Source organism: Neobacillus niacini (assembly GCF_023715415.1).
Lineage (GTDB): Bacteria > Bacillota > Bacilli > Bacillales > Cytobacillaceae > Neobacillus > Neobacillus niacini_C.
In genome coordinates this window covers 1-57,671 of sequence record NZ_JAMBOB010000018.1, presented here as the reverse complement: position 1 = coordinate 57,671, position 57,671 = coordinate 1, and the positions used below count along the sequence as shown (strand labels likewise).

Genomic DNA, 57,671 nt, shown 5'->3' with positions numbered 1-57,671 from the left:
GCCCATGCTTAACGTGAGTGGAATAGATGTTTACTATGGGAATATTCAAGCTCTTAAGGGCGTTTCTTTGGAAATCAGTGAGGGAGAAATTGTGACCCTGATTGGGGCGAATGGTGCTGGAAAAAGTACTCTTCTTAAGACATTATCCGGGCTTCTTAAACCAAAATCTGGGAGCATTGAGTATTTAGGCAATTCGATTTTAGGCAAGGCTCCACAGTCTATTGTGAAAGTTGGTATCTCTCATGTACCTGAGGGACGCCGTGTGTTTGCCAATATGAGTGTAGAGGAAAACCTAGAACTAGGTGCTTATTTAAGAAAAGATAGCGCGGGAATCCGCAAAGATATTCAAAGTGTTTACGAGCTATTTCCGAGATTGCAGGAGCGCCGAAAGCAGTTATCGGGAACACTTTCTGGAGGAGAACAGCAAATGCTGGCGATGGGAAGAGCGATTATGGCGAAGCCTAAGCTGCTGTTGCTGGATGAGCCTTCAATGGGATTGGCTCCGTTAATGGTTAAAACAATTTTTCAAATCATAGAGAAAATCAACCAAGATGGAACGACTATCTTGCTGGTGGAACAAAATGCAAATATGGCATTATCCGTAGCGGACCGTGCCTATGTAATCGAAACAGGCAGGGTAGTAATCTCAGGAACAGCGGCAGAGTTACAAGCAAGTGAAGAAATCAAAAAAGCTTACCTTGGTGGACTGTAACAAATTTTCTACAAAAAAACAGATAATACTGTAACTCAAAACTCCTTTTAATCGACTATTAAGGTAATTCGATTAAAAGGAGTTTTCATTTTATGTCATTTAAAAAAATTATGATGGTCGTATTAGTAGCTGGACTATTAAGCGCTTGTGGTACAGGAAGTAATACAAATGGGAATGGTGAGGGTGTAAAAAAAGAAAATCCAACAGAGTCCCCAAAACAAAATGAAATTGTTGCTAGATTTCATCCTTCGATTGAAATAAAAGAAGAAAGCAATTCCGTCATCATCAATTACAGAGTCAAAAATGTATCCGGGGAATCTCAAAAACTTTCATTACCAAGCGGGTTACAGGCCGATTTCATTATTTATGATGAAGGAGGAAAAATGGTCAAACAATATTCTGAAGAAGTCATGGCAACACAGGCGTTAGTTGAAGTTACGATAGAAAATAATGAAGAAATTCAAAACAGCTTTACCCTTACTGACCTATATAATGGCCGTTATAAAATTGAGGTTTTTTTAACATCAAAGGAAGAGCAGGCAAAGGTTGTAACAGATATCATTGTTGAACAATCCTTATTTACGAAAGCATCAGGTGTGCTTGTTGGACAAATCGATCCCCATACAATAGAAGTGGATATGAAAGGAGAAAAGGTAGCATTCCAATTAACGGAAGAAGCTATTGGTCAATTACCATCTTTAAAAGAAGATAGTGAAATTTCATTTGTTTATACAGAAAATGAAATACAAAAGACCATTGAACGATTTTTGCTAGAATAAGAATCGAAAAAAGTGCACTCAGCGAGTGCACTTTCATTTTATTATACGACCAATTAGGCAGCTTTCCAGCCGGTAACGTCATCTTCAAGTGGCAGATTATTTGCTCGTGCCTTTTTAGCAGCTCGGAAGAATAACCCAATAAGTACTGCTGCACCAATAAAGCCGCCAATCCAAGAGATTGACATCGATAATCCGAAACCGATAGGTGCATTTAAGATATAAGTTATAACCATTACTAACATGAAGGAACCTGGTACTAGGGCAACATAGTAATTTTTCCTAGCAATATACAAGTACATGGCACCGACAAAGAGTGCGATAACGGCTGTAGCTTGGTTGGCCCAGCTGAAGTATCTCCATAAAAGATTAAAGTCGATTTGTGTAAGGACTGCTGAAATCACGAATAATGGTACTGCAATCCATAAGCGGCTTGAAAATTTCTTTTGTGCGACGTTAATGTATTCTGCAATAATCATACGCGCACTACGGAAAGCTGTATCCCCAGAAGTAATCGGCAGCACTACTACTCCAAGAACTGCAAGTGTTCCACCAATCGCTCCAAGTAGAGCAGTTGAGGCTTGACTGACAACCGCACCAGGACCGCCTGCGGCTAAAATATCATTCAACCCATTATAGCCATTGAATAAGCTCATTCCCGCAGCTGCCCAAATCATGGCAATGACACCTTCAGTGATCATCATGCCATAGAAAATTTTACGGCCTTGTTTTTCATTTTGAGTAGTACGTGAGATAATCGGTGTTTGTGTTGCATGGAACCCAGAGAGTGCGCCACATGAAATCGTGAAAAATAACAATGGCAGAATCGGTGCATTAGCAGGGTGGAAATTCGTTAAAGATAATTCAGGAATCGGTGCACCTGTTACGATCATCCCAATTCCCACACCTAATGCACTGATTAATAGCAATGCACCAAAGTACGGATATAAGCGACCAATGACTTTATCAACTGGAAGGAGGGTAGCAGCAATATAATAAATGAAAATGGCGCCAATTATTAATCCTATTGCTATTTTCCCATCCGTTAATACATGAAGAAGGCTTGCAGGTGTAGAAACAAATACCGTACCAACTAATAGGAGAAGCAGGACAGCAAAAGCATTTACTACGTGCTTCATCACTTTTCCTAAAAACTTACTTGCAAGCTCCGGTAAATGTGCACCACGGTTACGGATAGAAATCATTCCTGTTAAATAATCATGGACAGCTCCTGCAAAAATACAACCAATGACAATCCAGATAAAGGCAACAGGACCGTAAAGAGCTCCCATAATTGGGCCGAAAACTGGACCCGTTCCAGCAATGTTTAATAACTGTATTAAGGAATTCTTAGGTGTACTCATTGGTACATAGTCAACGCCGTCGTTATTCACATAGGCGGGCGTTGCTCGATCTTCCTTCACACCAAACATTTTTTCAATAAATTTACCATAAGTGAAATAACCAATAATTAAGAGTGCAATCCCTGCTAAAAAAGTATACAAATTCCTTATCCCCCTTTTTTAAAATGAATACGTTTTCATTTATAAGTTTAAAAGAGTTAGAGGATGAATAGAGCGATTTTAGATTAAAAGGTAGAAAAATAAGAATATCATGCTCGTCAGATGTATTAAGATGCACAAAGATTATGAAAAGTTAAAACATTTTTTTGTTTAAATTTCTAAACGGGACCTTAATGCTTTGACATAATTCCTGCTAACCGACAGCAATTCTTTTCTTCCTTCAATTTCCAACTGATAGGCACCGTTAAACCATGGTGACAGCCTGTTAACAACCTCCAGATTTACAAGAAAGCTTTTATGAATTCTAAAAAATCCATAGCTTAAAAGTCTGCTTTCCAAATCCTTAAGCGGTGTTTTGGTTTCAAATTCACTACTCCTTGTAATGAGTTTAGTTACTTTGTCGTCTCTTACTATATAGAGGATTTCTTTTGGTTCTAGATAAATAATTTCACCTTCAACTTCGACGGCGAGCTTTCCTCGAGGTTTTCCTAAATCCTGTTCGGTAGGAGTAGTAAACTTTTTCTCAATACGATGAATGGTTTCCTGTAATTGCACTTCATCATAGGGCTTTAAAAGATAATCAATCGCGTCATAGCGGAAAGCTTCAGCTGCAAATTGCGGATAGGCGGTAGCAAAGACAACCAATGGAGCTTTTTTAAGTTCCATTAGTGCTTTCGCTGCTTTCATACCATTCATTTTAGGCATTTCTACGTCCAAAAAAACCACATCAGGCTGAAGTTGAATTGCACTTATGATGGCGGATTCCCCTGATTCAGCTTCACCTACAACTTTAATTGTTGGGAACGAACCTAATAAATGTTTTAATTCATCTCGGCTATAGGGTTCGTCATCAACAATTAATGTTCGAATAAAAGTTTCCATTTAACTTACCTCCGTACAGGGGACGGAAAAGCCAATTTCCGTTCCTTTATGTAGCTCACTATTAATTTGAAGTCCTGCATGGTCACCATACATGATGGTCAGCCGTCGATTAACATTGTATAGTGCTAGACCGCTTCCTGTTTCAGAATTAATGGGACTTTTACAGATTTGACTTGTGCGTTCTTTATTCATTCCAATCCCGTTATCCTCAACTTTTACATGCGTTGCTAGATATTGTTTATGAATAGTAATCTTTACGATACCGTTCCTTTCCGTATCCTTCATGCCATGTTTGATCGCATTCTCTACGATGGGCTGAAGGGTAAGAGGGGGGATTGTCTCTAAAAGAGCATTCTCTTCAATATCATAAACTATTTGCAATTTATCTTTGAATCTAGCTTCTTCTATTGCTAAATAGGCTTTGACATGGTTTAATTCTTGTCCTAATGTAGTCATTCTTTGGGTTGTGACAGATAAATTCTGGCGCAAGAAATGGGACAAAGAAAGTAATAACTTACGTGCCTTAGCCGGGTCAACTCGGACAAGTGAAAGGATGGTATTAAGTGTATTAAATAGAAAATGAGGGCTAATTTGCGCCTGAAGTGCTTTAATCTCTGCTTCCTTTGCCAGTTGATAAGACTTGTCAGCATCAGCAAGTTCAAGTTGGTTACTTAATAGGGAGCTAAGCCCTGATATCAGCTCCATATTAACGGGTGTTATTTCTTTTTCAGAAGCGAAATAAAACTTTAAAGTTCCAATTGTTTCTCCTCGTTGTTTCAATGGTGAGATAACGGCTGCACCGAGAGGGCAGCTCTTTACACGGCAGTGAATAGATTGCTGATCTGCCACAACCATTTCACCTTTGTCGATAGCCTCCATTGTAATTTCAGTTTGGATGGGACTTTCAGAACGATGATGATCATGACCAAGTCCAACATGTGCTAATATTTCTGACAAATTTGTCATCGCTACCGCTCTTGTATTCATTTCATTATGGAGAATATGGCAGACAATTTTAGCAGAATTCGTGGTAAGCCCATTTCTTAGATAAGAAAGTGTTTTTTCAGCGATTCTCAATGTCTTTTGTGCCTGCAGGGCACCAGCCTTTTCTTCTTCACTTATGACGCTCTTTATAATAAGCAGAAAGAGTGCACAGCCTAATCCATTTGCTAAAATCATAGGTACTCCAATCATTTCAACCAAAGTCCATGACTTCTCGAATGGGCGGGCAAGAAGAAGAATGACCGCCATTTGCAATGTTTCTGCTAGAGCACCAATGAAAAACGCGGACCTTAGTTTTACCAGTTTATTTTTCCGATAAAATGTCCCCGCAAGAACACCAGCGATTATAGTTGCAAGCCCACAGGCTAATCCTGTGAATCCACCTAAAGTAAAACGGTGAAACCCTGCAATTAATCCTGCACCTAGCCCGACTTTATAGCCTCCGAGGAGCCCGGCTAATACAACACCAATCACCCGCGAGTTGGCAATCGCCTCATCGGCACTCAAATCGGAAGTCCAGCGATTGATTTCAAGATTGTCGGTGCTGAGCGTTAAACCAGAATAGGTTCCAATAATCCCAAAGAAACCAAAGAAAACAATTGCAGTCAACTGCTGCTTACGGTTTAATTTTTCCTGATAAATCATATCTCGAAAGAATGGAAATCTCGTTAAAATAAAGGCAATCATCACGAGAATTCCTAACCGTTCCACCATGGTAACCAACAAAGTCAACATGTCAATACCCCTTTATGAGTTTAGTCATCACCCAGTCTTATTCCTTTTTATTATACCAGTATTAGAAATATTCGGAATAGTATTTTGGTTTTACCGGAAGTTAGGACTTCATTAAAATTCCTTATTTTCTTACATTAATATTATCGAAATAAGGAAACTAAAGGTATCAAATGTTTTATGAGCTAATCCATTTAAATCGATTGTACAGATTATAATAGGCTGAGTTTCGTTGAATTTATTTATTTTTGCGAAAGAATATTCATTTAATTCGAAAAATGGTAAACTAGTAAAATATATTTGGTGGAAGGTGAGGCTGAGGAAATGATAAAAGCCATTTTTTTCGATTTAGATGATACACTGCTTTGGGATCAAAAGAGTATTAAGGAAGCATTTGTTGCGACATGTAAAGTAGCAGAAGACCGGTATGGTGTAGATGCAATTGAATTGGAAGATGCTGTTCGTGAGGCTGCAAGGAAATTATATTCCTCCTATGAGACTTATTCATTTACACAAATGATTGGAATTAATCCGTTTGAAGGGTTATGGGGGAATTTCTTAGATGACCACGATGATTTTAGAAAAATGAAAGAAATTGTTCCTAGTTACCGTTCAGAAGCCTGGACAGAGGGACTGAAGGCATTGGGAGTGAATGACCCAGCCTTTGGACACGAATTGGCTGAAAGGTTTCCACAAGAGCGTCAGAGCCTGCCGTTTGTGTACGAAGAGACGTTTACGATCCTAGATTCGTTAAAAGGACAATATCAGCTTCTATTGTTAACCAATGGTTCCCCTGATTTACAGCATACGAAACTATCCATTACACCAGAGCTTGTTCCTTATTTCGACCAAATTGTCATTTCAGGAGCTTATGGAAAAGGAAAGCCAGATCCATCTATATTTGAGCATGCGTTGTCATTGATGTCAGTAGAAAAAGATGAAGTCCTGATGGTGGGGGATAATTTAATGACTGATATTCTTGGTGCAAATAGAGTCGGGATAAAGTCTGTTTGGATTAACCGCCACGATAAAGAGAGAAATGAAGTCATACCAACCTATGAAATTCAGCACTTAGAAGAGCTTTTTCCACTTTTAGATGTGTTGAATAGGAAATAGGATTAATAAAAGGCTGTTCAAAAGTCTACTTGACTTTTTGGAAAGCCTTTATTCTTTTATTTATTGCATAAATAAATTCCTCCTATATTGGAAATATTATGCTTGAAGATATTAGGAGGAAATTTTATGGATAAAACCCCTGAAACTATCAAATTAACGGCATCGGAATTATCCTATCTTTGGACAAGTTATCTTGCGGATAGTATGTCAGTCTGTATATTGAAGTTTTTTCTAGTACATATCGATGACAATGAGATTAAGGCACTTATTACTTATGCACTTGAATTATCTCAAAAACATGTGGAGTTTATTCGGGAAACATTTATTAAGGAACAAATTCAGATTCCACAGGGGTTTACCGAACAGGATGTTAATTTATTCACTAAACGGTTATTCTCAGATGTTTTTTACCTCAGGTATATTCGGAACATGTCTAAAGGTGGGTTGGTTACCTATGGAAGAGTATTGCAGAATATTTATCGTATGGATATCCGTTCTTTTTACTCTGAATGTTTAACAGATACCCTTGAATTAGATACAAAAGCAACGTCAATCTTATTAGAAAAAGGGTTAGCGATGCGCCCTCCTGTAATTCCTTATCCACAAAAATTAGAGTTTGTCCATAAACAATCCTTTATCTTAGAAGGATTAGGAAGAAGGGAAGCACTCACAGGAACAGAGGTTACGAATCTTTATACAAATGTTCTGACAAATCACTTAGGCGCAGCGATTACAACGGCTTTTAGTCAGGTAGCTAAATCCAAAAAAGTTCGAAAATATCTTTTAAGAGGAAAAGATGTTTCGCTCAAGCATATTAAAGTCTTAAGCAGTTATTTAGAAATGAACTCACTTTCTATTCCGAGTTCCTTTGAACAGGAAGTTACAGATTCAATCGAATCCCCTTTTTCTGACAAATTAATGATGTTTCATTTTAGTTTGATGATTTATGCTGGAGTAGGGAATTATGGAATTGCAATCTCAGAAAGTCAAAGGACGGATTTGGTTGTGGATTATTCACGATTCAATATGGAGGTCCTGAAATTATCTGAGGACGGGGCAAATCTTATGATTGAGAACCAATGGTTAGAGCAGCCACCATTATCGGCAAATCGTAGAGATTTAGCAAAGAGTTAAATAAGTTTACTCAAATAAAAGAAGGCAAGCCACAATGGCTTGCCTTCTTTATCTATAATTATCCGCGTCTACCGCCTCTGCCGCCACGTTTTGTTTCTGTGTTGCGTTTTAGACTGGATAAATTTTCTTCACTAGCTTTTAAGAATTTAGCCATTTTATCTTCAAAGTTCTCTTTTGGCTTGAAATTGCTGCCTTTTGAACGGAAGTCTTTGGATTGTCTATTATCTCTACCTTGGCGTTGTGGACGCTGGGAATAAGAAGAAGTTTGCCCTTCTGGCTTATCAATAGCTTTTTTAATAGACAAGGCAGTTTTTCCGTCTTTCTCACTAATTACCTTAACTTCAACCAGATCTCCTACTTTAAGATGATCATTAACGTCTTTAACATAGCTATCAGCTACTTCACTGATGTGCACAAGGCCAGTTGTGCCTCCTGGTAATTCTACGAACGCTCCAAAATTAGTAATACCCGTTACTTTACCTTGTACTTTGCTGCCTACTTCGATCGACAAAAAGAGTTCCCCCTAAATAATGTTTTCAACACTTAATTATACAGTGTTAATTAGATAATTTCAACCTGTTATCTACCTATTCAATTTTTATGTTTGTATGTATTATGTTTAGCGTTATGACCCTGCTTATGCACATGGAAAAATCGCTATTTCGGTTTTGTCATTCGAATCCTAAAGATGAAAACATGCCTATTTGAATTTTTTGAAAAATAAATATGAAAAAGGTCCAACGATAGGGTGAACTTCCTATCAATGGACCTTTTTATTAATAATCGGTGACAATTCTATTTCGATCAAGGAAAGCTTCAATAACTTCACTAACTTGATAAGAAACTTGTGGAGAATCATAGTTTTCAAAGACATGTTCACATTGATTTTTATAGTCCATGATTTCATCATAATGTGCCAAATGTCTTTGGATATCTTCTTCTTTGTCATTTCGTGCCTTATGTCTCTCGATAACGGTATCACGGTCCGAATAGATGAAAAGGCGCATAACCTTATCCCCATACATATCTTTTAATTTTTCGGTGCCTTCAGGATTTAACGTTAAATAGACAAGATTATGATCTTCAAACGCTTTGACGATATCTTCTTCACGAATTCCATAATGAATTCCATCGATATCCACACTCTCAAGAAATTCTTGGTTATCCTTCATCTTGTTGAAGGCTTCATCTGTTACAAAATGGTAGTCTACACCATCTTGTTCATAATGACGAGGAGCACGAGTCGTGTAAGAAAGGACGGTTTCCATATCAAATGCGGTCGCAACCATCTTGGCAATGGTCTTTCTTCCAGATCCATCGGGTCCAGTGTAAATGAAAAGTTTTTCTTTATCCTTAATTTTATACATAGATTACCTCCTGATAGAAAATATAGTTTAATTAAAAAAAGAGATCCACAGATGTATAAAATTGCTGTTAAGTGAGTGATCTATACTATCCTTAAAGCAGGATATTACCATTATAACAGATTTTTCACTATATTTTTGACTTTTCTGTTATTAATAGGGAGAAAAGTGACAAACAGCATCTATAATTACTGTACCCGTTCTCTTAAGTCTTGTAAAGTTGTTGTGGAACAGAGTTTTGAAATTAAAATTCGAAATGACTGGTTTTTCAAGTATAATGAACCTATTCAGATTTTGCATATGATAATTCTTTCAGAGAAATCCTATATAGAAGTTGGATAATACAAAAAAATGAGGTTACAGCATGAGTGAAAAAAAGTTTGAGAATTATCAGTTAAGCGAGGAAATAAGAAGGGCGCTGACGGTGTTAAAATACGATAATCCCACCGAAGTACAAATAGAAGTGATACCAAAAGCATTAGAAAATCAAGATTTGGTTGTAAAATCACAAACAGGAAGTGGTAAGACAGCTTCCTTTGCAATTCCCATTTGCGAGATGATGGAATGGGAAGAAAGAAAGCCACAGACTTTAATCCTTACTCCTACTCGTGAGCTTGCTGTCCAGGTTCGTGATGATGTTACGAATATTGGCCGGTTTAAGCGAATTAAAGCAATGGCGGTCTTTGGAAAAGAACCATTCTCAAAACAAAAGGAAGAATTGAAACAAAAAACGCATGTAGTCGTAGGAACACCCGGACGTACGATGGACCATATTGAAAGGGGAACGCTTGAATTAGATAAAATCAAATATCTAATTATCGATGAAGCGGACGAAATGTTAAATATGGGCTTTATTGACGAAGTGGAATCCATCATAAAAGAGCTCCCAGAGGACCGAGTAACGATGGTATTTTCAGCAACTTTACCGAAGGATGTTGAAACCCTTTGTCATCGATATATGAAGAGTCCTGTCCATATTGAGATTGCAGCTACGGGTGTCACAACCAATACGATTGAACATGCTGTCATTGAAGTAAAGGATGAAGATAAAGTTTCACTTTTGAAGGATTTAACAGTGGTTGAAAATCCAGATAGCTGTATCATATTTTGCCGAACAAAAGAAAATGTGGAAAATGTCTATACAGAGTTGGAAAAGGCTAATTATTCTTGTGAAAGATTGCATGGCGGGCTTGAACAAGAGGATCGATTTGGTGTAATGGATGGTTTTAAAATGGGGAATTTTCGCTATCTTGTGGCAACTGATGTCGCCGCTAGGGGAATCGATATTGATAATGTGACGTTAATTATTAACTACGATGTTCCAATGGAAAAAGAGAGTTATGTTCATCGGACAGGAAGAACAGGAAGAGCCGGTAACAAAGGAAAAGCGATTACCTTCGCAACACCATATGAAGATAAATTTGTTAAAGCAATTGAACGATATATTGGTTTTGAAATCCCTAAGCTGGAAGGTCCCACTCAGGACGAAGTTAGTAGTGTAAAAGCAGCATTTGAAGAAAAACTTAGCGGCCGAAGAGTTGTCAGGAATAATAAAACTGCTCGAATTAACAAGGATATTACCAAGCTCCATTTCAGTGGCGGGAAGAAGAAAAAGCTTCGCGCAGTAGACTTTGTTGGGACAATCTCTAATATTCCGGGTGTAACTGCAGAGGATATTGGGATTATCACCATCCAGGACAACCTAACCTATGTTGACATCCTTAATGGAAAAGGCTCAGTAGTGCTCCAAGCAATGGAACAGACAACCGTCAAAGGAAAGAAACTGAAAGTGAGTAAGGCTTTAAAATGATTTAATTAATTCAGGACGATTAAATATACAATAATCGTCCTTATTTTTATAATAAAGAAGGAGTTACAATAATGAAGTATTTTAAAACACAAATGAAACAGTTAGTGAAAGAAAATAAAGAATTGCAGATACACTTAAAAGAGTTAATCAATGAACATGATCTTGAAAAGAACTTTGCACTTAAGGCATTGTATCATTCAGAAGTAGCAGATGGAGGTAGGTACCAGACAGCTTATCAAGCACTTGATGCGCCGAAAGAGTAAGTTTATTTAGAAGAGGGGAAAAACATGGAGATAAGAAATATTTTATTTGTCAGCCCAATGTATAAAGAACTTCAAGTATTAATAGAAAAGGAAGCTCCAGGAAAGTCCTTTCGTTTTATCCCTGAAGAAAAGCTGACCCAGGCTGATCTAAGCTGGGCAGATGCGCTTGTTTCTTTTAATCTAAAAGCTGACTATGATTACAGCTCAGTGAAATGGGTTCATTCGCTAGGTGCAGGGGTTGACCGTTTCTTATATAAGAAGGAATGGAATGATGAGATTCTATTAACCAGAACAATTTGTTCATTTGGACAGAGAATTGCTGAATATTGTTTAACTTACATATTAAAGGATTTACAATTTCACGATACCTTCCTAGAGCAGCAGCAGCAAAAAATGTGGGAGCAGATAACGCCTAAATTGATAGGAAATCAAAAAGTTCTAGTGTATGGAACCGGCGAAATCGGTCAAGTGATTGCAAAAGTTTTTTCTGGGTTAGGGGTAGACGTCTATGGTGTTTCATTAAGCGGGAGGGAAAAAGAATATTATACAGAAGTTTTGAAGATGGATTCTCATTTTTCTTGCTTAAATGAAATGAATTATGTGATCAATACTTTGCCGTTAACGGATCAAACAGAAAAATTATTTAATGGCGCTATCTTTCGTCAACTATCGAATGCAGGATTTATAAATGTAGGTAGAGGGGCTTCGGTAAATGAGGAGGATTTACTGCAGGCATTGAGGGACAACCAAGTTAGCTTTGCCGTACTTGATGTATTTGCAACAGAACCACTTCCAGAAAGTAATCCATTATGGAGTCATCCAAGGGTTAAAATTACACCACATATCTCTGCCGTTACAACAGCAAAAGAAGGGGCAGCATGCTTTCTTGAAACACTAAGAAATATCGACGAAGACAAGCTTTTGACCAATAAAGTTGATACAAAAAAAGGTTATTAATATTTGAGTATCAAGGAAACAAGGCAAAACCCTAATTAAAGGGTTTTTTTCTTTAGTATGGTAACGCTTTAAAAAAAGTTGGGAAATGTTCACATATATAGATGAAAAAATGAGGTAAAATGAACTTGTATCATTTCATGTGAATAGATTCACAAATGATAGTTTTTCACAAATAACAGAGGTGAACCACCATGGGAGAACTTTCAATAAGTGGCCTGCTTATAAGATTTTTTTTAGGAGGAGCAGCTGTCGTTGTTTCAACACTTGTTGCTAGGAATTTAGGTGAAAAAGCTGGAGGTATCTTTGCAGCTTTTCCAGCCGTGTATTTAGCGGCTTTATTGACAGTAGGTTTAGATTTCAGTGGAAATGAATTAGTAGCCCATTCCATTTTATTATCAAAGGGAGCCATTGTCGGCATGGGAATTAATATTCTTGTTGCGATTCTTGCTGGGTATCTCTTGCCCAGACAAGGCTGGAAACGAGGACTTTTACAGGCTATGGGATTTTGGTTAATTGTATCAATGGCGGTTGTAATGATTACAACTTACTCGTGAGAAAGGGTGCTACTTATGTATAAAGATTTACTGATTCGCTTTATTCTCGGCGGGGCAGCCGTAATGATAAGTTATTTGATAACGGTTATGTCGCCATGGAAAATTCTTGCTGGAATTTTTGCAGCATTTCCTGCGGTGATGATTACAGCCGTGTTAATGGTAGGTATTGCTTCTGGTTCAAAGAAGGCAGCTAAGATTGCAAATGGGTCGGTTTTTGGAATGATTGGCGGTGTTGTCTGCGTGGCAACAGTTTGGACTGTATTGCAAGTCAGCGGAAATTGGGCATTAAGTATTGTACTTGGTCTTGTGTTCTGGTTGGGAAGTTCCATTATTGTGTCAACCTTAAGAGATATAATTAAAACTAACAGGAATAATAGCGTGAGGGTTAATATTCTAGCTGATATTCTTGTAAAACATAAATAATGTAAAAGCAAGACGGCTCTAGGCCGTCTTGCTGATTGTTACGTATTGTATGAATCAATTAAATGGCTTATTCCTCAGTTTCTGCTGTACCGTCTTCATTTTGTTCTGTTTCTTCTGTTTCGGTATCATCATTTCCAGTATCGCTACATCCAGTAGCAACTCCAAGTAACATAAAAACTGACATCAAAGCAACTAACCAAGTTTTGTAACTTTTCATCTTAAAATTCCTCCTCGAATGCTTGCAATTTGTACTACAGGATTATCATACAAGCTTTGGAAAAGAAATATATTAGATTTTCCATTTCTTAACAATCATTAACAACTTCTTTAAATTACGTCAAACTAAATGAATTAAATTTTACAAATCATTAATAAATTGAAAAAATTTAAGAATTGCTATTTTGTTTGTTACATAAACAAAATAATGATTGACCATGCACCTATAATTTGTTACTCTATACTTAACTTTTATTCTTATTGAGAAACTTATTAAACTAAACTAATTGTTGATTATACATTTATGATATATTGATAAAATAATATATTACTAGAAGGTGGGTATACATGAACTTACAAGCAGATGTTTGTATCGTTGGCGGCGGACCTTCAGGGGCATTACTCGGACATTTATTAGCTGAAAACGGGGTATCTACCATTATTATTGAACGATCTGCTGGAGTTAATCGTCAATTCAGAGGCGAGCATATAAATGCTGAAACAGAGGCAATCCTAAAAGAACATAAATTATTTGAGAGAATAGAGGAGCTAGGTATTCTTAAAATGAAAAAAGTAGAATACTTCGCAGGTAGAAAAATAGTAAATAGTATTTCACCCGGAAACCATGAGGATCATGTAGGAATTCATGTGCCTCAAGGACATTTATTAACGGCTATCATCGAAAAGTCAGAAGAAAATAATCATTTTCAACTATTATTTAACACCACTGTTAAAGAACTACTTCAAGATGAACAAGGTTTCTATACAGGTGTAAAAGCAACACTCAATGGGGAAGAAATTCACATTTCAAGCAAGGTTACGATAGGTGCAGATGGCCGGTACTCATCAGTTAGGAAGCTGGCTAAAATCCCAACAATTGAAATGACCCATGGATATGATGTTCTGTGGGCAAAGATTCCGGCTCCAGAAGGCTGGGAACCGACAACAAGAATGGTTTTGGTAAACGGACATCAGTTGGCATTGTTTTCACAGACGGGAGGACTCATCCAAATCGGCTGGAATATTGCGGAAGGGTCATTTCCTACCTTGAGAAAAGGCTCATTACAGCCATTTCTTGAGCCATTGATTGAAAGCTTCCCAGAATTAGAACAGAGTGTCAACGAGCACCTTCAATCATGGAACAACTTTGTCTGTCTAAAGGTGCAAAGCTCTCGTTGTGAAACATGGGTAGAGGACGGATTAATCCTCATCGGTGATGCTGCACATACCATGACACCAACCGGTGCAATCGGAATTAATTGTGGGATGAAGGACGCTCATATCTTAGCACCAATCCTAACCAAAGCAATTTTAGAAAATAAAATTCAATCAGAGCACCTCAAAATATTCGAAATGAACAGAAGAAACGAAATCAAAACACAACAAATCATGCAAGTAAAACAAGAAACAACCTTAGCGGAGAAATTCGCATAGGTGACAGGCACCAAATATACAATAAACCGCTTTTATGCAGCGGTTTTTGTATATTTGGTGCTTTTTTGTTTGTGATGTATTAGTAGGATTGGTTTGGATGGGAAATTATATGTTTATCGATTATGAAGGGATTAATGATATGAATTTGAAGTTTCAGCTTACGCGTGCCTTTATTATTAGCCTGGTATCGCTCGTGGCTTTTGGTTTAGTGGCCATTCTTATTAGGGCGGATATGATTGTTGATTTTGATCTTAGCTTTATTAGAGCCGTTCAATCCCAAGAGTCTCCCTTCCTCACTAGGGTCATGGAGTTTTTTACCGTGGTGGGATCAACACAGGTAGTAGTCGTATTATGTTTATTGATTATCTTCTTTCTCTATAAGGTGCTGCACCATCGAAAAGAATTGATATTCTTTATTGCTGTCGTTGCAGGGTCACCTTTACTTAACTTACTACTCAAAGAAATCTTCCAAAGAGCGCGTCCTGATTTACATCGTCTAATTGAAATTGGTGGATATAGCTTTCCAAGTGGGCATGCCATGAATGCTTTCACGGTGTATGGTATTTTTACCTTTCTCCTTTGGCGACACATATTTAATCGAGCTGGTCGGAGCCTTTTATTGCTATTTAGCGCCTTCGTCGTTTTTATGATAGGGGTAAGTAGAATATATTTAGGTGTCCATTACCCAAGCGATGTAATAGGCGGGTATTTTGCCAGTGGCTTCTGGTTGGCTACATCGATTTGGTTCTTTCAATGGTATATGGAAAGACAACCGCATCTGGCTAGTAGAATGCTAAAAAGATCATGAAAATTACATGCAAAGGAACTTGAAGGATGGAATTTATTACAACGAAGCAATGGGATGAGGACCTGTGGAAAAAAATAAGAGATATCTATAATGTTGCCTTTGGTGAGCATGCAACCAAACCAGAAAAGATTATTAGAAATATGTTTGCGAAGGAGCTTAGTACTCTTCATGTGTTAATGGAAAATGATGAGGTTTTGGCGATGGCTTTAACGGGCGCACTTTCAGGCTCAAGTGTACTGCTGCTGGATTACCTAGCGGTGCGAAAGGATTTGCGTGGTTATGGAATCGGTAAAGAAATTTGTGATTACGTCATAGAGTGGGCGCGGTCGGAACCTCAATTCAAACGTATACTGGTTGAGGTAGAGTGTGATGAAACGCCTGAAAATAAAGCAAGAATTCATTTCTGGGAAAAATGTGGATTTACTCTGTTAGATGATTATCAGCATTGTTATAAATGGGGACCGCAACATTATATGGCAATGGTTCTTTACCTTAAAAGTAAGCCTGCTGCTCCTTTAAAAGGGGAAGATTGCCTCAGATATATGGCAACATTTCATAAAGAATCCTATAAAATGGGCTAGTTCCTTTTCCGGTTAAACAGTAGAATAATGGTAAGATATTCTACTGTTTAGGAAGGGAAGAGATGAAATGATTACATATCCATCTTTTATGAAGAAGGCAACAATAGGGGTAACTGCACCTTCATCTGGTGTCCAAGAAGATTTGCATGCGTTAGTGAAACTTTCATGCAGTCAACTAGAAGAAAGAGACTATCGCATTATCTGTGGTGATACGGTTTGGACTCAGGATAAAGCAAAATCGTCTCCAGCAAGAAAACGTGCCCATGAGTTTAATGAAATGATGAAGGATGAAACTATTGATCTTATCCTTCCGCCATGGGGTGGGGAACTGCTGATTGAAATTCTTGAAGAACTTGATTTTGATAACATGAAAAATAAGTGGGTTCTCGGTTATTCAGATACGAGCATGCTGCTTCTGGCCATTACGTTAAAGACAGGTATTGCTACGGCACATGGAACGAACTTAATTGATTTAAGAGGAAAATATTCTGATGACACAACCGCTATGTGGGAGAGTGTTTTATCTTCGAAAACAGGGTCATCGATTACCCAATATTCATCTGAAAAATATCAACTGAAGTGGCAGCATGACAATCCTTCTCCTTGTGTGTTTCATCTAACAGAGGAAACTTCATGGAAAACTGTAACGGGTAAAAGGGTAAAAGTTGAAGGGCGTTTGCTTGGCGGCTGCATTGACATCATCAGACATTTAATTGGTACCCCTTATGGGGATTTACAAAACTTTAGAGAAAAGCATATCCATGATGAACCCGTCATCTGGTATTTTGAGAATAGTGAGTTAAAAACAACAGATTTGCGCAGGTCGTTGATGCAGATGAAATTAGCAGGATGGTTTGAAAACTGTTCCTGTATTCTGTTTGGTCGAAGTCCTGCCAATGAATCAGTTGAAAACTATACGATTGAGGATGTTTACCAAGACTTGTCCGATGAAACTCAAATCCCAATTATTTATGACATCGATTGTGGTCATATGCCACCACAAATTACATTTGTGAATGGTGCATATGGTGTGATAAAGGTTGAAGAAGGTAAGGGGATAGTCGTGCAATACTTTAAAGAGTAGAATAGTAGACTTGTTCTCTTTGAATCAAAAAATAGTGGGTAAGGGAATCAGTGAGAGTCTGATTCCAGTTGAAACAGAAAAAGAGTGGATGGCGGTCATCAGAGAGGGAGTCTGATGACCGTGGAACAAAAAATTAGAAATAACGGTCATCAGTTTTTCACTGCCCCTTTTTATAGAATATTTAATCTAAGTTTTTTGACATAAGCGTAGAAACGTCTTTAAAACCCAGCTTTTCGTAAAGATGCTTGGCATGGTTTCCAGCATAAACATTTAATTGGACTTTTTTATGGCCTTCCGCTCGTAATTGTATGAATGCGGCCTTACATAATTTTTCGGCAGCCCCCTGTTTACGATAGGGTGGGAGTACATACATTTCATTGATAAAGCCAACCATTTCATCTGTGTTTTGATCGATGATACGACCTAATCCTACCCAGCCTTGGATGATATTATTTTTAACCCGAACAAGGTAATAACCACCGCCATTTAAAAAAGGAGTCATCATTTCAATTGCCTTTTCACGACTCGGCTTTACATAACCCATGGTGGCCTCTTTAAGTACTTCAATATGGTAATTCAAGATTCCTTGAGTCTCTTCGTAAGTTGCTTTTCTAATTGCCATTTACCTTTTGCATCTCCTTTGAAAACCTAGAATAATCCCATTCCAATTATCTAGTCGAATACCTATCCTATTGTATGGGAATTGGGTTAATATGGATACTAAACGAGGTCCAGGTGAGCAAATTCCAGTCATAACTAAATTTGTGTCAACCTAATAATATTTTTAGTTGACACAATAGAGCTAACCGATTATTCTTAATTTAACGAATACTTTGGGGGACTGGTTATGAAACTTAAAACAATTGATCTTACTTTAGCGGCAATGTTTGTGGCTTTAATGGCTGTAGGGGCTAACATTACTGCCATTGCACCATTTATGGTCGTGGGGGGAGTACCCATTACGTTGCAAACATTTTTCGCTATTTTAGCAGGAGTAGTTCTGGGCAGTAGATTGGGAGCCATTGCTATGGTGGTCTATGCATTTGTTGGTTTAGTAGGAGTTCCAGTGTTTGCTCAATTTGGCGGAGGACTTGGCCATATCCTAAGACCAACATTTGGTTTTATCGTATCTTATGTTTTTACAGCGTATGCTACTGGTTACATAATTGAAAAAATGAAAAATACAGTACGGGTATATGCTTTCGCAGCACTTATAGGGATGGCAATCAACTATGTTTTCGGAACGAACTGGATGTATGCTGCGTATAAAATTTGGGCTGCTGCACCAGAAGCTTTTACCTATAAAATGGCTTGGTTATGGATGGTTGTTCCACTTCCAAAAGATATTATTCTAGCTATTTTAGCAGGTGTTATGGGACATCGTCTAAAACGAACCTTGTCTAGAAGCCAAGCTAGCAATGTTAGAAAAGTGAGCTAATGGGAAGTGGAGGGAATGCTATGAGTAAATGGAATGAATTGGCTTTAGAGGTGCTAAATGGTCATGAAATAACTAAAGAGGAAGCATTAAGTATTCTAAATTCATCGGATATGGAGTTATTAGAGGTCTTGCAGGGAGCTTACTTAATTCGCCATCATTATTATGGTAATAGGGTAAAGCTTAATATGTTAATTAATACGAAATCAGGTCTTTGTCCCGAAAATTGTGGCTATTGTTCCCAATCAAGTATCTCTAATGCTCCAATTCAAAAATATCGAATGGTGGATAAAGATACCATCCTTAAAGGAGCAGATCAAGCTTATCAGCTTCATGCTGGTACCTATTGCATAGTAGCAAGTGGACGTGGTCCTAGTAACCATGAATTAGACCAAGTCGTTTCAGCTGTTAAGGAAATAAAGGACAAATATCAATTAAAAATCTGTGCCTGCCTTGGAATTTTAAAACCAGACCAAGCAGCCAAGCTGAAGGAAGCTGGTGTTGATCGTTACAATCACAACCTTAACACCTCAGAAAATCACCACGACTCTATCACCACATCACACTCTTTTGATGATCGAGTTAATACTGTTGAGTTAGTAAAAGAATCAGGGATTTCTCCTTGTTCAGGGATAATCGTTGGTATGAGGGAAACGAAAGAGGATGTAGTAAACGTGGCAATGAGTCTAAAGGTATTAGATGCAGATTCCATTCCTGTTAATTTCCTACATGCGATTGATGGTACTCCTCTTGAAGGCACAAAGGAGTTGAATCCAAGATACTGCTTAAAAGTTTTAGCGGTCATGCGGTTCGTGAATCCAACGAAGGAAATCAGAATTTCAGGTGGACGTGAAGTTAACCTAGGAAGTTTGCAGCCGCTTGGATTATATGCTGCGAATTCCATCTTTGTAGGGGATTATTTAACCACTTCAGGACAAGAAACTACAGCAGATCATCAAATGCTTGAGGATTTAGGTTTTGAGATAGATTTTGTTAATGAAACTATTAAAGCATAATAAAAATTGTAAAAAATATCTGGGCATCATCCTTTAGATGATGTCCTTTTTTTCGTAATAATTTATTTAAAACTGTTAATATAGAAATAGAAGCTAATGTTCAGTAATAGAGGTCTTGAAGGGAGAACATAATGTCAGAAAAGAATATTTTAGCAGAAGCTTTTAAGAAAACCCATTTTAAGGTGTCTGGTCATGGTCCAAGGAATATTCAAGTGTTAAAAGAGGCATTCATGAATATCGAAGGAGAGTTGGAAAGCGAGCTGTACGGGAAGGGCCAAGTCATCGACGATTTCCAAACGAAAATGGCAAAGTACCTTGGTAAGGAGTCTGCTGTCTTTTTCCCAAGCGGAACAATGGCCCAGCAAATAGCATTACGTATTTGGTGTGACCATAAAGGAATCAATAAAGTGGCGTACCATCCATTAAGCCATTTAGAAATACATGAAGAAGATGGATTTAAGAAATTACACCATATTGAGTCTATTTTATTAGCCGATAAAGAGAGTGTAATTCAACTTGAAGATGTTGTGGGCTTAGAGGAGGAAATTGCCTGTTTATTGCTCGAATTACCGCAACGGGAGATTGGCGGACAGCTTCCAGAATACAAAGCACTGGAAGATATTTCGGCTTATTGTAAGGAAAAGGGAATTAAATTACATTTAGATGGGGCAAGATTGTTTGAAATTCTACCCTATTATCAAAAGTCTGCTGTAGAAGTTTGTGCACTTTTCGATAGTGTTTATGTGTCTTTTTACAAAGGGATTGGCGGAATTGCAGGGGCGATTCTCGCCGGAGATCAAGCCTTTACGGAAGAATCAAAAATTTGGAAAAGGCGTCATGGCGGTGATTTAATTAGTCTTTATCCGTACATCGTAAGTGCCGATTATTATTTTAATCAACGAATTAATAATATGAATCAGTACTATGAGGAAGCAAAAGAATATGCCCGTTATTATAACCAATGTCATAGTGTTTCGACCAAGCCATTGGAACCCGTCACCAATATGTTTCATGTCCATTTTGATGCATCAAAAGAGGAGATGGAACTGATATTTGCATCCATTTACGAGGAAACTGGTATTGGCTTAACTAGTTATGTTCGTGAAGTAACTAAGACAACCAGTAACTTCGAAGTAAGCATTGGAGATTTATATTCTCAGGTTCCAAAAGAAGAATTATCAAATGCTTTCAAACTTTTAGATGAAAAAATGAAAGCCATTCGTTAACTTCATCCATATACAAAGAACTCCCCATTTCAGATGAAGAAATGGGGAGTTCGTTCTTATGCTATATGATATAAGGACCGAAGAATATGGTTAAGAGTAAGATATGAATACCAACAAAATACATAATTCTTACTGTACCGGCCCAGTGATTTGTTCTTTTTGTATGAATCGTTAACCAAAGAGCAATGATTGCGAATAAGATCATGTAGAAATAGGAGCTGCCGGTAAAGGTTAAGTAATTCGGTGCATTTGTATAAATAGTATCTACAAAAAACCGATCTTTCCATATGATTGCTGCAATAGCGTATAGCCCAATTCCCGTATAAAAAAACCAAATTGGATCACGATCAGCGATTCTATTTCTGAACATATACATAAACACAATGAAAAGAATGGGCCAAATAAACCAAATAATAGAAAAGGCAATCCCAAAGAATGACGAAGTTACCATGCCAAGCGTTTTTCCTAGTGCGTGGAGCCAATCGTCTTGCGTGACCTCAATTAAATGACTAATGGTATCCTTATTAGCAGTTGAAATCTTTATTTTATGTCCATCACCATCCAAATCCACCCATGCAATGGTATCTTCATTCGTCCACTGCGGGTTTGTTGAAATTTCTGGTGTATTGCTGCGTCTCTCTGTCTTTGTTCTGCCTTCTAAGTTAATTTCAGCAGTATAGATATTAAAGGTTGAGCTATCATTGAATTGAGTTTCTGTTCGCCCATTGGCGTGAAATAAAACAGTTGCTTTATCGTTTTTTAATTTAAGGACAACATCTGATACCTCCGTCAGGCTTTTCGTGCCCGCGGGGTCGTAAAAGGTTAATGCAAAGAGCGGTGGCGTATCCAGGCTAGTAATCTTTGTTTGCATAAAATAATTGAAAAAAACGGGATTTCCTTGTGTGGATTGCAGCTCCTCCTGAAGTAAAAGGGCTAAGGTTTGATTTTCCAATGCAAAGGAGATATCGTTAACAATTTTTCCAGGGTCAACCTTTACACTTGTTTGATAAACCGTATTTATTTTTCCATTATTTAATTGGTGAAGAGTAAGATCGACCCCGTTTGAATCTGAAGCATAAGCCAGAATATATACTCCCTCTTCGTTTTCCTGCGGAATAATATTTTGTTTCTTTAAATCAACATCCATAATCTTTTCGGATTTCTTACTATCAGGTGGAAGCTGAAAGAGTTCATTTTCTTTTACATAAAGAATCGTATTTTCCAGAGGATAGAACTTTTCAACATTTGTAACAATGGTTTTCTTATCTTGATCGTAAATATTTTTAAAATCATAGTAAATGATTGTTTCATCTTGCTGATATACTTGTGTCCATTTATCTACTGGAATATCGTAAATATTCTGATCTTTAACCTTGTAGTCTTTTCCAAGTGTTGTAGTAGCTAGTTTTCCATCTTCAAATCTAGTAAAAACAAATTCTCCATCCTCTGTCACTTTTACAGGAGGTAGTTTATTTAAATCAGTTACTCCAACTGTTAAGGCCCTGCTCCAATCTGAGGCAGGCGGTTCTGTTACTTTTGTAAAGTTTTCATAAAATAATAATAGCAATCCGAAAATAAGTATAACCCCAGGTAATACCCAATATAACTGTCCTAAGAATTTATCTTTCATCTCAATCCCCCATGTAACTACTTATAATTCTCTATTTGTTTTAATAAAAATAATAGTAACATAATTCTGACAGACGATGCTATTTCAAATACACTTCTTTTGTAAAAAAATGTTATATACCCCATTCCTATAAAATCTAAGTTAAACCTACCCCTTTTCATGTTAAGATTACTAAGAGAAAAAGATATTTAGGAGATACAGATGATAGAAAAGAAAAAACTACAAGAGGTAGATTTATATAAACCGATTCAGAGGTATTTTTCACGTGAAGGTTACGAGGTTTATGGTGAGGTGAGGGACTGTGATATGGTCGCAGTTAAAGAGGTGGAGCTAGTCATTGTTGAATTAAAACTCACCTTGAGTGTAGACCTTCTTATACAAGCTGCCAAACGGCAAAAGTTATCAAATCTAGTTTATATAGCGATTCCTAAACCAAAGATTCGGATGAAATCCAAACAATGGGCCGATAAATGTCAGTTAATTAAAAGGCTTGAGTTGGGATTGATTGTGGTTTCCTTCACAGGGAAGAGTTCAAAAGCAGATATTCTTATTCATCCAACCCCTTATAACCGCAATAAAGGCGCTGCCAGAAATAAGTTGAAGCGCGAAGCCATCTTGAAGGAAATTAGCGGACGCAGTGCCGATTTCAATGTGGGGGGCAGTAATCGGACGAAAATCATGACTGCCTACAAAGAAAATTGCATTCAAATTGCTTGTTTCCTAGATAAAATGGGACCGTTATCCCCAAAGGCATTAAAAGATCTCGGTGCGGGTGATAAAATTCCCTCCATCTTAACAAAAAACTATTATGGATGGTTTGATCGAATTAAGAGGGGAACCTACATCCTTAATGAAAAAGGAAAACTCGAGATGCAGGAATATCAGGAGTTAGTAAAATATTATCTCGAAAAATTAGGGGATGGGGGAGAATCCAATTGAAGAGCATTACAGTTGTTTCCCTATTAGATGTCATTAGTGAACTATTTTCGGAGGAAATTTCAATAGCCGTCTCAGATACGAATGAGTACATCTATTATCGCCCTAGTAAAAGGGTGGATTTGAAGATTCGGCGAGGAGACATTTTGAAAGAAGGGACCATTGCCCATAAGGCGATAACTTCTAGACAGAAGGTATCGGAATTTATTGATCGTGATGTCTTTGGTGTTCCCTATCATGGGATGGCAGTACCATTCTTTCATGATGGGAATCTGGAAGGATGCGTAACAGCGATTTTCCCTTCTTTAACGAGTGGTAAATTAGTTGTAACAATTAAAACCGAGGATGGGTGGATTCCCTTACCTTTTTCTGAAGTAATTTACTTAGAAGCCAAGGAGAAAAAAACGTTTGTAAACGGTAAAGAACATTCGGGTACCCATAAAAATACCTTACAGGATTTTGAATTTTTGCTGCCAAAGGATCATTTTATTCGCTGTCATCGTTCGTATATAGTCAATGTCAATCATATTAAAGAGATATTTCCTGATACACATTCCACCTTTATTCTTTCAATGGATAACGGGGACAGAGTGCCAGTGAGTCAATCGTACTCCAGTTATTTTCGAAGGCTGCTTGGGTTTTAATTATGCTGTTTTAGAAATCGAATTTGCTGTTTTGTCTGAAAATTCCGTAGTTAATCCCCCAATTTCCTTTTTGGTAAACCCTTTCAGTTAAAATTAGTGCAAAGGGGAGTGGGATGAATGATGGATAATAATTTAAAGCGGATTAGAGACCCCAGACTTTGGGATAGGATAGTGACACCAGAAGAGGCAGCGGAGTGGATTGAAGATGGGATGACATTGGGGCTAAGTGGGTTTACGCGGGCGGGTGACGTGAAGGCGGTTCCATTTGCATTAGTAAATCGTGTTAAGTCTGAAGCCTTTAAAGTCAATGTTTATACAGGCGCATCTTTAGGCTCTGATGTAGATAAATTGTTTGCAGAAGCAGGTATTCTTGGAAAAAGACTACCTTTTCAAGCAGATCCGACAATGCGAAAGAAGATTAATAACGGCGACCTGTTATTTGTCGATCAACACTTGTCACACACAGCTGAAATGGTACGTGCCAATGTGATTGCTCCTATTGACTTTGCAATTTTGGAAGCGGTATCAATTACGGAGGATGGAATGGTTATTCCTACTACATCAGTAGGAAATTCGTTATCGTTTGCATTAAATGCAAAGTCGATTATTATTGAAATCAATTTAGCTCAAAATGAAAATCTTGAAGGACTACATGATTTATATGAACCAGGGAAACAAGGGGAGAGGGAACCAATCCCGTTAACAGAAACAGCTGATCGGATTGGAACACACGGAATTAATATTGATGTCAATAAGGTAAGAGGCATCGTTTTTACCAACCAGCTTGATTCTCCGTCAACGATTGTCCCACCAGATGAGGAAACAGAAATCATGGCCCAGCACTTGATTCGATTTTTACGTAAGGAAGTGGCTGCTGGCAGACTTACAGAACGTTTGGCACCGCTCCAGTCAGGGATTGGATCCGTTGCTAACGCAGTTCTTCATGGGATGATTGATTCCGAATTTCATGATTTAGAGGTCTATTCAGAAGTCTTACAGGATGCGGTGTTTGATCTGATTGATGCAGGGAAAGTGCGGACTGCCTCCTGCTGCTCAATCACTCTTTCAGATGGGAAAATGAAAGAGGTATTTGCTCATTTTGAAAAGTATCGTGACAAATTAATCATGCGACCGCAGGAAATTTCGAACCATCCGGAAATAATCCGTCGTCTTGGATTGATTTCTATTAATACGGCTTTAGAAGTAGACATCTATGGCAATGTTAATTCTACACATGTGTTAGGTACAAAAATGATGAATGGTATTGGAGGCTCAGGGGACTTTGCCCGCAACGCCCGTTTGGCCATTTTTGTAACCAAGTCGATTGCAAAAGGTGGAAACATATCTAGTATCGTTCCTTTCGTCTCACATGTGGATCATACAGAGCATGATGTAGATGTAATCGTTACCGAGCAGGGCTATGCCGATTTACGTGGTCTTGCACCTAGAGAACGGGTAGAATTAATTATTGAAAATTGTACCCATCCAATGTACCGAGGGCAGCTTCGTGAATATTACCAAGAAGCATTAACTAGAGGCGGTCAAACCCCGCATGTATTAGAAAAAGCCTTTTCTTGGCATACCAATTTCGCACAAAAGGGGACCATGTTAGTAAAAGTACTTGAAACGGTTTAAGAAAAGATTTCAGATATTAATTTGCATTAATAGGAAATCTCTGTTATAGTAAAGAAGAATTATTTTTGTCTGTCAGTTGGATTAAAAAGTTTTCAAACTTTACGTCTAAAGAACTGAGCAAGGATAGTAACACAATGTGTGCACAGCACACGAGGAGGAAACAACAAATGGAACAAGGTAAAGTAAAATGGTTTAATGCAGAAAAAGGTTTCGGATTCATCGAAAGAGAAGCAGGAGACGATGTATTCGTACATTTCTCAGCTATCCAAAGCGAAGGTTTCAAAACTTTAGACGAAGGTCAAGCAGTTACTTTTGAAGTAGAACAAGGTCAACGTGGACCCCAAGCTACTAACGTTCGTAAAGCATAATAAGAACCGACATATATAAAAGACTCTCATTTGAGAGTCTTTTTTCGTTGTTGTTAAAAGTGACAGAAAAAATTTGCACACAAAAAACCCTGCTCAAAAATTGAGCAGGGCGGGTAATCGAAAAACGTAAAACGTAAAGCAAATGGTAGACACAGTATAGCACACATTTTACTGAAACCCTAATTATATTTAAAAATAATTAAAAAACAACCCATTTAACGGATTCCAGCGGCTTTTTCAACCTGAGCTTGATGTTTAGCATCTGCTTTCCCATCGACATGTCGAGTGCTATTTCCAAAATATACATCAAAATGTCCTGTAATGCCATTGTTAGCAATAAACTCGCGTTCATGGGGCATAAAACTCATGCTGGCTGCTAGTTTTCTCCCATTTACTTCGAGGAGTACCGCTCGTGGTGTCCAGGAAAATCCTCCCCAAATACTTTTGGCAATGTTGGAATCAATTGTTGTTACGGTCTCACTGTCCGCATGATTCGCCCCAATGGTACGTTTGATATAAAAACTTCGCCCCGTTTCAAAGTCTGTCACTTTTGCTGATTTTCCAATGGTAAATACATATTGAGCCTCTGTCCACCAATCCATATATTCTCCATGTCTTACACTTACAACTTCTTTTACCCCAATGTTATGAACAGGAATTTTCAATTTTTGATCGATAGAAAGCATACTGCTCGTTGTCAGGTTATTGGCTTTTAACAATTCAGCCTGTGGGATTCCATAAAGTAAGCTTAAGTCCCAAATGTTCTCACCAGATGCAATCGTATGTGTAGTATAGGTAATGGTATTCGTTCCAGTCTGAGAAGGAGCATTCAACCCATCTGGTATTGTTAGAGCTTGCCCCACTTGTATAAAGTCGCTATTTAAATGGTTAGCAGCTTGAATACTGTCAACACTAACCGCATATCGTTTCGCAATTACGGAAAGACTGTCCCCTGATTTGACAGTATATAGAAAGGTTTTCCTCTCTTCTTTGACAAGTGGTGTAGGGGTCGGACCCGGTGGTTGTGTCGTTGTTGCGCCAGCAGTCGGAATCGTTAATGTTTGTCCAATCGAGAGAATGTCACTAGTTAAGTTATTTGCACTTCTCAAGGCAGAGACAGATGTGCCGAACCGATTCGAAATACTATATAAAGTATCCCCCAGTACCACCGTATATTGTGAAGGCGCAGAAACAGGTGAAGGTGGAGACGGTACAGTAGGAGTTGCGCCAGCAGTAGGAATGGTTAAGGATTGTCCAATCGAGAGAATGTCACTGGTTAAGTTATTCGCACTTTTCAGGGCAGAGACAGTTGTCCCGAACCGATTAGAAATACTATATAAAGTATCTCCCATCACCACCGTATATTGTGTAGGTGCAGACGGGGAAGCAGGAGTTGCGCTAGTAGCTGGAATGGTTAGCGTCTGCCCAATCGAGAGAATATCACTAGTTAAGTTATTCGTACTTCTTAAGGCTGCAACCGTTGTGCCGAACCGATTCGAAATACTGTATAATGTATCCTCAGCAACAACGGTGTAATTTTTGACTCCTGATGCCGGGATGGTTAATACTTGTCCAATCTGAAGAAAATCAGATACTAAATGATTTATGCTTCTCAAAGCTTCCGGAGTGGTACCAAACCTCTTAGATATACCATAAACAGTGTCTCCCGCCACCACCGAATAAACAGTGGCCGAATTTCCATCGGTTTGGGTTACATTTGCTGGGTTGTCTGCCGCTTGAACAGCGTTACTATCATTTGCACTTAATGAAATCGATGTTACCGCCATACCGCCAAGGATAACCTTAATCATCGTTACCTTTAAACCAGGGTACCGTTCTTTTAAAATTTGCTTTGCTGTTGCTTGGAGGCTTTTATTTGAAGCGGGTTCACTGCCGAGTTCTACAGCAAACTCCGATAAATGATCATCAAGGTATATAAATAACGTAAATTCGTCACTTAAAGGATTCAATTTTCTAATTTCATGTCTCTGAACATTCAACTTGTGTATAATTCTCCTTTCGCAAATACAAATATAAACCTTAGTATTCTTCAATAAAACCACAATATGAGGTTGTTTTTACAATAGGTACTATAGTCCCGGAGAATTTTTCCAAGAAAAAAAGTATATCTAAAAGGTTTAAAGGATTTTTTGTTGAAATAAGTATAATAAGTTCTTCCATTGGTGAGGTGGGGTATAAATTGAATGATATCCAATATGCTTTTATAAATGAATTTGGCCATTATGGATTTGATTTTGAACAACCTGAGACTTCGACCCACTTTATAATCGTTTCTATCTTAGTAAAAGGTTCTGATAAAGAAATCCTCGAAAAAGAAGTAGAAAGAATGAAATTAAAACACTTTCCTAAAAGTGAAGTGGACGATCATCTTCGAATGGAAATCTTACAGGATCTAAAGGATCTACCCTTTAAAGTGTATGCGTATGTCATTGATAAACGGAAAATTAGAGAGGACAGCGGCGTTACATATGAAAAGACATTCATTAAATTTTTTAATCGAATGATATTTGATGACTTATATCGTACCTTCGACACCCTTGATCTTGTCGCTGATAAACAGGGATCCAAGGAATTTATGCAGGAATTTATCGCTTATGTAAAACAGAAGTGCGTCCCGGACTTATTTAATTATTCAACCTTTGGCTTTAATAATAGTCAATCAGAAAATCTACTTGAATTGGCAGGGTTTATTGCCGGGACGATAGCGAAAGGGTATGACGTAAAACATCACTCTAAGCAGTACCCATCGTTTTATAAGCTTTTGAAAAACAAAATCATCACGATTAACCTATGGCCACATGATTATAAGCACTTTCTCTATGACTACCATTTTGAAAAAACGGATTCAGAAACCGATCAGATTATCATTAAACAAGCTGTTAATTTGGCTTATCAATACATAGAGGAACATCGGAAAAGTGAAGAAGAGGATGAAAGAGTCCGAATTGATTTACTGAAGTTTCTTTTATTTAATCTGAAGGAAAATCCAGATGAGTATGTGTATACGGAGGAAATTCTTGACAACCTGAATGCCATCAGAGTGAACAAAATTAAACAGCATTATTTTCGCTCAAACATTGTTTCGAAGCTGCGCGATCAGGGATTATTAATTGCGTCTAGCAATAAAGGCTATAAACTGCCCGTATGTTTAAATGATTTATATGACTTTGTAAATCTATCAAGTTTAACTATCCATCCGATGATTCAAAGAGTCGCCAAGTGCAGGGACCAAATCATGCTTGCAACAAACAGAGAAATAGACATTCTCGAAAAGTCAGAATTTGAGTACTTAAAAAGAATGATTGAAATGGAAAAAACAAAGTTAAGGTAAATAAAGAGTAATACAACTCATTCACCTGGACGAAGTTTATATTTCTTATCAAAGGATAATAAATCTATCTTTTGGAAAACTATTGGAAATTAATTGGTCCTATAGGTGGCTATAAATGAACAATTATACCAATGACAACACTGCCAAACGATACAAAGCCCATGTTAGCATTTTAGGCATTTCTCAAATTCACTTACGAAACCCTTATATTATTGCTTGGTGGTCCGCTGCGTTTCCAGGATTCGGACATATGCTATTATCTAAGTACCTTAGAGGGTATGTATTATTTATTTGGGAAGTTATTGTGAATATTAAGGCTCATGTTAATCTAGCAATGATTTACTCCTTTCAAGGGAACATTGATTTGGCGAAGGACGTTTTAGACACAAGATGGCTTTTAATGTATATTCCAGTTTACCTTTTTACCATATGGGATAGTTATCGAACAACGGTTGATATGAACAAAATTTATCTTCTAGCAGACAACGAGGATCACAGTTTTAATACCTTCAGCCTAGGAGCAGTAGAAATAAATTATCTTGATAAAAGAAACCCTGTTATTGCCGTAGTATGGTCACTATTTGTGCCGGGGCTTGGGCAGCTTTATGTACATAGGATTATGACATCCTTTTTTGTTATCTTTTGGGTGGTCACTTTCTATTATTTTTCTCATGCCCAAGAAGCGGTTTCCCTCTTATTTTTAGGTAAGGTCCGTCAGGCTACAGCTGTTATTAATCCTGAGTGGCTCTTATTTCTACCATCACATTATGGTTTTGCTACTTTTGATGCTTACATGAGTGCTATCGAAAGTAATAAACTCTACAAAGAGGTACAAATGAAATATTTAAAAGAGAACTACCAAGCAACAGGTTTTCGACTACTAAAAGGACAAAAGGTGACGTGATTCGTTTGCAGCTCTTTTCCACTTTTGAAAGTAACGCTTTTTTAGAAATAGCCATTTCACAATTGGAGAAAAAGGGAATTAAAAAAGAAGCTATCTTTGCTATCCCACTAGATAATAGAACGGAGGAGCGTAAGGTTTTTGATTCCACGCATCATTCAGACGGCACTTCATTTAGTGATATAGGGATGGCACTAGCAACGGCCTTTTCGGTAATTGGTGCTAGTATCGGATTTAAATTAGCTTGGGGTCCAATTTACTGGGGACTTATTAGTGCCTTTATCGGATTTGTACTAGGACTTTCTATTAGGCTTTTCACTGAAACCGTTATAAAGAAGAAAAAACGAGTTTTAAAAGGGAAGCATTCAGAGGTTATTCTCATTATTGATTGTGAAGAAGCACAAGCTGAGGTAGTCGAAAATATTCTTTGGCACCATTTTGCTTTAGGAGTAGCAAAAGTAAAATAAAATAGCACCACTTTTGAAAAGTGTGGTGCTAGTCTCCATTGATGTGGGTACTGAAATTCTTAACAATCCGCAACATTCACGTTGGGTACTTTTCTAGTAAATAACTTCGTATTTGTTCCAATATAGACCCCAGTTAATACAAATGCTGCCCCGATTCCATGAGACCAAGTGAAGGTTTCTCCTAGGTAGATGGTAGCCATTAATACAGCCGATACGGGCATGACATTAATAAAAATAGAAGCTTTGGCGGCACCAACCTCTTTGATTCCGTAATAATACATAATAAAGGAAACGACAGTTACAAAAATACTCATATGGGCAATCGCTACCCATGTTGAGAAATTAGCCTGAGCGATATCCTGCCAAGATGTTTCTACAAAAGCAAAAGGTGCTAAAAATACCGTACCAAACGCAACCGCATAAGTAGTGGATTCCACGGCACTATATTTTTTCAAAACCACTTTACCGACCACACTATATAAAGCCCAGCTAATGACGGCACCAAGTAAAACGAAATCAATCGTTTCAAAGCCTAATTGAAACAATGTAAGGATATGTCCATCTGTGATAATAAATGCCGCTCCAGAAAGAGCAATTACCATTCCGATAATATGATTCCTTGTGATTTTTTCTTTCAAAAATAACCCAGATAAGAGAACGATTAATACCGGATTTGAGGCAATAAACAGTGAACTCTTAATAACGGGTGCCTGTTTCGTGGCTATAAAGAAACAGATATTATAGAGTGCAATACCGGTTAAGCCAAGAAATGCAAATAATCCATAATCCTTGAGTGTTGGTTTCTTCCGGTTTTTCTCCATCATCCACATAAGTGGAAACAAAAGAACTGCAGCCCCTAAAAATCGTAAAAATGCAACCGTTGCCGGTTCAAAGCTTTGAACCGCAATCTTACCAGCTATAAACGCACTTCCCCAAGTAGCCGTCGCAAAAAACAACATACCGTAAATCATCCATTTCTTGTTCATTCCAATCCCTCATCCATCAATTAATAACTTGTATTGTACCATCTTTTTCGTACTCCGAAATAAAAAATTTAAAATTTTCACTAAGTTCCTATACGTACATAAAACACCTAGTAATGGAAAACGATATAAAAACTGGGAGGGATTTTGGGATGCAAAAGAAAATCTCCAAGTTGTGGAAGCAAGGTTTAAATACCGAACCTGAATTTAATGAACAATCCAATGCTAGGGTTATTGATTTAAAGAAACAGGATATTAGTGCTAGTTATGATCAAAATTTAGCGACCTTTAAGTCTCTTTTTACTGTTCCGGATAATAGTGATGTCAAAGTGCGTGAGTTCACCATCACTTCCCTCAATCGGAAGGGTTTTATTATTTACTTGAGCACAATGGTAGGTTTACAAATCATTATTGAAAGCATAGTGGAGCCATTAATTGATGACGAGCACCCATCAGAAAAAATTCCAGATATTGTTTCCTACCCCATTGCAAGTACAAATACAAATATTGGTGAGATAACAGAATTTATTACTGCTGGGAACACCGCCTTATTTGTGGATGGCGATAAACAATGTTATCTATTTGAAACGACCCAAATTAGTGGCCGATCGATTGAAAAGTCTGAAAATGAGGTAATTGTAAAAGGGGCAAAAGAAGCATTTAATGAAAGAGGAATCGATAATATCGCCTTAATTCGTAAAAAAATTAAAAATGAAAATCTTCTTGTTGAAACCCGGACGATTGCAAAAAGATCTAGGAACAATGTATTTCTTGTTTATCAAAAGGACCTTGTAAATGAAGAACTGCTAAAAACCATAAAAGATAAGCTAGATTCATTTGTTGTTGATAGTATTCTTGATTTAAGTATTTTAGAGCAATATCTAGAAGAGCGACCAAGGTCTTTATTTCCTACTATACTCTATACGGAACGTCCTGACCGTGCGGCCGCTTTTATTGAAGAAGGGCATATTATTTTGTTAATGGAAAATTCACCTGCTTGTTTAATCCTGCCTGCTACCTTCTGGACTATGTTCCATTCGCCAGAAGATCATTACTTGCGTACGCCTTATGGTAATTTCATTCGGATATTACGATTCCTTGCTCTGTTTGTTGCGGTTTTTACTTCTCCAATATATATTGCGATTACAAACTTTCATGTCGGAATGATCCCACCAGATTTATTGATGGCGATTGCCGGTACCAGGGAAAGGGTCCCTTTTCCATCAATAGTGGAAGTCCTCATGATGGAAATTGCTTTTGAGCTTATTCGTGAAGCGGGTTTACGTGTGCCATCCCCCATAGGTCCAACGATAGGGATTGTTGGTGCGTTAATTTTAGGTCAAGCCGCTGTGCAGGCAAACATCATTAGTCCAATTGTCATCATCGTCATAGCCTTAAGCGGATTGAGCTCATTTATTATTGCGGATGGAAGCTTGAATTTTGCCATTCGCATTACACGATTCTTATTTATTTTTTCAGCCGGCTTTATCGGAATTTATGGGATGATGGCACTATTAATTGCAGGACTTTTTTATTTATTGTCATTGAAGTCATTTGGCACACCCTATTTTGCACCGATGACACCACATTCTTTTTCATCAAAGGACTTAATAATCCGTCATGTTCCAATGAAAGAAAGGTTTCGCCCAGGCTATTTAAAACCAAAGGATATCGTTAAACAAAGAAAGGGATAAGTTTATATGAACCAGCACCCTGGAAAACTAGGAATTCGTGAATATGTTTCCATCGCTATCTTAATGGTCGGAGCGAAAGCCACTGAGGATACACCGACCATGCTTTATAATAAGGTACAAAATGCAGCATGGATGATCCCGCTCCTATCAGCCGGAATTTTTTTTATCCCTCTTTATTTATTAATAAAGACATTGTCGCTGTATCAGGGTAAAGATTTGTTTTCCGTAATTAATAAAATACTCGGAAAATATCTGGGTTTTATCATTTGTTTGGTTATATTTATCATCAGCTCATTCGGGATTTCGGCAAGTACCAGGACGTATATTGATATCATTCGAGCGTTTTATTTTACGGCAACACCTAATGTGATCATCTATGCTATTTTAATCATTATCAGTGCATATGGCGCTAAAAAAGGCCTTCAACATATTGGTTCGGTTTCTTATCTGATTGTTTTCTATGTGCTGGTCTCTTTGTATATTGTCTTTTATCTCAGCATGCAGCATGGCAAAATTCAATCCATCTTTCCCATTTGGGGTCCTGGAACGCTTGAAATTTTGAAGCAAGGCCCACAACAACTAACCTTATTTGCTGAGTTTTTTATATTTGCGATGATTATCCCGTACTTCACATCCAACAAAGTTTTCAGTAAAGGAACTTGGATTGCATATGTTTATGTCAGTATCCAAATTAGCGCAGCAACTTTCCTTTTTATCTGTATGTTTGATACCTCACTAGGTGGAATTGGTTATCCATTCCACACAGTGATTCGTTTTATTTCGCTTGGAGAATTTATTCCGAATGTCGAAATCATATTTTTCATCATTTGGATTATCAGTGCATTTATTCGTTTCACTGCATTTTTGTATATCAATGCTCTCATGTTTGGTCATATTTTTAAAATTAAAGACTTTGAATACTTGATTCCATCACTTGCGACGATATATTTATTGATTGGAATCATTCCCGAATCACCCCTGGATGCCGGTCTAGACTTTAAAACTCCAATTACAAACCTAGCGGGTCCTACGTTCGCCGTCATTTCGATTCTTTTATGGATGGTTGCATTGATAAAAGGAGAATTTAAACATGCTAAAAACAAAAACAGTATGTAGATTATTGTTTTATTGCGTCATGATTTGCATTTTAACAGGCTGTTGGGATCGTGAAGAGATTGAAGATAAATCCTATGTGATCGGGCTGGGACTTGATCGTTCTAGTCAGAAGGGTAAAATTAAAGTCACCATGTTACTAGCCAATCCTGAGGTGGGGAGCATTCAAGGCGGTGGCGGTTCAACAGAAAAACCGCGAGAAATTATCTCTTTCGATGCCAATGATTTCATTGCTGCAAAAGCCACTGCTAATGCAGTCATTTCCCGCAAAGTAACTTATGAACTATTAAAAATTTTTGTTGTTTCTGAGGATTTCGCAAGGGACAAAACCTTTCCTTCTACTTTCTATGATATTACAAAGGATAAAGAAATCCACCAAAATAGTTATATAGCTGTATCGAAAGAAAAGGCTAGCCAGTATTTTATTCATAATCGACCGAAAATGGAGACTAGACCGCATAAATACTATCAATTTATGATCAATCATGGTATAGAAAATGGGCTGATTCCGGATTCTACACTCTTCCGTTATCTTCAAACAACGGAAAGAGGGACAGACCTCTTTTTGGCAATGTATACCACAGCCGAAAAGCAGAAGCATCGTGAAATAAAACAGGAAGATGAATACATGGCAGGTGAGTTGAATGCTACAGGGGAACTAGATGATACCCAATTTATTGGTTCAGCAGTCTTTAAGAATGGCGTAATGATTGATAAACTTAACGGTCAAGAAACTCGCGTTATCAATATCTTAGATGATACAACGAATATTAAAGAAATATTAGTGAATTTCCCTAACCCCTTCTCTGACAATAACAAACAGTTTTCAGCAAGAGTCTCGAAGACAAAAAACAATAAAGTAAGGATGAATCTAAAGGGACCTAAGCCAATGATTCTTATAACCGTCCCTTTAGAGTATGAAATTTTGTCAAACCCTTCAATGGTAAATTTTTTAAAGGAAAAAAACCGGCAAATCTTAAAACATGAAATAATTAAAGATGTCGAGGGCTTATTTGAAAAAGTTTTAAAAAAATCACAAACCCAATTAAAAGGTGTACCATACCCTTTATCTTTTAATTCCCGAAGATATTTTGGAACAATTCAGCAATATAAAAAATTTAATTGGGCTAAATCGTATATTCATGCAGACATTCAGGTGAAAGCAGATATTCAAATTATAGATTATGGTAAAATAATTAAAAAACCGATAAAGGTGGGGGAGTAAGTTGCAAATCCTTATTGTTCTTGCTCTGATTTCGATTGCGGTTTATACCTGTGGCTTTGGTGTCACTTTATGGAAAGAAAAAAATAAAATGAGTGCACTTGCAGTTTTTTTCCTTACAGCAACCATCATTATTCTTCCGTTTTTTTCCATTTTATAAATTTCATAAAAATGGATTGTCGTGAAAGGAGAAACACAACAGTTTAATCGCTAGTATACAAGTATTTTATCAGTTATTTTTGGCAAATATAAAGGCGAGGTGATAGAATGGCTAATGCAAAAGTTGGCGATAAGATTTCCTTTAAACGAGAGGGGAATTCTTTAGAAGGTGTGGTTACGGGGGTAAGGGAAAATTCCGTTATGGTTCAATACGGTGTTTCAAAAGAAAAGGATGAACCCTTAATTACGATTGTAAATCATAAAAATTACAAAATTACAAAATAAGAAGCAATCTAAATAATAATCCTTCCAACGGAAAAAAATCCCTTTCATCCAAAGGGATTTTTTTAGTTACTTTTTAATCATGATTTCGTTGATTTTTTCCATTCCCAGCTAAATTGTTTGCAGCATTTTTAGCAGCGTCTACTGCATTCATAGCGACATTCTCAGTGGTTTCCAAGGCACTATGAATAGTATGAAAGGCAGCACCTGCAGTTTCTTTAATTCCATCTGCAACACTTTTGTTGTTTTGCTTTTGGTTAGACATCCTGTTTCACCTCCTAAACAGATATAGGTTATGTAGTTTAAATAGCACTATACTGGATGATTGCTGAAAATAAGTATCGGGAAAAAATATTTCCATTTTGCTCATTCATTTTATAGGGAATAGTAAAGGTGAATAGATAATGTATTTGGAGGTATTAGGATGGAAGAAATGAAAAAAATGGAGAAGTTGCTTCGGGATTATGGGTATCCTGAAAAAGCAATTCCACGTTTAATGAGAGAAATAAGTTCAATGAACTATGATAAGGTGAAAAAGCTAATTTTACCATATAACGATATGACGGCTGGAAGATCATAATGAAATTCATGAATAAATCATAATAATATTATGTAAACTTCAAAAAGGGAGAGCGAACATCAAACCTGCCTTAAAATTGGAAGATTGGTTCAAAAGTTAAATTTCAGAATTAAAGCCAGTTTCCTTTGGACTGGCTTGTTTTCAGTAATGTCTGATCCGGATTACATACCTTATGCAAAGACGCTACTATGTACTCATAACAGTATAAACATATATTTCAAATTTTTGGTGAATAATAGTAGAAAAATGATGAAATTCGGTGGTCCTCATGCAAAGTTTAATAAAAATCTTAGTTCCACGGCAACTATTCTTATTGCTGATTCTTTCAACAGGATTGCTAAATCATGTCATCTTGATTCCCAATCTTCTTCAGGCAGCAGGCAGGGATAGTTGGGTAAGTGTTATTGTTGCATATCCTATTTCTCTTATATTTCTTTGGCTAATCTATTTTATTGTTAAAAATAGCCCAAATGAAGGTTTTTTTCAAATGATTAGGCAACGTCTTGGAAAGAGTGTATCCATTATAATATCGATTCCGGCCATTCTTTTTTTATTTCTAAGCGCCTTTATTACTTTAAGGGACTTAATGATATGGTTAAAAGCCTACTTTCTTGGTGAAACTGCTGTTTTTGTCATTAGCTTCATTCTCATTTTAGCATGTTTCTTAGTAACTCTTGCTGGTGTCAAATCAATGGCAATCTCGAGCGGTTTTTTACTTCCCCTGGTTATGTTATTAGGAATATTTATTGCACTTACAAATACTACCGTTAAGGATCCGCATCTCTTATTTCCAATATTTGCGGATGGATATGTTCCTGTTTTGAAAGGAGTAATCTATGTACTTTCCGGACTTCTTGAAATTTACATCGTGATATTGTTGCAGCCATTCTCTCAGGAACAAATAAAATTTAAACATTTGTTTATTTTATTGACTGCCATAACAGGCTTAATTTTTGGCCCACTTTCTGCTGCAATCATGGAGTTTGGCCCAACGGAAGCAGCCCATTTTAGGTATCCAGCATATGAACAGTGGCGTGTATTAAGCATAGGGGAGTATATTTCTCATTTGGATTTTTTCGCTTTATATCAATGGCTTGCAGGTGCGCTAATTCGTATTGGTTTATTCATGTATCTTTTAGGCATATTTTTTACCAAGAAATTAAAACATTACAGACTGAATCCGAAACTAGTTGGTGTTATCTATCTTTTATTATTTGGATTGATGATCATAAAGTTAGAATCTTACTATTTTTATTTTGCTATCTATAAGTATTTTTTACCTGCCTGTATGGTATTTTTCCTTCTTCAAATCCTGTTATCCGCGTTGATTGTTTCAGTATTAAAGAAAAGGGATGAAAAACAACATGGTAAAAACAATAAACTCGAATCCCCTACTTAATGGCAGGTATAAGGAAAAAGCCGATGAATTAAAAAAGCGATTTAGGAAAAGTGATGACCTGCTTTGTAAAGTGCACCAATCGGATAAAGAACCATTTGAAATGATTTTTTTTGAAAGCTTAATTGACAGTCACTATTTAGATCAATATATTTTGCCAAAACTTGGAGTACATGAAAAAGGAACTGTAGAATATAAGCTTAAATCTTTCTTTCAAGCAGAAGAGGTTTTCTCTAAATCATTAGACGAATTATCTGATTTGCTATTTGAAGGGAACGTACTATTTGTATTGGGGAACGCGCTGTTAAGTATAAAAGCAGGTGACTTACCTAAACGGGCGCCTGAAGAATCTGCTCTCGAGACATCAATTAGAGGTCCAAAAGATGGATTTGTAGAGGATTTAAAAACCAATATCTCCTTAATCCGCCGAAGACTTAATACCTCATCATTATGTCTAGAGAAATATACGATCGGTAAAAGAAGCAGAACAAAAGTGGCTCTCATCTATATTGAAGATATCATTGATCAAAGAGTTCTATATGAAATCCATAAAAGATTAGATAAAGTAGAACTAGATATTTTGACTAGTATTTACGAGCTTGAAGCGTATGTTAGAGACAGGCCCTATTCCGTTTTTCCTAGTATGGACTATACTGGGAGACCAGACTTTGTAGTTCAGGCGCTTAATCAAGGACGCTTTGTACTTTTGGTGGATGGAAATCCCACTGTCATTTTTGCTCCCGTAAATTTATTATTGCAGACAAAATCACCAGAAGATACATACATAAGTTATGCTTATGTTTCAGTAGAAAGAATTATCAGGATGTTAGGTTTAATCATTTCTGCTTTCTTACCAGGAGCTTGGATTGCTTTTTCTGCTTTTAATAGTTCCATATTTACTTGTTGCGACCATTTCCGTCTCTCGTTTTGGACTGCCCTTATCTAGTCCTATAGAAATGTTTATTGTTCTTTTTTTATTTGAACTTTTTAATGAAGCAGGCGTACGCCTGCCAAGAGCCATTGGTCAAACCGTAGCAGTATTAGGCGGGTTAATCGTAGGGGATGCTGCCATACGTGCCGGCTTGACTTCACCAACGATGCTGGTAGTGGCTGCTATTACTTATATTTCTTCTTTTACCTTAGTAAATCAAAACTTAAGCACAGCCATTACAATCCTACGATTCGGTATTATATTATTGAGTACTTTTTTTGGATTGTTTGGTGTCATTATTGGTTTTATTTTAACAATTTTTTATTTTTCTACCATGTCATCCTTTGGATCTCCATATATTGGATCACTTACACCTATCAGTTTCAAAGAATTTAGCAAATCATTTTTTATGATGCCCCGTCAATTCTATAAATCGCGAACATCCATGACAAGCCCGGATGATCAAACAAGGGGTGGAGATCAATCATGAGAAGGAAGTGGATTCTAACCTTTATCAGTGGATGTTTAATGCTTACTGGTTGTTCAGGTTTAAAAAATATTCAAGATTTAACGTATATAGTGGCAATCGGAATGGATTATGATGAAGAAAAACAGGAATATATCGCCTACCTTCAAGGCTTAAATTTTGCTAATGTAGCGAAGCAAGAGGGAGCTAAACCAATTGAACCCATTCCAATTTTTATCGCTTCAGCTACTGGGGAAACACTTAATTTAGCCGTAAGTAAGCTGTATAAAAAGTCGGAGCCCCCTATTTTTTTCGGTCATGTAGAAACACTTGTCTTGAGTAAAAGACTCGTCAAACACCGCTTTAGAGAAGTAATTGAGGAAGTAGGCAGAAATCGGTCGTTACGGCACACGATGCGACTCATAACAACAGAAGAAAAAATACCAGATATTTTTAATATCAAAGCATTATTTAATTATCCAGCCGTTTATACGGTTCTCTATAAAAAAAATTCTGACGATGTGTTTCAGGATGAAATAAAGCCAACAAGGTTAATGCATTTTTTAAGAGAATTTAATGAGCCGATGGGGGTGGCGAAACTGCCTTCTGTAAAGATTGATCATGATACCTGGAAGGCTGAAAAAGACTATCCAGTGTTATATTTTGATGGATATGCTATTTTTCAAAAGCAAAAGTTTATGAAACACCTTTCGATGAATGACGCTGTTTATATTAATTGGCTGTTAGAAAAGCGTGTCTCTATAGATCAAAAAGTGGAAGAAGATGAACAGCTTGTAGCTGCAGTTAAGCTTAGTTCGCCAAAAATGAAGATAAAATACGAAAAGGGAAAGACTTCACCAAAGTTTTCGATAGAAATTTCTACACAAGCAGATTTGCTAGAAAAGATAAAAGAAATTCCCATAGACAAATTAATCAAATTAATTGAAGCAGATATTAAAACGAAAGTAATGAGAATCTATAATGAGGGTCTGGAAAAAAATACAGATCTATTAAACGTGGTTGAAAAATGGTATCGGGAACACCCGCAGCAGTATAAAAAGTTAATGAGAACATCAAACTTCTATTTAGATAAAAATTCCTTAGAAAACGTAAAAGTGGACGTACAGATATTCCATTTTAATTCCTATAAATATGAGGAGAAAAGCTTTGAGTAGTAGAAAATGACAGTTTTGACATTAATTATTATTTTTTAAACAGCTTTAATTTTAGGGGGCTGATTCGGAAACGGGAGCTCTTGAATTCATCAACCCTGTCTGAATACCCCCTTTATTCGAACACAGATGCCTTAGGAATCAGCAAACCAGTCTACCTCATAGTGAGACACAAATAAACTTTGTTTATTTCGAAGAATTTTTATCTCCTCCGCATAGTAAATGGACCTGTTTTACAAACATTTTAACCAGAGGATGGTAAAATTAGATCGATATAATCATTTTTTAGTAGGATAAGAAATAACTAGATAATAGGCTAATCTTCGGAAAGGAATGGATGACCGAATGCAAAAAATTTACTTAGATTACAATGCCAGCACACCGTTGGCTCCTGAAGTGGTTGATGCGATGCAGCCGCTGTTGAATGATTACTATGGAAATCCGTCAGCACTGCATTGGGCGGGAAAATCTGTTAAAGCATTATTACATACAGCAAGAGAACAAGTTGCTGAGCTAATTGCCAGTTCTCCTAGTGGAGTTATTTTTACTTCAGGTGGAAGTGAAGCTAATAACTTTGCTCTTAAAGGTTTTTATTTTAAAAATCAACATAAAGGGAATCACATCATTACCTCGAAAATTGAGCACCCTGCCATTATGAATCCATGTAAGTTCCTTGAAAAAGTAGGGGCAAGGGTAACCTATGTAGGTGTTGACCAATATGGGAGAGTTTCTCTTGAAGAAATAGAAAGGGCAGTCACCAAAGATACGATTCTAATAACGATCATGCATTCTAATAATGAAACAGGTACCTTACAACCGATTGTAGAAATTGGGGAGATAGCTAAAAAATACGGAATAACTTTTCATACAGATGCTTCACAATCGGTCGGTAAGGTTCCAGTCGATGTGAATGATTTAAAGGTTGATATGCTAACCATCGCTGGCCATAAACTTTATGCACCAAAGGGAATTGGAGCCCTGTTTGTTCGTGATGGTGTGGACCTTGAACCACTTATACATGGTGCTGGGCATGAAAATGGACTACGTGCAGGCACGGAAAATACGTTATTGGCGGTTGGGCTAGGAAAGGCATGCGAAATCGCTTCTAATCATATGGGAAGTACGAAGCTAAAGAATTTGACCGATTATTTTTGGAAACAATTAAAGGATGTGTTTGGTGAACAGGTAGTTTTAAATGGCCATCCAGAAGAACGATTACCGAATACCTTGAATGTGAGTTTTGTTAGAAGTATTGGTCAAGACATACTAGATAAAATCCCCCAGCTTGCCGCTTCTGCAGGTTCTGCCTGTCATGCTGGGAGCATTGAATTATCACCAGTCCTAAAGGAAATGAATGTACCAGAAGAAATTGGAATGGGTGCGATTCGATTTAGTTTAGGCAGGTATACTACAAAAGCTGAAATAGATACCGTCATTAAAGGGTTAAAGGAGATTTATTAACAAGGATAGGATGATAAGCAAGCATATTCAATCCCTTTAGGCTCAATTATTTTGTCTATTGGTTCTATCTTGTTAAGATAGAATAATGATATAAACAATATTTTACGAACTAGTATACATAAATAGGGGGCAGTATTGTGGAAATAGGTTTAAGCACGTTTGTAGAAACAACACCGGATGTTGAAACCGGTAAGGTTATTAGTCATGCACAACGGATACGTGAAGTGGTAGAGGAAATAGTCTTAGCCGATAAGGTAGGACTAGATGTCTTTGGAGTAGGGGAGCATCATCGCGAGGATTATGCTGCGTCTTCTCCTGCTGTCGTGCTGGCTGCAGCGGCGTCACAAACAAACAGAATTCGTTTGACCAGTGCGGTTACGGTTCTTTCTTCTGACGATCCAGTGCGCGTGTTTCAGGATTTTGCAACGCTCGACGCTATCTCAAATGGGCGAGCGGAAATTATGGCAGGACGGGGATCCTTCATCGAATCCTTTCCATTGTTTGGATATGATTTAAAGGACTATGATCAATTATTCGAAGAGAAGCTAGATCTACTTTTAAAGATAACCAAGTCAGAAAAGGTAACTTGGCAAGGTGAACATCGACCAGCTATCAATAATTTGGGGGTATATCCACGACCCGTACAGGATCCACTGCCAGTATGGATAGGCAGTGGCGGCAATCAGGAGTCAGTCATTCGTGCAGGATTGCTTGGTTTGCCACTTGTATTAGCCATCATTGGTGGAAGTCCTCAGCATTTTGCACCACTTGTTCAGCTTTATAAGAAAGCAGCGGAACATGCTGGACATGACGCTTCAAAACTGGCAATAGCCTCGCATTCACATGGTTTCGTTGGCGAAACTACTGAAGAAGCGGCGGCAAAGTTTTTCCCTTCAACTCAACAGGCGATGAATAAATTAGGGCGTGAGCGTGGATGGGGAAGATATGACCAAACAACCTTTGATGCTGCTCGAAGTTTACACGGAGCTTTATATGTAGGTGATCCGCAAATTGTTGCCGAAAAAATTATAAATCTTCGAAAGAATGTTGGAATCACACGCTTTATGCTTCACTGCCCAGTAGGCACCATGCCACATGAAGATGTCATGAAATCAATCGAATTGCTAGGTAAAGAAGTGGCTCCGATTGTTCGTGAAGAGGTGGCAAATTGGGAAAAGGAAAACGAAGGAAAATAGGGGTTTCACTCTAAAATTGATCAAGAGCAATGGCTGGGGCACAATCGCGGGCGGATTGTTACCCAAAATCAGAAAGATACATAATCTGGGTCACAATTCGTCATGAATTGTGACCCAAAATTGGTTAAGAGGAAAAAGTGTGTCACAATCAGGAGTGGATTGTGACACACTTTCAGAAAGATACATAGATACAGGCACAATCCGAATTGAATTTGCCTGAAAAGTTGGATAGAGCAATGATTCGGTAGAATCATAATTATTTGTGATCCACTTTATTTCCCCTTATTTCTCAAATATTCTTCAAATGTTAATTTTCCTACTTTTTTATGCTCATTTGTATTTTTCCCCTCTAAGAAAGACTTGTATAGTTTTCCTGGAAAAGAGAAACTTACTACGTTATTTGATTCATTATTTACCTTTATTTTCAAGTCTGCCATTTCTCTTAATGTTAGTATTTCTGGTCCACCGAAGTCATCAGCTATTCCTTGAGGACCATCGTCGATCATTTTAATTAAATGATTTGCAAAATCCACCACATCCACACTTTGAAATCTAAAATTTCCTGGTACAAAGTATTTTTTAAAAAAAGGTTTGGATAAAAATAAACTTTCTATAAACCTATGAAATTGGGTTGCTCGTATGATTGTGTGTGGGACAGAACTATTTTTTAACAATTCTTCTGCCTGGTATTTATGCTTGTAATATTTCATAGGAATATTTTCAATTCCTACAATGGATGGATAAATGAAATGTTTAATGTGCTGGCACATGTTCAAAAAGTTACCAAATTCTGATACATCAATAATCTTTGAATCCTTCCTTGGACTTGTTGCAGTATGAATAATGACATCCATTTCGTTTATGGCCGCTTCTAAACCTTCACCTGTCAAAAAATCACTATAAACCCAATCAAAATTTAAGTTGTCAGGTTTTCTTCTTGAAGTTATTGTGACCTCATAGTTCGTATTTTTCAGTTGCTTTAACAATGCTGAACCTAACTGACCCGTTGCACCAGTTACTAGTACCTTCAACTTAATCCCTCCTGAAATCGTCACTTGCCATCAGTTTCTAATATTCATTAAAAACCGAGAATATTCAAAGAACTATTTAGTAAGGGAGGACACATTTCTAGCTAGTAACCAATTATTAACCCATTTTTTTAATCTGAAAAAGATATTAATGACTGGTGGAATTAAATATACCAATATATAAATAATAAAGTTTTATTTTCCAACTATAATTTTACAAACCCAACTTTGCACCCGGATATATGGAAAGGAGGTTTAATTCGTGTATTGATTGTTCCAAATGAGAAATTAAAAAAAGACATCATCCAAACTTTGGATGGCGTCTCATTTTTTTAAAAGTGACAAAAGACGTAGTCTAATTGTAGGAAAATTTCCAATTTACATAAAATTTACCGTTTATTCATTATCCCCTTACATTCCTAATCTATGATTATCACTGTTATAGAAATCTATTAGGGGAGGAACAAAAACATGAAGTCTCGTTTTAAAAAGAAGGCCATTCCATTTATCGCAACGACTATTCTTGCAACCACCGCACTATCTACGCAAACCTTATTTAATGAGGGAAGTAATCAAAAGGCGGAAGCACAATCCTTCTCAAAAGAAGAAGTGAAAAAGAAGGACACCACATGGCTAGCTGGTGATCACCACATACATAGTGAATGGAGTGTAGGCTGGGATAATTCAACAAATCCCCCAACTCCGATTCGTGCCGGGGATGCTATTTATCCAACTGTAAAAAATGCAGAAAATGCGATGAAGTATGGCCTGGATTGGATGGTTACAACGGATCACGGCGGTCCGAACCATTCGAAAGTAAATTTAGAACAAGCCTATCCTGAATTATTGAAATCTCGTCAGGCCGTACCTGATGTACTCCAATTTTATGGAATGGAGTTTGATACACCAGCAGCAGACCATAGCTCATTAATCATTCCAAAAAGTGACAATGAATCTACAACATTGTATGAAATAGAAAGTCAGTTTAATAAACGGGAACCATTCCCTAATGATAATATTCGTGATACGGAAGAAACAATGATCCAAGCACTTAACTACATGAAAGGCTTGGACGAGCTGCCGATTATTATTGCACATCATCCTTCACGTTCTGCAAAAGATATGGGAGTCTGGGGACAAGATACACCACAGGAATTCCGCAATTGGAACGATACAGCACCAAATATCGCGATTGGAATGGAAGGTGCTCCAGGTCATCAAGCAACCTCTATTAATAAAGATGGTTCTAATGATCCTAACGGTGCCCGTGGTTCATACGGAAACGTAAACGCTCCGACAATGGGTGGGTTTGACCAGATGACAGCTAAGGTTGGAGGCTTATGGGATTCTATGCTAGGTGAAGGCAGACATTGGTGGATTACAGCAACCTCTGATTCACATGTTAACTGGCGCGATGGCGGCGGCGATTTCTGGCCAGGTGAATATTCGAAAACGTATGTAAAATCTGTGAAAGACTATGGAAATATCATGGAAAACCTACGTAATGGTCATGTATTCGTTACGACAGGGGACCTAATTAGCGAGTTAGACGTTAAAGTTCAAGCAGGAGGGAAATCTCCATTACATGCTGTGGCAAAAGGTAATTCAGCGTCCATCGGTGAAACTCTAACACTACCAGGTAAGAAAAAAGATGTGACTGTAACCATTCGCCTGAAAGATCCGAAGGCAGTAAACGCCAATGGTGATAAGCCAAATGTAAAACGTGTTGACTTAATTATGGGTGAAGTAAATGGTAAGGTTGAAGACAAAACCACTGCAGAAAATATAACAACAAAAGTTGTGGAGCGTTTCACAGAAAAGGACTGGAAACAGGACGGCGAATACATCTCCATCACCTATACGTTAAAAGATGTAGATAAAGATAGTTATATTCGTTTACGCGGAACAAACACAGACCAATTAGAGCCAGTTGCAGATCCTAGAGGTGAGGATCCATGGACAGATCTATGGTTCTACTCAAATCCTATTTTCATGAAGTCTAGTAAATAAACGGATAGGGGCGAGGGGAATAAAAACTCCTCGTCTTTCCGCTATTGAAAAAATACAGAATTGGACGTGAATCTTGTGAAAAAATTATGGTTTCCGTTTTTGCTCTTATTACTATTATTTAGTTCATTATTTTTACCATCTGCCTTTGCGCATACCAATAACAGTGAGGGCTATTCAAATATAGAAGTAAAAGAGAAATCATTGGATTATGAATTGAAAGTTGATTTGGAAGAACTAAGTCATGCCCTAGAGAAAGAAACCGATCAAAAGGAGTTAATAGATAAAGAGATTGTCCAGACTTATGTCAATTCAAAGCTAAAGCTTTATGCAGATAGTGAAATGATTGAAGGAACCGTAGAAAAAACAGATATCGAAATGATCGAGAACACTCCATTTGCGGTGATTGATTTATCTTATAATATCGAACATAAACCAGATAAACTAGTGGTTGAATATAATTTGTTCCTTGATGATTCTGACCCAAGCCATGCAAACTTTGCAGCGGTTACGATGGATGGCAAACAACAAGAAAAGATTCTTTCTTTCGAATCAAGGGAATTAGAGATTGGAGAAATCAGTTTTTGGCAGAATGTGAAACAATTTATCGTTCTTGGTTTAGTACATATCTTCACAGGATATGATCATATCCTGTTTGTTATCAGTTTGCTTTTCGGTGCAAAAACGATTCGTCACATCCTAGCTTTAGTCACAGCCTTTACACTTGCACATAGTGTTACGCTCGCTCTTGCAACCTTTGAAATCGTACAGCTGCCAGGCAGGTTAGTCGAATCTGCAATTGCATTAAGCATAGTTTACGTTGCACTAATTAATATTTTTCATAAAGAATCAAAACACCAGCCTTGGCTTGCTTTTGGTTTTGGGCTTATCCATGGATTTGGGTTTGCAGGGATTCTATCAGAAATGCGTTTGGACACCGCACATATGGCATCGTCACTTTTATCCTTCAATATTGGTATTGAAATCGGTCAATTATTAATCGTTTCGATTGCATTTCCAATTATTCTATGGTTGAAAAAGATTTCATTCAAGCCAGTAAAATGGGTTATCCCAAGCACTTCAGCAGCGATATTAGTCTTTGGATTGGTATGGTTTGTCCAAAGAGCTTTTTAAAAGGATAAGCACATTATTGGTAGACATTAGAATAGGAGGAGAAGTATGATTAACGAGTATACTGGTGTATTGCATACCTATGAAGGACTTGATCAAAACCTTATGATGAGAGGGGATTTGCAAATGAAACAAGCTTTACTCGTAATTGATGCCCAACAGGAATTAATAGAAGGAAATGAAAATGAGAGCAGTGTATTTAAAAAAGAGAAACTCTTGAAAAATATTAACTTGGTCATTGATAAGGCAAAAGAAGCAGATGCATTTGTAGTTTTTGTTAGGGATAAAGATGTTGCAGAAGGTGAAGGAGAAGGGTTTCAAGTGCATCAAAAAATTAATATCCCTTCTGATTCAATGATTTTTGATAAAAAAGCGACCAATTCATTTTATGGAACAGCATTGCTAGATCACTTGAAAGACAATGAAATTGAACATCTTGTCATTATGGGATGTCAAACGGAATACTGTATTGATTCAGCTGTGAGAACCGCTACCATCAATGGTTTTGATGTAACGTTAGTAGGTGATGGTCATTCTACAAGAGATTCATCCATTTTACCTGCTGAACAAATCATAGGTCATCATAATAAAACATTGCATGGGCATTACAATGTCGACAACTTTGCTGTTGTTCGAAAAAGTGAAGAAGACTTGTTTCATCCTATTCATAATAACTACAGATAAAAACGACAGTCCTGTCATAATATGGTAAAATAGACCAACAAATTGTAATTAGATTTGTTGGTCTATTTTATTGATATGAGCATTTTGATGATTAAATTGTATAGAAATCTGGAGGAATAGCTATGAACATAAATATAGAAGAAATAGTTTCAAATATTCAAAGGAATGTTGATTTTTCAGGTTCGGTATTTGTTGAAGGTAAGGAAAAGGTTATAGTAGATAAAAACTTTGGTTATGCCAACCGTTCAGATCAATTAGAAAATAATTCTGGTACTCGATTTGGTATAGCATCTGGATGCAAACTTTTCACTGCAATAGCCATTTGTCAGCTTGTACAAGAGAGGGAAGTCTCTTTTGATTCTAAATTGATCGATTGTCTTAATATTGATTTTCAACATTTTGATGATCATGTGACTGTCCATCATTTACTAACACATACTTCTGGGATACCGGATTATTTTGATGAGGATGTAATGGATAACTTTGAGGAGCTTTGGATTCAAAATCCAATGTATCAAATAAGAAAGTTAAAAGACTTCTTACCAATGTTTCAAAATCATTCAATGAAGTCCCAAGTAGGAGAATCGTTTCACTATAATAATGCTGGTTATATTTTATTAGGATTAATTGTTGAACAGGCAAGTAAACTCGAATTCTCTGATTATGTTCAAAAATACATTTTCAATAAAGCTGATATGACGCAGTCTGGATACTTTTCATTTGATTCCCTGCCGCCAAATACAGCATTAGGATATATTGATAACCCTGATGGAACTTGGAAAACCAACATCTATTCTTTACCAGTAAAAGGTGGATCCGATGGCGGTGTATTTGTAACAGCTAATGATATGGCTAAACTATGGAACGCACTTTTAAATCACCAGCTTTTAAATGATACTTATACAAAAAAACTCTTAACACTACATACACAAGTCAAAGAAACTAGTTTCTATGGATATGGTATTTGGATAAAGAAAAAAACAGATAACAATATCCTAAAATACCATGTAATGGGATATGATCCTGGTGTGAGCTTTCATTCTGCTTATTATCCTGACTCATCAATTAAGGTTGTAGTTTGCTCCAATAAGTCGGATGGAGCATTTGAGATAATGAGTGGTATTGAACAGGAATTAACGAAAACAAACACCTTGTAAATACACACGTTAGAAGTTCCTGGCTTAGAAATGTAAATTGGCAATAAATACAACAAGGAGCGGTGGTCTAATGCCACTTCACCTTGTTGTATTCACGCATTTATCCTATGGTCATAGGATTCTTTCAACCTTTTTATATCCTCTTTGGGTGGTAAGCCAAACAGTCGGGAGTATTCACGGCTGAATTGCGATGGACTTTCATAACCTACCCGGTATGCAACATCTGCAGCATCTGCTGCCTCAGTTAATAACAAATGACGGGCTTCCTGCAGTCTCAGTTGTTTTTGGAACTTTATGGGGCTCATCGTGGTAACCTCTTTAAAATGTCTATGAAGCGATGAAACACCCATATTGGCTATTTCCGCAAGTTCCTCCACCCGAATAGCCCGATCATAATTATTCATGATATGTTCGATTGCGTCACTGATTTGAAAGGCAGAACTTCCTTCTACTGCAATTTGCCCCAGTGCAGCACCGTGCCGACCTTGTAGAACCCTATAGATGATTTCCTTTTTGATAAGAGGAGCAAGGATCGGGATATCTTCAGGATTGTCAAGTAAGCGAACAAATCTGGCTACCGCTTCCAACAGAGGTAACTCTATCAGGTTGACATACATCCCTATCTTAGTATTTTCTTCTTTACTCATACCCATTTGAAAATCTCCTAAAACTTCTAATATTTCATTAGGAGTAAACTCAATTTTAAGAGCCAGATAGGGAACCTTGGAAGAAGCCTCTATTACTTGCCCGATAATTGGCAAGTTAACGGACGTAACAAGGTAATCGGCAGGTCCGTATCTAAAGAGCTCCTCTGATAGCAGGACATCCTTCATACCTTGAACGACGATGCATAAGGAAGGACTATGAACACCGTAAAATGGTCCAGCTGCATTAGAGAAATGAGAGAAAAATAAAGACGGAATAGCAGTCCCATGACCCCCGTCCTGACCTGTTTGATACTTAATGAGTTTGGCAAGTTCAGCCTGGTATTTATGTTGTTCAGACATATTGACCTCCGTGTTCTTTTCTTATATCTCAATTGTAATGCACTTTACTATGTTGCGAAAGTATGGTGAGAGGATTAGGCAATGATTTGATAGGAATTGGATATCAGTCTACTTAGTAATTATTGCATAATAATAATGAGAAATTTTTAATAAACAAGAATGCTTAATGAAATGTTAAAAAGTAGGAGGAGTTTATATGCAAAAAGTAATTTTGAACAATGGTGTTGAGATGCCTATACTCGGGTTTGGTGTTTTTCAAATGAATGATCCACAAGAATGTGAACAAGCGGTTTACGATGCTCTTATGGCAGGCTATCGTCTAATTGATACAGCTGCCTCGTACCTAAATGAAGAAGCGGTGGGCAGAGCCATTAAGCGCAGTGATGTACCAAGAGATGAATTGTTCATTACAACAAAACTATGGGTTCAGGATGCGGGTTATGAGAGCACAAAGAAAGCATTCGCAAAATCACTGGAAAGATTGCAATTGGATTATTTGGATTTATATTTAATTCACCAGCCATTTGGTGATGTACACGGCTCTTGGCGTGCAATGGAGGAATTGTACCGTGAAGGAAAAATCAGGGCAATCGGGGTGAGTAACTTCCACCCAGACCGTTTGATCGATTTAATCATTCATAATGAAGTCATTCCTGCTGTTAACCAGGTTGAAACGCATCCTTTCAACCAGCAAATTGAAAGTGCTCAATTCATGAAAGAGAATAATGTGCAAATACAGTCTTGGGGACCTTTTGCTGAAGGTAAAAATGATATTTTCCAGAATGACGTGTTAGTTTCAATTGCGGAAAAGCATAATAAATCCGTTGCACAGGTGATTTTACGTTGGCTGACACTAAGAGGAGTCGTTGCTATTCCAAAATCAGTTCGTCAGGAAAGAATTATCGAAAACTTCAATATCTTTGACTTCCAATTAAGTCAAGAAGATATGGAGAAAATTGCTGCATTAGACACGAAAGAAAGTTTGTTCTTCTCTCATAGAGATCCTGAAATGGTGAAATGGATCGGAACAAGGAAACTCGATATTTAATTACACAATAAGCTGTCCCAATTTTATATTGAGGCAGCTTTCTTTATTGTGAATCATTGTACGTACTTTGGGAAAGCACCTCAAAACGGGTAGAAGAATTAAAAATTCTTGACTTAGAGTAAACTCTAAGCATTACTCTTACTTTGTGTCACAAATTAAAAATGAAAGAAGATATAGACATATCATAATGGAGGGTGTTAATTGACATATTCTATTGGAGAATTTTCTAGAATTGTTGGGTTAAGCGAACATACATTGAGGTTTTATGAAAAGGAAGGGTTAATAAAAGTAAACAGAGACGATAACAATGTCAGAATCTACTCGGATGAAAATAAATTGTGGATTGAGTCTTTGCTCCACCTAAAAAATACGGGGATGTCACTAAAAGACATGAAACAATTTGCCATGTGGGGGCATATCGGAGATGAAACAATGGAAGAAAGATTAGCTCTACTTAAAAAACATCGAAAAAAAGTAGTGGAAGAATTTGAAAAGCTCCGTCAAAGTTTAATGCATCTGGATAATAAAATAAATTTTTATGAAAATGAATTAGGAGAGTGTTTCTCAACAAATTAGCTACGGGTTGGTATCGTATCTTTTTGATAAATCTCGTACAGGCAAGATTTCGAAATCATGGTTCCATGGGAAAAATACAAATAATAAAACACTTGCTTTAGAGTGCACTCTAAGGATTAATCTATTCTTGCACCAGTTAAACACGTGAAGGGTTGATACACCTTTACAGAATAAAAATTATACAAATAGAAAGAGGTTAAAAAATGAACACAAAATATAACAGCTTATTTGAATCACTTACATTTAAAAATGGGATCACCATTAAAAATAGAGTCGTTATGGCACCGATGACAACTTGGAGCAGTAATGACGATTACACCATTTCAAATGAAGAAGTGAACTATTATAAAAAAAGAGTCAATGGAGTAGGACTTGTTATCACTGGCTGTACACATGTGCAACAAAACGGTATAGGTTTTACGCATGAATTCGCAGCTTATGACGATAAATTTATTCCAAGTCTGCGTAAATTAGCTGATGCTGCGAAAAGCGGTGGAGCTCCTGCATTACTTCAGATTTTCCATGCAGGTAACAAAGCGCTGCCATCTTTAACTCCAAATGGTGAGGTGGTTAGTTCCAGTGCTGTAGAGACGGAAGCTACTGGCTTTGCTCCTTCCGTATTACCTAGAGAACTTTCACATGATGAAATAATGGAAGTGATTCATGCGTTTGGAGAAACAACCAGAAGAGCTATTGAGGCTGGTTTTGATGGAGTTGAAGTTCATGGTGCCCACGGATTTTTACTTCAAAACTTCTTCTCACCTTTCTTCAATAGACGTGAGGATGAATGGGGTGGCTCTCTAGAAAATCGCTTGCGTTTCCCATTGGCAGTCGTACATGAATTGAAAAATGTGATTAAGAAGCATGCAACAAAACCGTTTATTTTCGGCTACAGAATTTCTCCTGACGAACATGAAGAAGGCGGTTTGAGAATGAAGGATACCTATGAATTAATTAATCGTCTTGTCGAAGCAGATGTTGATTATGTACATGCTTCATTAGCTGATGCTCTTTCTTCAAAGCCAGTCGATAGTCAAGATGAAAAAACATATCTTGAATTAATTGTTGAACATGTAAACGGCAGAGTTCCTGTAATGGCTGCTGGTTGGTAGCTGCAGATAATGTTACAACAGCATTAGGTAAGGGTCTATCCTTAGCAGCGGTTGGACATGGATTAATCATGAATCCAGACTGGGTAGAAAAGGTCCAGAATGGAAAAGAAGCAGAAATTGAGACATCCATTAAGACTTCAAAAGTAAGCGATCTGGAGCTTCCAGAAAAACTTTGGAATGTAATTCAAGCTTCAGGTCCATGGTTTAAGATCGAAGAATAATATCATAAAAAAAGTGACTGTTTTTTATCACGTTTGTATAGAGAAAGGGATTTATTTATATGTCAAATATTCAAGATATGGTTGTCATTATTACGGGTGCCTCTAGTGGGATTGGAGAAGCCACTGCAAAAGAACTTGCATCAAAAGGTGCGAAGTTGGTTTTAGCGGCTCGCCGTGAAGACCGTTTAAAAAAACTGCAAGAAGAGATTCAAAATAATGGCGGACAAGCGATTTATAAAGTGACGGATGTTGCATCGCATGAACAAATGGAAGAGGTAGCCGAATATGCTCTTAAAGAGTTTGGCAAGATTGATGTAATGGTCAATAATGCCGGAGTAATGCCACTATCACCTGTTCATCAGAAAAAAATCAATGAATGGGATATGATGATTGATGTTAATATCAAGGGTGTACTTTATGGTATTGCTGCTGTTCTTCCGTCTATGAGAGAAAGAAAAGAAGGTCATATTATTAACGTTTCTTCAATAGCTGGTCACTTAGTATTCCCTGCTGGCTCAGTTTATAGTGGTACAAAGTTTGCTGTACGTGCCATTACAGAAGGTCTCCGTATAGAAGAGGCTAGCAACAATATTCGTACAACCATTATCTCGCCAGGAACTATTACTACAGAATTGCTAGAAGCCATTTCAGATCCAGAATTAAAATCTGCCATCGTTGAAGATAGTAAAATTGGAATCGAGCCTGCAAGCATTGCTCGTGCCATTGCATTTGCAATTGAACAACCATTAGATGTAGCGATTAATGAAATGATTGTTCGTCCAACCATTCAAGAACTGTAAAAACAAAACTTTTGTAACGAAGCAGCCCCTACTTTTTTAGGGCTGCTCGTTTGGTATTTAAGATATTAATTCAATTAAATATGAAATTGAATTTAAGCTTGTGAAGCTTTGCGATTAAACAAACGGATGCAAGGGTTGAACAAGGTGTTGCAGCGGCAGCATCTATGAAAAATTTTAGGAGGAAAGCAAATGAAAAAACTATTTTTTCCGTCTCTTGCATTGGTAATGTCGCTCACTCTTACTGCATGCAACAACACTGATACAAATGGGATTTCCCAACAGGAGCAATCTAGTGCTAAACAAGAGTCCCCTGGGAGTGGTACTGAACTTGTCAAATTCCCTGAAGGCTACGAAAAGGGAGAGCTCTTCACGACTGTGACTCGTGGAAATACTTACGAAGAACTCTACACTAGTCGGGAAGCAATTGAAGCAGTGCAGGATGGACAGCCGATACCTAGTGGTACTGTAATCACACTTGAGATCTATGAGGATGAAGAACTTGACCAAATCTTCGTAATGGAAAAGCGCACTGGTTGGGGTGACCAAAACCCTCCCGATATGCGTAACGGGGATTGGAAATACCAGTCATTTTCTCCTGACGGGTCAGTGGATGAAGAGGCAGACATCGGTCGTTGCTTTTCCTGCCATGCGAATGCGGAAAGAGATGACTACGTGAATAAGTTGGATGAGATGAAAAGTTATGATCTTGATGAACTTACAGGATCAAAGGACGGCAGTACAGAATCTCAAATCATAGGTTTTCATGCCAAGGGCTGGGAGGTAAAAGAAGTAGCTGCTCACATGGATGGTCGGCAGGATGTTCTTGATGAAGAAAGTGGCTTAATCGGAGATGAGATTGAAGAGGGGATCGTCCAGGATGTGCTTCTGACGATTTATTTAAATCAGTTGAATAACTGATCGATTGTTCCCATTTAAAAGGGACTTGGATATATCCCACTTATACATCACTACAGAAAACAAACCCACATTTAAATTAAATTAGAAAGAGGAGAAGTTTTTGAAAGGAAATATGTTAATCAGGATGGTTATCGACCTTACCATGACCATTATGATGTTAGTGGCGATGGCTTACGAAATTACCGGAAATACAATTCATGAACTCATTGGAGTTGTCCTGCTAATATTGTTTATTGTTCACAATATAATAAATAGACGATGGTATAAGACAATTATTAAGGGAAAGTACAATGTACGTCGTATTCTAAGCATAACGGTAAATCTGCTTTTTCTTGTATCTATGGCTGTGATAATAATAAGTTCCGTTCCAATTTCCAGTGACATATTTCCCTCTATTCCGGTAGAAAATGACATGATTCTACGACAGATACATGTTCAGACTTCATATTGGGGATTTATCTTCATGTCTGTGCACATAGGAATGTCCTGGGGAACAATTATCAATGCAGTAAGAAAGATGACGGGAATTACCAGCACGAGTCGTATCCGCACAATCGCGATGCGTGTGTTAGCGGTGTTGATAGTTGTATATGGTGTGCAGACTTCCATCGAGAGGGATATGCTTTCAAGGTTAACCATATATTATCCTTTCGGTTGGAGCTATAACGAATCTTTCATGGGATTTTTAATAGAACAACTCGCTATCATGGGAATTTATATCAGTGGAACTCATTATGTTCTGAAATTTATTCAGGGGAAGGAAAAAGCTAAGGCTTACAAAAGGAAGACAAGTAGCCATTAATGAGATGCTTATTCGTCCAACAAGTCAAAATCTATAAAACAACATGATGTAACAAGGTTGCCCAGCATTTTTTTAGCGGCTTATCTTTTTTCTTAATTGAAAATGAAAGACGGGTGATAAAATGTCGAATTTCGAAGAACTTACTACAACGCAGAATATGAACGGACATGTTGCACCAAAAGGTAAGAAAAGAATTATAAAAAAAATATTTATTTATTTATTGGCTTTATTAGTCATATTAGGAGTTGTGATTTCTTTGTTTATAAATATACATCCAGTATTCGGCTGGAACCCTAGGAACGACCAAAAAGAGGTATATAATACGTTTGATAATTATCATAACGGGAAATTTGTCTATCAGTCACCAACAAAATCTAACATCCCCTCCACGTTTGAGGACACTAATTCAGGTGGTAAAGAACGCAATCCTGCTGGTCAAATTCCTGTTTCTGAGATTGATTGGAACAAAATTAATAGTAAAGAAGATAGTTTAACCTGGTTTGGGCATTCTGCTTATCTACTTAGTATCGATAATAAAAAGATACTCATTGATCCCATGTTAGGTCCCATAGCTTCACCTGTTTCCTTTGTAGGACCTAAACGTTACAGTGAAGATATGTTGGATATGATTGAAGAAATGCCCCCTATTGATGCTGTCTTTATTACGCATGATCATTACGACCACTTAGATTATCAATCTATAAAAAAGCTAAAGAGCAAGGTCGGTCATTTCTTCGTTCCTTACGGAGTAAGTAATCATTTGATTCGATGGGGAGTTGCAAAAGAAAAAATCACAGAACTTAATTGGTGGGATGAAACTGAGTTCCAAGATTTAACCATTGCATTAACTCCATCCAAACATTTCTCTGGAAGAGGGATTTTAAATCGAGATTCGACCCTTTGGGGTGGTTGGGCCATTCTTGGAAAACAAACACGTTTCTATACCAGTGGAGATGGTGGCTATGATGCACATTTTAAGGAAATTGGCGATAAATACGGACCTTTTGATATCGCTTTAATAGAAGGCGGTCAATATGATAGACGCTGGTCTTGGGCTCATATGTTTCCGGAAGAATCTGTACAGGCTAATATAGATGTAAAAGGCAAGCATATGATGTTAATGCATTGGGGTGCCTTTACCCTTGCGAATCATGGTTGGACAGAACCAATCGAACGAGCATTAAAAGAGGCAAATAAAAAAGATGTGAATCTTATCGCTCCTAAAATCGGTGAAACTGTTCCATTAATTGGATCGTTATCTACTCCTATTCCATCATGGTGGGAATTGTAAATTGGTATTGTACACATAAGGAGTAGTTGGTCAAAAGCAGCTAATCTTTGTGAAATTGTGTACTTAAAGAAAAGGGTGCAAGAGTTTAAGTCTGGGATTGCCGCTGCAATCCCTTTTCTTATTGAGCTCCCTCAGTAAGATACATTTATCTCTCAAATACTCACTTATTCGCAGGATTTCAAAACACTTAGAAGATTAAAGTGGGATGTATTGAATGAGTTTTAGACCATTTGGCTACATGAAGGCATGCTTA

57 protein-coding genes and 2 pseudogenes (1 of these 59 running past the window's edge) are annotated in these 57,671 nt (G+C 37.4%); 46 read left to right on the top strand and 13 right to left on the bottom strand.

Annotated elements, in window-relative coordinates; genetic code table 11:
* From M3189_RS25205 to M3189_RS25195, 3 genes are all read left to right on the top strand, one after another.
* A protein-coding gene (locus M3189_RS25205) for an ABC transporter ATP-binding protein (protein ID WP_251639325.1) crosses the window boundary here: on the top strand, positions 1-12 show its final stretch. 771 nt of this gene lie to the left of the window's left edge; only the last 12 of its 783 coding nucleotides appear in the window; its start codon lies off the left edge, out of view; it ends in the stop codon at positions 10-12.
* A complete protein-coding gene (locus M3189_RS25200) occupies positions 5-712 on the top strand; it encodes an ABC transporter ATP-binding protein (RefSeq protein ID WP_251639344.1) in 708 nt (235 codons plus the stop codon). Before M3189_RS25205 ends, M3189_RS25200 begins: the two co-directional genes overlap by 8 nt.
* Before the next feature lie 92 nt (positions 713-804).
* Positions 805-1,491, top strand: a complete 687-nt coding sequence (locus tag M3189_RS25195) for a BsuPI-related putative proteinase inhibitor (protein WP_251639323.1) — start codon at positions 805-807, stop codon at positions 1,489-1,491.
* A gap of 53 nt (positions 1,492-1,544) precedes the next feature.
* On the opposite strand, the gene M3189_RS25190 is transcribed toward M3189_RS25195, so the two are convergent.
* The 3 genes from M3189_RS25190 to M3189_RS25180 all read right to left on the bottom strand — a co-directional run bounded on the left by M3189_RS25190 (position 1,545) and on the right by M3189_RS25180 (position 5,630).
* On the bottom strand, positions 1,545-2,993 hold the full coding sequence (locus M3189_RS25190; RefSeq protein WP_251639308.1) for a carbon starvation CstA family protein: 1,449 nt from the start codon (positions 2,991-2,993) through the stop codon (positions 1,545-1,547).
* 168 nt (positions 2,994-3,161) lie between these two features.
* Positions 3,162-3,893 (bottom strand): LytR/AlgR family response regulator transcription factor, encoded by a 732-nt coding sequence (locus M3189_RS25185; protein WP_251639306.1) that lies wholly within the window; start codon positions 3,891-3,893, stop codon positions 3,162-3,164.
* On the bottom strand, positions 3,894-5,630 hold the full coding sequence (locus M3189_RS25180; protein WP_251639304.1) for a sensor histidine kinase: 1,737 nt from the start codon (positions 5,628-5,630) through the stop codon (positions 3,894-3,896). It lies immediately after the preceding gene.
* Positions 5,631-5,951: 321 nt separating this feature from the next.
* Between M3189_RS25180 and M3189_RS25175 the strand changes: the two genes are divergently transcribed.
* Positions 5,952-6,743: an HAD family hydrolase gene (locus M3189_RS25175; RefSeq protein ID WP_251639303.1), complete on the top strand. Its 792-nt coding sequence runs from the start codon at positions 5,952-5,954 to the stop codon at positions 6,741-6,743.
* Positions 6,744-6,869: 126 nt separating this feature from the next.
* On the top strand, positions 6,870-7,877 hold the full coding sequence (locus M3189_RS25170) for a DUF3231 family protein (RefSeq protein WP_251639301.1): 1,008 nt from the start codon (positions 6,870-6,872) through the stop codon (positions 7,875-7,877).
* A 58-nt stretch (positions 7,878-7,935) separates the two neighbouring features.
* On the opposite strand, the gene M3189_RS25165 is transcribed toward M3189_RS25170, so the two are convergent.
* Together M3189_RS25165 and M3189_RS25160 are read right to left on the bottom strand one after the other, a co-directional pair.
* Positions 7,936-8,388, bottom strand: a complete 453-nt coding sequence (locus M3189_RS25165; protein ID WP_251639299.1) for a S1 domain-containing RNA-binding protein — start codon at positions 8,386-8,388, stop codon at positions 7,936-7,938.
* Between the two features lie 265 nt (positions 8,389-8,653).
* Positions 8,654-9,244, bottom strand: coding sequence for a guanylate kinase (locus M3189_RS25160; protein WP_251639297.1), 591 nt, complete (start codon positions 9,242-9,244; stop codon positions 8,654-8,656).
* Between the two features lie 361 nt (positions 9,245-9,605).
* Here M3189_RS25160 and M3189_RS25155 point away from each other — a divergent pair, with 361 nt between their 5' ends.
* The 5 genes from M3189_RS25155 (at position 9,606) to M3189_RS25135 (ending at position 13,248) form a co-directional block, all read left to right on the top strand.
* The gene (locus M3189_RS25155; protein WP_251639295.1) at positions 9,606-11,051 is read left to right on the top strand and encodes a DEAD/DEAH box helicase; all 1,446 of its coding nucleotides are present in this window, start codon (positions 9,606-9,608) and stop codon (positions 11,049-11,051) included.
* A 71-nt stretch (positions 11,052-11,122) separates the two neighbouring features.
* The gene (locus M3189_RS25150; RefSeq protein ID WP_251639285.1) at positions 11,123-11,314 is read left to right on the top strand and encodes a hypothetical protein; all 192 of its coding nucleotides are present in this window, start codon (positions 11,123-11,125) and stop codon (positions 11,312-11,314) included.
* Between the two features lie 24 nt (positions 11,315-11,338).
* Positions 11,339-12,271: a D-2-hydroxyacid dehydrogenase gene (locus M3189_RS25145; protein WP_251639283.1), complete on the top strand. Its 933-nt coding sequence runs from the start codon at positions 11,339-11,341 to the stop codon at positions 12,269-12,271.
* A gap of 191 nt (positions 12,272-12,462) precedes the next feature.
* Positions 12,463-12,825 (top strand): DUF3147 family protein, encoded by a 363-nt coding sequence (locus tag M3189_RS25140; protein WP_251639279.1) that lies wholly within the window; start codon positions 12,463-12,465, stop codon positions 12,823-12,825.
* A 15-nt stretch (positions 12,826-12,840) separates the two neighbouring features.
* Positions 12,841-13,248, top strand: a complete 408-nt coding sequence (locus M3189_RS25135; RefSeq protein ID WP_251639277.1) for a DUF3147 family protein — start codon at positions 12,841-12,843, stop codon at positions 13,246-13,248.
* Positions 13,249-13,315: 67 nt separating this feature from the next.
* On the opposite strand, the gene M3189_RS25130 is transcribed toward M3189_RS25135, so the two are convergent.
* Entirely contained in the window at positions 13,316-13,465 is a 150-nt protein-coding gene (locus M3189_RS25130) for a hypothetical protein (RefSeq protein WP_251639275.1), read from the bottom strand.
* A 347-nt stretch (positions 13,466-13,812) separates the two neighbouring features.
* Between M3189_RS25130 and M3189_RS25125 the strand changes: the two genes are divergently transcribed.
* From M3189_RS25125 to M3189_RS25110, 4 genes are all read left to right on the top strand, one after another.
* Positions 13,813-14,898 (top strand): FAD-dependent monooxygenase, encoded by a 1,086-nt coding sequence (locus tag M3189_RS25125; protein ID WP_251639273.1) that lies wholly within the window; start codon positions 13,813-13,815, stop codon positions 14,896-14,898.
* 34 nt (positions 14,899-14,932) lie between these two features.
* Positions 14,933-15,706, top strand: a complete 774-nt coding sequence (locus M3189_RS25120) for a phosphatase PAP2 family protein (RefSeq protein ID WP_251639272.1) — start codon at positions 14,933-14,935, stop codon at positions 15,704-15,706.
* Between the two features lie 26 nt (positions 15,707-15,732).
* Positions 15,733-16,287 carry a GNAT family N-acetyltransferase gene (locus tag M3189_RS25115; RefSeq protein ID WP_251639270.1) on the top strand — a complete coding sequence of 185 codons (555 nt, stop codon included), beginning with the start codon at positions 15,733-15,735 and terminating at the stop codon, positions 16,285-16,287.
* 67 nt (positions 16,288-16,354) lie between these two features.
* A complete protein-coding gene (locus M3189_RS25110; protein WP_251639268.1) occupies positions 16,355-17,371 on the top strand; it encodes a S66 family peptidase in 1,017 nt (338 codons plus the stop codon).
* 181 nt (positions 17,372-17,552) lie between these two features.
* Here the strand turns inward: M3189_RS25110 and M3189_RS25105 are convergent, their stop codons facing one another.
* Positions 17,553-17,993 (bottom strand): GNAT family N-acetyltransferase, encoded by a 441-nt coding sequence (locus tag M3189_RS25105; RefSeq protein ID WP_251639266.1) that lies wholly within the window; start codon positions 17,991-17,993, stop codon positions 17,553-17,555.
* A 225-nt stretch (positions 17,994-18,218) separates the two neighbouring features.
* Here M3189_RS25105 and M3189_RS25100 point away from each other — a divergent pair, with 225 nt between their 5' ends.
* From M3189_RS25100 to M3189_RS25090, 3 genes are all read left to right on the top strand, one after another.
* Positions 18,219-18,809, top strand: coding sequence for a biotin transporter BioY (locus M3189_RS25100; RefSeq protein WP_251639264.1), 591 nt, complete (start codon positions 18,219-18,221; stop codon positions 18,807-18,809).
* A 20-nt stretch (positions 18,810-18,829) separates the two neighbouring features.
* Complete coding sequence (bioB, locus tag M3189_RS25095; RefSeq protein WP_251639262.1) at positions 18,830-19,822, top strand: biotin synthase BioB; 993 nt, start codon at positions 18,830-18,832, stop codon at positions 19,820-19,822.
* 131 nt (positions 19,823-19,953) lie between these two features.
* Positions 19,954-21,048, top strand: coding sequence for a threonine aldolase family protein (locus M3189_RS25090; protein ID WP_251639259.1), 1,095 nt, complete (start codon positions 19,954-19,956; stop codon positions 21,046-21,048).
* A 61-nt stretch (positions 21,049-21,109) separates the two neighbouring features.
* On the opposite strand, the gene M3189_RS25085 is transcribed toward M3189_RS25090, so the two are convergent.
* The gene (locus tag M3189_RS25085; protein WP_251639257.1) at positions 21,110-22,678 is read right to left on the bottom strand and encodes a DMT family transporter; all 1,569 of its coding nucleotides are present in this window, start codon (positions 22,676-22,678) and stop codon (positions 21,110-21,112) included.
* A gap of 201 nt (positions 22,679-22,879) precedes the next feature.
* On the opposite strand from M3189_RS25085, the gene M3189_RS25080 reads away from it, so the two are divergent.
* The 4 genes from M3189_RS25080 (at position 22,880) to M3189_RS25065 (ending at position 26,261) form a co-directional block, all read left to right on the top strand.
* Entirely contained in the window at positions 22,880-23,617 is a 738-nt protein-coding gene (locus M3189_RS25080; protein WP_251639255.1) for a DUF2161 domain-containing phosphodiesterase, read from the top strand.
* Positions 23,614-24,258: a LytTR family DNA-binding domain-containing protein gene (locus tag M3189_RS25075; protein WP_251639253.1), complete on the top strand. Its 645-nt coding sequence runs from the start codon at positions 23,614-23,616 to the stop codon at positions 24,256-24,258. Before M3189_RS25080 ends, M3189_RS25075 begins: the two co-directional genes overlap by 4 nt.
* 120 nt (positions 24,259-24,378) lie before the next feature.
* Entirely contained in the window at positions 24,379-25,893 is a 1,515-nt protein-coding gene (locus M3189_RS25070) for an acetyl-CoA hydrolase/transferase family protein (RefSeq protein WP_251639342.1), read from the top strand.
* Between the two features lie 167 nt (positions 25,894-26,060).
* Positions 26,061-26,261: a cold-shock protein gene (locus M3189_RS25065; protein WP_026568674.1), complete on the top strand. Its 201-nt coding sequence runs from the start codon at positions 26,061-26,063 to the stop codon at positions 26,259-26,261.
* A gap of 215 nt (positions 26,262-26,476) precedes the next feature.
* Here the strand turns inward: M3189_RS25065 and M3189_RS25060 are convergent, their stop codons facing one another.
* The gene (locus tag M3189_RS25060) at positions 26,477-28,261 is read right to left on the bottom strand and encodes a muramidase family protein (protein WP_251639251.1); all 1,785 of its coding nucleotides are present in this window, start codon (positions 28,259-28,261) and stop codon (positions 26,477-26,479) included.
* A 200-nt stretch (positions 28,262-28,461) separates the two neighbouring features.
* Between M3189_RS25060 and M3189_RS25055 the strand changes: the two genes are divergently transcribed.
* From M3189_RS25055 to M3189_RS25045, 3 genes are all read left to right on the top strand, one after another.
* Positions 28,462-29,613, top strand: a complete 1,152-nt coding sequence (locus M3189_RS25055; RefSeq protein WP_251639249.1) for a DUF3800 domain-containing protein — start codon at positions 28,462-28,464, stop codon at positions 29,611-29,613.
* A gap of 115 nt (positions 29,614-29,728) precedes the next feature.
* On the top strand, positions 29,729-30,517 hold the full coding sequence (locus tag M3189_RS25050) for a hypothetical protein (RefSeq protein WP_251639247.1): 789 nt from the start codon (positions 29,729-29,731) through the stop codon (positions 30,515-30,517).
* Between the two features lie 5 nt (positions 30,518-30,522).
* Positions 30,523-30,981, top strand: a complete 459-nt coding sequence (locus M3189_RS25045; RefSeq protein ID WP_251639340.1) for a hypothetical protein — start codon at positions 30,523-30,525, stop codon at positions 30,979-30,981.
* Between the two features lie 59 nt (positions 30,982-31,040).
* Here the strand turns inward: M3189_RS25045 and M3189_RS25040 are convergent, their stop codons facing one another.
* Positions 31,041-31,967 carry a DMT family transporter gene (locus M3189_RS25040; RefSeq protein ID WP_251639245.1) on the bottom strand — a complete coding sequence of 309 codons (927 nt, stop codon included), beginning with the start codon at positions 31,965-31,967 and terminating at the stop codon, positions 31,041-31,043.
* Between the two features lie 149 nt (positions 31,968-32,116).
* Here M3189_RS25040 and M3189_RS25035 point away from each other — a divergent pair, with 149 nt between their 5' ends.
* The 5 genes from M3189_RS25035 (at position 32,117) to M3189_RS25015 (ending at position 36,437) form a co-directional block, all read left to right on the top strand.
* Positions 32,117-33,658: a spore germination protein gene (locus M3189_RS25035; RefSeq protein ID WP_251639243.1), complete on the top strand. Its 1,542-nt coding sequence runs from the start codon at positions 32,117-32,119 to the stop codon at positions 33,656-33,658.
* Between the two features lie 6 nt (positions 33,659-33,664).
* Positions 33,665-34,774: a GerAB/ArcD/ProY family transporter gene (locus tag M3189_RS25030; protein WP_251639241.1), complete on the top strand. Its 1,110-nt coding sequence runs from the start codon at positions 33,665-33,667 to the stop codon at positions 34,772-34,774.
* Entirely contained in the window at positions 34,749-35,996 is a 1,248-nt protein-coding gene (locus M3189_RS25025) for a Ger(x)C family spore germination protein (RefSeq protein WP_251639239.1), read from the top strand. Before M3189_RS25030 ends, M3189_RS25025 begins: the two co-directional genes overlap by 26 nt.
* A 1-nt stretch (position 35,997) precedes the next feature.
* Positions 35,998-36,153 (top strand): hypothetical protein, encoded by a 156-nt coding sequence (locus tag M3189_RS25020; RefSeq protein ID WP_251639237.1) that lies wholly within the window; start codon positions 35,998-36,000, stop codon positions 36,151-36,153.
* Positions 36,154-36,260: 107 nt separating this feature from the next.
* Positions 36,261-36,437, top strand: a complete 177-nt coding sequence (locus M3189_RS25015; RefSeq protein ID WP_221826204.1) for a DUF2187 family protein — start codon at positions 36,261-36,263, stop codon at positions 36,435-36,437.
* A gap of 73 nt (positions 36,438-36,510) precedes the next feature.
* Here the strand turns inward: M3189_RS25015 and M3189_RS25010 are convergent, their stop codons facing one another.
* Positions 36,511-36,699 (bottom strand): hypothetical protein, encoded by a 189-nt coding sequence (locus tag M3189_RS25010; RefSeq protein ID WP_251639234.1) that lies wholly within the window; start codon positions 36,697-36,699, stop codon positions 36,511-36,513.
* A gap of 159 nt (positions 36,700-36,858) precedes the next feature.
* On the opposite strand from M3189_RS25010, the gene M3189_RS25005 reads away from it, so the two are divergent.
* The 6 genes and pseudogenes from M3189_RS25005 to M3189_RS24975 all read left to right on the top strand — a co-directional run bounded on the left by M3189_RS25005 (position 36,859) and on the right by M3189_RS24975 (position 43,636).
* Positions 36,859-37,014, top strand: coding sequence for a hypothetical protein (locus tag M3189_RS25005; protein WP_165978996.1), 156 nt, complete (start codon positions 36,859-36,861; stop codon positions 37,012-37,014).
* A gap of 268 nt (positions 37,015-37,282) precedes the next feature.
* Complete coding sequence (locus tag M3189_RS25000; RefSeq protein ID WP_251639232.1) at positions 37,283-38,413, top strand: GerAB/ArcD/ProY family transporter; 1,131 nt, start codon at positions 37,283-37,285, stop codon at positions 38,411-38,413.
* Positions 38,367-39,831 (top strand): annotated as a pseudogene (locus tag M3189_RS27245) (spore germination protein). The gene M3189_RS25000 and the pseudogene M3189_RS27245 overlap by 47 nt, the downstream one beginning before the upstream one ends.
* A complete protein-coding gene (locus M3189_RS24985; RefSeq protein WP_251639227.1) occupies positions 39,828-40,982 on the top strand; it encodes a Ger(x)C family spore germination protein in 1,155 nt (384 codons plus the stop codon). The pseudogene M3189_RS27245 and the gene M3189_RS24985 overlap by 4 nt, the downstream one beginning before the upstream one ends.
* A gap of 342 nt (positions 40,983-41,324) precedes the next feature.
* Positions 41,325-42,440, top strand: a complete 1,116-nt coding sequence (locus M3189_RS24980) for a cysteine desulfurase family protein (protein ID WP_251639226.1) — start codon at positions 41,325-41,327, stop codon at positions 42,438-42,440.
* Positions 42,441-42,577: 137 nt separating this feature from the next.
* A complete protein-coding gene (locus M3189_RS24975) occupies positions 42,578-43,636 on the top strand; it encodes an LLM class flavin-dependent oxidoreductase (protein ID WP_251639224.1) in 1,059 nt (352 codons plus the stop codon).
* 272 nt (positions 43,637-43,908) lie between these two features.
* On the opposite strand, the gene M3189_RS24970 is transcribed toward M3189_RS24975, so the two are convergent.
* Positions 43,909-44,667, bottom strand: a complete 759-nt coding sequence (locus tag M3189_RS24970) for an SDR family oxidoreductase (RefSeq protein WP_251639222.1) — start codon at positions 44,665-44,667, stop codon at positions 43,909-43,911.
* Between the two features lie 468 nt (positions 44,668-45,135).
* Between M3189_RS24970 and M3189_RS24965 the strand changes: the two genes are divergently transcribed.
* From M3189_RS24965 to M3189_RS24950, 4 genes are all read left to right on the top strand, one after another.
* Positions 45,136-46,674: a phosphoesterase gene (locus M3189_RS24965; protein ID WP_251639220.1), complete on the top strand. Its 1,539-nt coding sequence runs from the start codon at positions 45,136-45,138 to the stop codon at positions 46,672-46,674.
* Between the two features lie 75 nt (positions 46,675-46,749).
* Positions 46,750-47,805 carry a HupE/UreJ family protein gene (locus tag M3189_RS24960; RefSeq protein WP_251639218.1) on the top strand — a complete coding sequence of 352 codons (1,056 nt, stop codon included), beginning with the start codon at positions 46,750-46,752 and terminating at the stop codon, positions 47,803-47,805.
* A 123-nt stretch (positions 47,806-47,928) separates the two neighbouring features.
* Entirely contained in the window at positions 47,929-48,486 is a 558-nt protein-coding gene (locus tag M3189_RS24955) for a cysteine hydrolase family protein (RefSeq protein ID WP_251639338.1), read from the top strand.
* 122 nt (positions 48,487-48,608) lie between these two features.
* Positions 48,609-49,643, top strand: a complete 1,035-nt coding sequence (locus tag M3189_RS24950; RefSeq protein WP_251639216.1) for a serine hydrolase domain-containing protein — start codon at positions 48,609-48,611, stop codon at positions 49,641-49,643.
* Positions 49,644-49,735: 92 nt separating this feature from the next.
* Here the strand turns inward: M3189_RS24950 and M3189_RS24945 are convergent, their stop codons facing one another.
* Positions 49,736-50,650 carry an AraC family transcriptional regulator gene (locus M3189_RS24945; RefSeq protein WP_251639214.1) on the bottom strand — a complete coding sequence of 305 codons (915 nt, stop codon included), beginning with the start codon at positions 50,648-50,650 and terminating at the stop codon, positions 49,736-49,738.
* A 196-nt stretch (positions 50,651-50,846) separates the two neighbouring features.
* On the opposite strand from M3189_RS24945, the gene M3189_RS24940 reads away from it, so the two are divergent.
* From M3189_RS24940 to M3189_RS24910, 7 genes and pseudogenes are all read left to right on the top strand, one after another.
* Positions 50,847-51,698, top strand: coding sequence for an aldo/keto reductase (locus M3189_RS24940; protein WP_251639207.1), 852 nt, complete (start codon positions 50,847-50,849; stop codon positions 51,696-51,698).
* A 201-nt stretch (positions 51,699-51,899) separates the two neighbouring features.
* On the top strand, positions 51,900-52,274 hold the full coding sequence (locus M3189_RS24935) for a MerR family transcriptional regulator (protein WP_251639206.1): 375 nt from the start codon (positions 51,900-51,902) through the stop codon (positions 52,272-52,274).
* 203 nt (positions 52,275-52,477) lie between these two features.
* Positions 52,478-53,607 (top strand): annotated as a pseudogene (locus M3189_RS24930) (NADH-dependent flavin oxidoreductase).
* 59 nt (positions 53,608-53,666) lie between these two features.
* On the top strand, positions 53,667-54,407 hold the full coding sequence (locus M3189_RS24925) for an SDR family oxidoreductase (RefSeq protein WP_251639204.1): 741 nt from the start codon (positions 53,667-53,669) through the stop codon (positions 54,405-54,407).
* 225 nt (positions 54,408-54,632) lie between these two features.
* Complete coding sequence (locus tag M3189_RS24920) at positions 54,633-55,325, top strand: cytochrome P460 family protein (protein WP_251639337.1); 693 nt, start codon at positions 54,633-54,635, stop codon at positions 55,323-55,325.
* Between the two features lie 124 nt (positions 55,326-55,449).
* Positions 55,450-56,127 (top strand): DUF4405 domain-containing protein, encoded by a 678-nt coding sequence (locus tag M3189_RS24915; RefSeq protein ID WP_251639202.1) that lies wholly within the window; start codon positions 55,450-55,452, stop codon positions 56,125-56,127.
* A gap of 121 nt (positions 56,128-56,248) precedes the next feature.
* The gene (locus M3189_RS24910) at positions 56,249-57,418 is read left to right on the top strand and encodes an MBL fold metallo-hydrolase (RefSeq protein ID WP_435368121.1); all 1,170 of its coding nucleotides are present in this window, start codon (positions 56,249-56,251) and stop codon (positions 57,416-57,418) included.
* The last annotated feature ends 253 nt before the right edge of the window (positions 57,419-57,671 follow it).

Bases quoted from the DNA above. Each gene is read 5' to 3' on its own strand.
- M3189_RS25200 (WP_251639344.1), top strand. From the start codon at position 5: ATGCTTAACGTGAGTGGAATAGATGTTTACTATGGGAATATTCAAGCT.
- M3189_RS25195 (WP_251639323.1), top strand. From the start codon at position 805: ATGTCATTTAAAAAAATTATGATGGTCGTATTAGTAGCTGGACTATTA.
- M3189_RS25185 (WP_251639306.1), bottom strand. From the start codon at position 3,893: ATGGAAACTTTTATTCGAACATTAATTGTTGATGACGAACCCTATAGC.
- M3189_RS25180 (WP_251639304.1), bottom strand. From the start codon at position 5,630: ATGTTGACTTTGTTGGTTACCATGGTGGAACGGTTAGGAATTCTCGTG.
- M3189_RS25175 (WP_251639303.1), top strand. From the start codon at position 5,952: ATGATAAAAGCCATTTTTTTCGATTTAGATGATACACTGCTTTGGGAT.
- M3189_RS25170 (WP_251639301.1), top strand. From the start codon at position 6,870: ATGGATAAAACCCCTGAAACTATCAAATTAACGGCATCGGAATTATCC.
- M3189_RS25160 (WP_251639297.1), bottom strand. From the start codon at position 9,244: ATGTATAAAATTAAGGATAAAGAAAAACTTTTCATTTACACTGGACCC.
- M3189_RS25155 (WP_251639295.1), top strand. From the start codon at position 9,606: ATGAGTGAAAAAAAGTTTGAGAATTATCAGTTAAGCGAGGAAATAAGA.
- M3189_RS25150 (WP_251639285.1), top strand. From the start codon at position 11,123: ATGAAGTATTTTAAAACACAAATGAAACAGTTAGTGAAAGAAAATAAA.
- M3189_RS25145 (WP_251639283.1), top strand. From the start codon at position 11,339: ATGGAGATAAGAAATATTTTATTTGTCAGCCCAATGTATAAAGAACTT.
- M3189_RS25140 (WP_251639279.1), top strand. From the start codon at position 12,463: ATGGGAGAACTTTCAATAAGTGGCCTGCTTATAAGATTTTTTTTAGGA.
- M3189_RS25135 (WP_251639277.1), top strand. From the start codon at position 12,841: ATGTATAAAGATTTACTGATTCGCTTTATTCTCGGCGGGGCAGCCGTA.
- M3189_RS25130 (WP_251639275.1), bottom strand. From the start codon at position 13,465: ATGAAAAGTTACAAAACTTGGTTAGTTGCTTTGATGTCAGTTTTTATG.
- M3189_RS25125 (WP_251639273.1), top strand. From the start codon at position 13,813: ATGAACTTACAAGCAGATGTTTGTATCGTTGGCGGCGGACCTTCAGGG.
- M3189_RS25120 (WP_251639272.1), top strand. From the start codon at position 14,933: ATGCAGCGGTTTTTGTATATTTGGTGCTTTTTTGTTTGTGATGTATTA.
- M3189_RS25115 (WP_251639270.1), top strand. From the start codon at position 15,733: ATGGAATTTATTACAACGAAGCAATGGGATGAGGACCTGTGGAAAAAA.
- M3189_RS25110 (WP_251639268.1), top strand. From the start codon at position 16,355: ATGATTACATATCCATCTTTTATGAAGAAGGCAACAATAGGGGTAACT.
- M3189_RS25105 (WP_251639266.1), bottom strand. From the start codon at position 17,993: ATGGCAATTAGAAAAGCAACTTACGAAGAGACTCAAGGAATCTTGAAT.
- M3189_RS25100 (WP_251639264.1), top strand. From the start codon at position 18,219: ATGAAACTTAAAACAATTGATCTTACTTTAGCGGCAATGTTTGTGGCT.
- bioB (WP_251639262.1), top strand. From the start codon at position 18,830: ATGAGTAAATGGAATGAATTGGCTTTAGAGGTGCTAAATGGTCATGAA.
- M3189_RS25090 (WP_251639259.1), top strand. From the start codon at position 19,954: ATGTCAGAAAAGAATATTTTAGCAGAAGCTTTTAAGAAAACCCATTTT.
- M3189_RS25085 (WP_251639257.1), bottom strand. From the start codon at position 22,678: ATGAAAGATAAATTCTTAGGACAGTTATATTGGGTATTACCTGGGGTT.
- M3189_RS25080 (WP_251639255.1), top strand. From the start codon at position 22,880: ATGATAGAAAAGAAAAAACTACAAGAGGTAGATTTATATAAACCGATT.
- M3189_RS25070 (WP_251639342.1), top strand. From the start codon at position 24,379: ATGGATAATAATTTAAAGCGGATTAGAGACCCCAGACTTTGGGATAGG.
- M3189_RS25065 (WP_026568674.1), top strand. From the start codon at position 26,061: ATGGAACAAGGTAAAGTAAAATGGTTTAATGCAGAAAAAGGTTTCGGA.
- M3189_RS25050 (WP_251639247.1), top strand. From the start codon at position 29,729: ATGAACAATTATACCAATGACAACACTGCCAAACGATACAAAGCCCAT.
- M3189_RS25040 (WP_251639245.1), bottom strand. From the start codon at position 31,967: ATGAACAAGAAATGGATGATTTACGGTATGTTGTTTTTTGCGACGGCT.
- M3189_RS25035 (WP_251639243.1), top strand. From the start codon at position 32,117: ATGCAAAAGAAAATCTCCAAGTTGTGGAAGCAAGGTTTAAATACCGAA.
- M3189_RS25030 (WP_251639241.1), top strand. From the start codon at position 33,665: ATGAACCAGCACCCTGGAAAACTAGGAATTCGTGAATATGTTTCCATC.
- M3189_RS25025 (WP_251639239.1), top strand. From the start codon at position 34,749: ATGCTAAAAACAAAAACAGTATGTAGATTATTGTTTTATTGCGTCATG.
- M3189_RS25015 (WP_221826204.1), top strand. From the start codon at position 36,261: ATGGCTAATGCAAAAGTTGGCGATAAGATTTCCTTTAAACGAGAGGGG.
- M3189_RS25010 (WP_251639234.1), bottom strand. From the start codon at position 36,699: ATGTCTAACCAAAAGCAAAACAACAAAAGTGTTGCAGATGGAATTAAA.
- M3189_RS25005 (WP_165978996.1), top strand. From the start codon at position 36,859: ATGGAAGAAATGAAAAAAATGGAGAAGTTGCTTCGGGATTATGGGTAT.
- M3189_RS25000 (WP_251639232.1), top strand. From the start codon at position 37,283: ATGCAAAGTTTAATAAAAATCTTAGTTCCACGGCAACTATTCTTATTG.
- M3189_RS24985 (WP_251639227.1), top strand. From the start codon at position 39,828: ATGAGAAGGAAGTGGATTCTAACCTTTATCAGTGGATGTTTAATGCTT.
- M3189_RS24980 (WP_251639226.1), top strand. From the start codon at position 41,325: ATGCAAAAAATTTACTTAGATTACAATGCCAGCACACCGTTGGCTCCT.
- M3189_RS24965 (WP_251639220.1), top strand. From the start codon at position 45,136: ATGAAGTCTCGTTTTAAAAAGAAGGCCATTCCATTTATCGCAACGACT.
- M3189_RS24955 (WP_251639338.1), top strand. From the start codon at position 47,929: ATGAAACAAGCTTTACTCGTAATTGATGCCCAACAGGAATTAATAGAA.
- M3189_RS24950 (WP_251639216.1), top strand. From the start codon at position 48,609: ATGAACATAAATATAGAAGAAATAGTTTCAAATATTCAAAGGAATGTT.
- M3189_RS24945 (WP_251639214.1), bottom strand. From the start codon at position 50,650: ATGTCTGAACAACATAAATACCAGGCTGAACTTGCCAAACTCATTAAG.
- M3189_RS24940 (WP_251639207.1), top strand. From the start codon at position 50,847: ATGCAAAAAGTAATTTTGAACAATGGTGTTGAGATGCCTATACTCGGG.
- M3189_RS24925 (WP_251639204.1), top strand. From the start codon at position 53,667: ATGTCAAATATTCAAGATATGGTTGTCATTATTACGGGTGCCTCTAGT.
- M3189_RS24920 (WP_251639337.1), top strand. From the start codon at position 54,633: ATGTCGCTCACTCTTACTGCATGCAACAACACTGATACAAATGGGATT.
- M3189_RS24915 (WP_251639202.1), top strand. From the start codon at position 55,450: ATGGTTATCGACCTTACCATGACCATTATGATGTTAGTGGCGATGGCT.
- M3189_RS24910 (WP_435368121.1), top strand. From the start codon at position 56,249: ATGTCGAATTTCGAAGAACTTACTACAACGCAGAATATGAACGGACAT.